This is a genomic window from Micrococcus sp. 63XJN7_8_ISO-PGPR-S23-253 (assembly GCF_056173425.1).
Genome location: NZ_CM149673.1, coordinates 505,611 through 560,727 on the forward strand (window position 1 = coordinate 505,611; position 55,117 = coordinate 560,727).

A 55,117-nucleotide genomic window follows, 5' to 3' on the forward strand; every position below is an offset into this window, starting at 1 on the left:
CGCCGGCGTGACCCGCCGTCGTCGAAAAGGACCCACCCGCCGTGACCGTTCGCCCTGACCGCCCGTTGCGCATCGCCATCATCGGTGCCGGACCCGCCGGGGTGTACACGGCGGACATCCTGACCAAGGAGGAGCGGGACTTCCGCGTCAGCATCGACCTGTTCGACCGCTACCCGGCCCCGTTCGGCCTGATCCGCTACGGGGTGGCCCCGGACCACCCGCGCATCAAGGGCATCGTCACCGCCCTGCACAAGGTCATGGACCGCGGCGACATCCGGTTCCTGGGGAACGTGGACTACGGCACGGATCTGAGCCTGGCGGACCTGCGTCGGCACTACGACGCGATCGTGTTCTCCACCGGGGCGGTGCGCGACGCGGTCCTGGACGTGCCGGGGGTGGAGCTGGCCGGCTCGTTCGGTGGCGCCGACTTCGCCGCCTGGTACGACGGGCACCCGGATGTGCCGCGGCACTGGCCGTTGGAGGCCACGCAGGTGGCGGTGATCGGCAACGGGAACGTGGCCCTGGATGTGGCCCGGATCCTGTCCAAGCATGCCGAGGATCTGCTGCCCACGGAGATCCCGGACAACGTGTACCGGGACCTGGCCGCCTCCCCGGTCACGGACGTGCACGTGTTCGGTCGGCGCGGGCCGGCGCAGGTGAAGTTCACTCCGTTGGAGCTGCGGGAGCTGGCGCATTCCCGGGACGTGGACATCGTGCTGTACGAGGAGGACTTCGACTTCGATGAGGCCTCGGAGCAGGCGATCGAGGAGAACAACCAGGTCCGCACCATGGTGGGCACGTTGACGAACTGGCTGATGGAGCAGGAGGACCGTCAGCAGAGCGCCTCGCGTCGGCTGCATCTGCATTTCCTGCAGGCCCCGGAGCAGTTCCTGGACGAGGACGGGGACGGCCGGGTGGACGGTCTGCGGATGCGTCGGATGGAGCTGGACGGTTCCGGTGGGGTCCGCCCGACGGGGGAGACCGTGGACTATCCGGTGCAGGCGGTCTACCGGGCGGTGGGGTACTTCGGGTCTCCGGTGGAGGGGGTGGAGTTCGATGAGGTGCGTGGGGTGATCCCGAACGCGCAGGGCCGGGTGCTGGACGCGGATGGCGCCCCGGTGCCGGGGCTGTATGCCTCGGGGTGGATCAAGCGGGGCCCGGTGGGGTTGATCGGGCACACCAAGGGCGACTCGTTGGAGACGATCACGCATCTGATCGAGGACGAGCCGGGGCTGTGGACGGCCCAGGAGCCCTCCGAGGAGTCGGTGATCGAGCTGCTGGAGTCCCGTGAGGTGCCGTACACCACGTGGGCCGGCTGGCATGCTCTGGATGAGCATGAGAAGTCCTTGGGTGCGCAGGCGACGGAGGCCGGTCCGGTGGCGCGGGAGCGGGTGAAGGTCGTGGACCGGGAGGAGATGACCCGCATCTCCCGCGACGGGGCCTCCGTCCCGACCGTCTGATCCGGGGCGGGCCCTGGCCGCCCCGGCGCTAGGCTTCCGGGGTGGCCCGCCTCCTCGTCGACATCACCCCGCTGCGGGTCTCACCCGCCTACCGGCGGCTGTGGCTCGGCAACACGCTCTCGTACGTGGGCACGCAGCTCACGCTCGTGGCGGTGTCCCTCGAGGTGTTCGCCCTGACCGGCTCGTCGTTCGCGGTGGGCCTGCTCGGCCTCGCCGCGCTCGTGCCGCTCGTGGTCGCGGGCCTGTACGGCGGCGCGATCGCAGACCGGCACGACCGCCGCCGCGTCGCGCTGACCTCGTCGGCCGTCATGTGGCTGACCACGGTCGGCATCGCCGCGCAGGCCTGGGCCGGGCTGGAGTCGGTGCCGGTGCTGTACGCCCTCGTGGCCCTGCACTCCGGCGCGTCCGGCATCAACCAGCCCACCCGCGGCGCGATCATCCCCGCGCTCGTGGGCCTGCCGCTCGTGCCGGCGGCGAACGCGCTGAACATGATGACGTTCTCCGTGGCCCTCATGGTCGGCCCCATGCTGGGCGGCGTGCTCGTGGGGGCGGTCGGCTACGCGTGGACCTACTCGATCGACGTCGTCACCTTCCTGGCCGCCCTGTACGCCGTGTGGCGGCTGCCGTCCCTGCCGCCGCAGCAGGCCGAGGCCGCGGCCGCCTCGGGCGCGCGCGGGGGCCTGGCGTCGGTGGTCGAGGGCCTGCGCTTCCTCGGCTCGCGACCGAACCTGCGGATGACCTTCCTGGCGGACATCGTGGCCATGACGACGGCGTTCCCGCGCGCCCTGCTGCCCGCCATCGGCGCCGTGGTGCTCGGCGGCGGTGAGGCCGCCGTCGGGGTGCTGCTGGCCGCGATGGCGGCGGGCGCGTTCCTCGCGGGGCTGTTCTCCGCCCCCTTCACCCGCCTGCACGCGCAGGGCTGGGGCGTGTACGTCTCGATCCTCGTGTGGGGCGGGGCGGTGGCCGCGTTCGGCGGCGTGGTGTGGTGGGCGCGGTCCCTGCCCGACGGCGATCCCCGCCTCACGCTCGCGTTCGCCCTCGCCGCGCTGTGCATGGGGGCGGGCGGGGCCGCGGACTCGCTCTCCGGCGTCTTCCGCGGCTCGATCCTGCAGTCCGCGACCCCGGACCATCTGCGCGGCCGGCTGCAGGGCGTGTTCGTCGTGGTGGTGGCGGGCGGGCCGCGGCTGGGCGAGCTGATCACCGGCGGTGCGTCCGTGGGCCTGGGGGAGGGGCCGACCCTGCTGGCCGGCGGCGTGCTGTGCATGCTCGGCGTGAGCGCGCTGATGCGGTGGCAGCCCGGCTTCCTGCGCTACGACGCACGGAACCCCACGCCCTGAGCGGGCGTGGGGTTCCGTGACGGTGGCGAGGCGGGAGGCTGCGAGCCAGCGAGCGCCGAGCCGGACGTCTCTGCCCGTGAGCCAGATGATTCTGCTGCAGATCGGGCCGCGAAACCGCCGAATCGTCTGGCTCGCGTCGGCCTGAGCCGCCGTCTACGGGAGCCACCACGACGACGGCGGCCGGCGAGTCAGCGGTCGCGGTCGGCCTGGAGCGTGGCCGGGACCGCGCCACCCAGGCGCGTCCAGTGGCGGACGAGGTCCTCGTCCGGGGCCGCCTGGAGCGTCTCGCGGGCCGCCTCCTCCGCCTTCGTGATGCGGCGCTCCAGACTCTGGTCCGCGCCCTCGTAGGCGGCCGCGTGCCGGTGGGAGCGCAGCGATCCGACGTCCTCCGTGCGACGTTCCACCACCGCGAGCTGCTCGGCGATCGCGTCCTGGTTGGCGCGCTGGGCCTTCAGGTTCGCGGGGGCGAGCACCTGGGCCACGAACCCGTGGTCGAGGAGGAGGCCCCGCGGGGCGGCGACGCCGTGACGCAGCGCGAGGTCCACATGGTCGTCGAAGGTCAGGAGCATGGCGGCCTTGGCGAACTTCAGGTCGTCGACCGGGCGGCCGTCCACGCCGGCCCGGGCCCGCGCCCGGCCGATCGTGGTGTCGGCGGACCACACGGCCCCGCGAGGGTCGATCAGGTACAGCATGGGGACTCCTGGTGGGATCGGAGGGGAGGCGGCGTGCGGATCAGCGGAAGTTCACGAACTGCAGGTCCGCGTCCTCGAAGTCCTTGAGCATCGCGATGACCGACTGCAGGTCGTCGCGGGACTTGGAGGACACGCGCAGCTCGTCCCCCTGGATCTGGGCCTTGACGGACTTGGGGCCCTCATCGCGGATCAGCTTGGTGATCTTCTTCGCGGTGGGCTGGTCGATGCCCTCCTTCATGGTCGCCTCGATGCGGTACTCCTTGCCGGAGGCGAACGGGGCGCCGGCGTCGAGGGACTTGAGGGAGATGCCGCGCTTGACGAGCTTGGACTCGAACACGTCCTTGACGGCCTTGACGCGCTCCTCGGAGGAGGCCCTCATGAGGATCTTCTCGCCGGAGAAGTCGATCTCGGCGCCGACGCCCTTGAAGTCGTAGCGCTGGGCGATCTCCTTCTGCGCCTGGTTCAGGGCGTTGGACACCTCCTGGCTGTCCACCTTGCTGACGACGTCGAACGTGGAATCGCTGGCCACGGGTGCTCTCCTTCAGGGTCTGCGGACGGGGTGCGCCCGTCGACGACGGCCACTGCGGGGCCGCGCCGGGCGCTCTGCGGGCCAGCCTACCGGGGACGGCGGACGCGGTCCCGGGCCGATTGGCGGCGTGGCGCGGGGATGCTGTACAGTCGACTCTCGCCCGACCGGTGCGGTCGTCCTCGAGACGCCCGGCAGCCGCCGGGTGGCACGGCAGATTTCCCGAGCGGCCAAAGGGGGCTGACTGTAAATCAGCTGGCATTGCCTTCACTGGTTCGAATCCAGTATCTGCCACCGGAACGAAGACCCCGGGACCACACGGTCCCGGGGTCTTCTGCCGTCCGGGGCCGTGGCACCCCCCGTGTCCCCGCCCCGGGAGGTGGCGGCCTCCCGCCAGGCGACGTAGCCTGCCTGTGGTCCGTGTCACACCCGATGCCCTGTGCGGTCCGGTGGCGGCACGGCCCTGCATCGTGACGCCGTGCGGCGTCGCCCGACCATCCGCGAGGAGCGCCCGATGACCGAGTCCACCGCCCCCGAGTCCTTCACCCAGGGACCGACCGACGTCGAGCTGCTCGAGCAGACCCTGGCCCAGAACCTCGACGACACCGCCCGCCGGTTCGCCGACCGCGCCGCGCTCCTGGAGTGTGGACCGGACGGGGACCCGGCCACCGGCCGCACCTGGACCTACGGGCAGCTGCGTGAGGAGTCCGTGACGGTGGCCAAGGCGCTCATGGCCGCGGGCTACGAGGCGGGGGACCGGATCGGCATGTGGAGCCCCAACGTCGCCGAGTGGGTCTCGCTGCTCTACGGCGCGGCGCGTGCCGGCGTCATCCTCGTGAACCTCAACCCGGCGTACCGCGCCCACGAGCTGACCTACGTGGTCGAGCAGTGCGACATGCGCGGGCTGGTGGTGGCCTGCGCGGACGCACGCATGGACCCGCCCGCCACCGCACGCGCCGTGGCCCGTGAGTCGGCGCCGCACCTGCGGCAGCTGATCATGCTGCCGGCCGGGAGCGGCGAGGACGCCTACGCGCACGTGCAGGCCGGCGACGTGGCCGGCCGACACGCCGCCGATCCCGTGGCCGAGGGCACGTGGGCCGACTTCCTGGCCGAGGCCGCGCGGGTCTCGGACGAGGACCTGGCCGTGCGCGAGGCCGCCACCGGGCCGGCGGACCCCGTGAACCTGCAGTACACCTCGGGCACCACCGGCTTCCCCAAGGGCGTCACGCTGACGCATCGCAACGTGCTGAACAACGGCTTCCACATCGGCGAGCTGCTGGGCTACACGGAGGAGGACACCGTGGTGATCCCAGTGCCGTTCTTCCACTGCTTCGGCATGGTGATCGGCGTGATCGCCACCGTCTCCCACGGCTCGCTCGCCGTCATCCCGGCGCGCAGCTTCGAGCCGGTCTCGGCGCTGCGGGCTGTGGCCGCCACCGGTGCGACGAGCCTGTACGGCGTGCCGGCGATGTTCATCGCCATGCTCGCCCGGCCTGAGGCGGACGCGTTGGACCTGTCCACGCTGCGCACCGGCGTGATGGCCGGCTCCACGTGCCCCGTCGAGGTGATGAAGAAGGTCATCGACCGGTTCCACATGTCCGAGGTCGCCATCTGCTACGGCATGACGGAGACCGCGCCCGTGTCCACCATGACCCGTCGCGACGACTCCCTGGAGGTGCGCACCCAGACCGTCGGCCGGACCATGCCCCACGTGGAGACGAAGATCGTGGACCCCGCCACCGGTGACGTCGTCCCGCGCGGGGCCACGGGCGAGCTGTGCACTCGCGGCTACTCCGTGATGCTCGGCTACTGGGACGCCCCCGAGAAGACCGCCGAGGTGCTGGACGCCGACGGCTGGATGCACTCCGGCGACCTCGCCTCCATGGACGAGGACGGCTCCGTGCGCATCGAGGGCCGCATCAAGGACCTCGTGATCCGCGGCGGCGAGAACATCTCCCCGCGCGAGGTGGAGGAGTTCCTCTACACCCACCCGGACATCCAGGACGTCCAGGTGGTGGGCGTGCCGGATGAGAAGTACGGCGAGCAGCTCATGGCCTGCGTGATCATGAAGGACGGCGTCGAACCGCTCACGGTGGACGCCGTCCGCGAGTTCGCCGCGGGCCGGATCGCGCACTTCAAGATCCCGGCCTACGTCCGCGTGCTCGACGCCTTCCCCATGACCGTCTCCGGCAAGGTCCGCAAGGTCGAGCTGCGCGCGGAGGGCGCGAAGGTCGTCCAGGCCCAGGCCCAGGCCCAGGCCCAGGCCCAGGCCCAGGCCCAGGCCCAGAGCGTGGGCTGACGGCGGCCGTCACCCTCAGGCGGCGGGCAGCGGGAACACGTCCCAGATGGTGCAGACCGCCTCGGGGGCGGCGCCCAGGATGGCGGCACGGTAGGTGGTCGACCACGCCCGCGGGTCGGCGTCGCGCAGGCGCCACGTGCCGTCCGTGAGCACCGCGTCCACGAACGCGGAGGTGTCGGCGGGGCTGCCGTCCTCGTGGACCAGGGGGCCGCGACGCAGGGCCTCGCCCAGGTCGCCCGCCCGGCCGACGGCGTAGAGCGCGGTCTCGTCCGTGTCCAGCACGAGGCCGCAGTCCTCCTCGAAGGCGGTGATCCAGGCCATCGCGTGCCGCATGGCCTCGTCCGGGTCGGGATGGCGGGTCACGATGAGCACGGAGCCACGCGCGCCCGGACGCAGGGAGCCGGGCGTGCCGGGGCCGTGCGGGTCGGGCTCGCGCGGGGCGGCGGCGGTGTGCGGGCGGGGCTCGAAGGCGGTGGTCATGGCGGTCTCCTCCCGGGTGGGGACTCATCAGGGTCCCGGCGGCGCCGCGCCGGTCGGGGCGGCATCGCCCACGCTAGGAACCCGGGGCGGGCGGCCGGTCGGACCCGGCCGGGGCTGGGGAGGACACGCCGGGAGCAGCGGCCTGTGCAGGAGCGGAGGGGTCACGCGGACGCGCCGGCACGGCCTCGGCCGACCCGGCGTCGCGTCAGTGGGCGCGGTGGTCGGCCGGGGCGAGCTTGGGTCCGAACCCCTGCTTGCGCTCTCCGGAGAGCCCGATCATCCGCACCACCCGCTGCCGGTGCCCGGCCCACGGCGCGAGCAGGCGGAGCATCCCGGCGTCGTCGGTCCGGCGTCCCGTGAGGACCTGCCCCACGTACTGCGCCAGGTGGTAGTCGCCCACGGAGACGAGGTCCGCCGCCCCGTGGCTGCGCTGCAGCGCCTCGGCCGTGGTCCACGGCCCGATCCCGGGCACCGATTCCAGGCGCCGGGCCAGCGCGGCCACCCCGGCCGTGTCCCCGGGGGCGACCGCGTCGCCGAGCCGGTCGATGCTCGCGGCCCGCCGGGCGACCTCCAGCATGGTCCGTGACTGGGAGGGCTGCACCCAGGCCCGCGCATGCCAGTCCCACGAGGGGATCCGCAGGACGGCGGCCGGGGTCGGCGGCGGCAGCATCCCCGGCGGCACCGGGCCGGGGGCGGGCCCGTCGTCGTCGATCCGGGCGGCCAGCCGCACGAGGGTGCGCCAGCCGTGCCGCGCCTGGTCGTGGGTGACCTTCTGCTCGAGCACGGCGGTGAGCAGCTGCCGGGACAGCGCGCCCGCCGCCGGCAGCCGCAGCCCGGCCCGCGTCCGCCGCGCCTCGCGCACGTGCCGCGGCAGCGCGGGCGCGCCGGAGTCCGGCCGCAGCAGGGCGTCGAAGGCGGCCCAGCCGTCGTCGTGCAGGCCGAGCAGACGCTCCACGTCGGCGACGGCGGTGCGCGCGCCCGCGCCCCACGCGCGGGCCGTCACCGCGGTGCCGCCCCCTGCGGCCTCCCGGACGACGGAGACCAGCAACGACGTCGGCCGGCCCGGGCCGCCCGACGCCACGTCCGGGGCGGGGGAGCGCAGAGTGAGCCAGACGCCCTGCGGTGTGGCGCGGACCGTGGGGTCGGCCGCACCGCGCTGCAGGGGGCGCAGGGTGAGCGCGACGTCCACGGGGACGGGCACGCGTACGCGGCGCTCGGCGTCCGGGGCGGTCATGCCCGCACCGTACACCCGGGCCCGGACATGACGACGTCGGCCGTGACGGCGCGCACGCCGGGCGTTGCCCCGCGTGTCCGGAGCCCTCCTTCGGCGTCCGGCCCCTGGCGTAGCGTGGGGTGCGTGACTGAACAGACCCCCGCGCCCACCCCTGCGCAGCCCATGCAGTATGCCGAGAACGTCCTCGAGCTGATCGGGCACACCCCGCTCGTGAAGCTGCACTCCGTGACGGAGGGCATCGAGGCCACCGTGCTGGTGAAGGTCGAGTACCTGAACCCCGGTGGCTCCGTGAAGGACCGCATCGCGCTGAAGATGATCGAGGAGGCTGAGCGCGAGGGCCTGCTCGGCCCGGGCGGCACCGTCGTGGAGCCCACCTCGGGCAACACGGGCGTAGGGCTGGCCCTGGTCTCGCAGCTCAAGGGCTACCGCACCGTGTTCGTCACCCCGGACAAGGTGGGTCAGGAGAAGCGGGACGTGCTCAGCGCGTACGGCGCCGAGCTCGTCGTCACGCCCACCGCCGTGGACCCGACGTCCGAGGAGTCCTACTACGGGGTCGCCGACCGCCTCGTGCGGGAGATCCCCGGGGCCTATCAGCCCAACCAGTTCTTCAACCCCGCCGCCCCGGCCTCCCACTACGAGACTACCGGCCCCGAGATCTGGGAGGACACGGCCGGCCGCGTCACCCACGTCGTGATGGGCGCCGGCACGGGCGGCACCATCACGGGCACCGGCCGCTATCTCAAGGAGGTCTCGGCGGACCGCCCGTCCGGGCCCGTCCGCGTGATCGGTGCGGACCCCAGCGGCTCGGTGTACTCCGGCGGCGCCGGCCGGCCCTACTTCGTCGAGGGTGTCGGCGAGGACATGTGGGTGGACAACTACGACCCCGCGGTCCCGGACGAGGTCATCGCCGTCGAGGACGCCGAGGCCCTGGCCATGACCCGCCGCCTCGCCGCCGAGGAGGGCCTGCTCGTGGGCGGCTCCTCCGGTCTGGCCGTCGTCGCCGGCCTGCGCGCCGCCCGCGAGCTCGGCCCGGAGGACGTCATGGTGATCGTGCTGCCCGACTCGGGCCGCGGCTACCTCGCCAAGATCTTCAACGACCCGTGGATGGACGAGCGCGGCTTTGACTACGACGTCCGCGAGACCGTGCTGCCGGCGTGGGCGCGCGGGCGCACCCGCTCGGCGGTCCCGCAGACGGACGACGACGGCGCCACGGGGGCCGCCGGCGGGGCCGGCACGCCCGTCGAGGTGCTCGAGCACGCTGACGCCGAGCTGGCGACCCGCGCGGGCGCCCCCGCCGAGACCGACCGCTGGTCCGCGACGGCGGGGGAGCTGCTGACCGAGAAGGCCGACCTGTTCCCGGGATCCGTGCCCACCCTCGTCACCGCGGCCCCGACCACCTCGGTGGCGGACGCCGTCGCGACCATGAACCGGTACGGCGTCGATGCCCTGCCCGTGGTCCTCGAGCCCCGGCACGACCTGCGGATCGGCGAGGTCCGCGGCACCGTCTCCGCGGCCGCGCTCGCGGACGCCCTCGCCGCGGGGCGGGCCACCGCGCAGACCCCCGTCGCCGACGTCATGGGCCCCGTGCTGCCCAGCCTGGGGGCGCGCACCCCGCTGCGCGCCGTCGCCCGCCGCCTCGCCCAGGACCCCGTGCTGCTGGTGCTCGAGGCCGGCCGCGTCCAGGGCGTCGTCACCCTGCACGACGTCCTCGCCCACGTCACCGCCTGAGGCCGGCCGCACCGGCCGCGCCCGCCCCACCCGATCCGATCTCTCCGAGGAGGCTCCCGAGATGACCGAGCAGAACGTCCACGAGGACCCGCACGCCACCACCCCCGACACCGGCGCCGAAGACGCCCCCGCCCACCCCCGAGGGGGAGGCTTCGGCACGCGCGCCGTGCACGCGGGCCAGCACCTGGATGAGGTGTTCGGCGCCGTCGTCCCGCCGATCCACCTCTCGAGCACGTACGCGCCGACGGCCGTCGGCGAGCTGCGGCGCGGCTACGACTACGGCCGCGGCACCAATCCCACCCGGGACGCGCTGCAGGAGCAGCTGGCCGCGCTCGAGGCGGGCGTCGACGAGTCCGGCGCCCCCCGGGCCACCGGCCTCACGTTCGCCTCCGGCCTGGCCGCGGAGACCGCGCTGATCATGGGCGCGGGCCGGCCGGGCATGACGATCGTGCTCGGCAACGACGTGTACGGCGGCTCCTACCGCCTCATCTCCCGCGTGCTCGCCCCGTGGGGCGTGGAGCACGTCGTCGTGGACATGGGGGACGCCGAGCAGGTCGCCGCCGCCGTCGAGCGCGCCGCCGCCGCGGGGCCGGTCATGGTGTGGCTGGAGACCCCGTCCAACCCGATGATGAAGATCTCCGACGTCGCCGCGGTCGCCGAGGCGGCCCACGCGCACGGCGCCCTGCTCGTGGTGGACAACACCTTCGCGACGCCGTACCTGCAGTCCCCGATCGCCCTCGGCGCGGACGTGGTGGTGCACTCCACCACGAAGTACATCGGCGGCCACTCGGACGTGATCGGCGGGGCGCTCGTGATCCCGGACGCCGCACTCGCCGAGCAGGTGACGTTCCAGCAGTTCGCGGCGGGGGCCGTGAACGGGCCCCTGGACGCGTACCTGACCACGCGCGGCCTCAAGACGCTCGGGGTGCGCATGGACCGCCACCAGGCCAACGCCCAGGCCGTCGCCGAGTGGCTCACCGGCCGCGCCGAGGTCTCCCAGGTGCTCTACCCGGGGCTGCCGGACCACCCCGGCCATGAGCTCGCGCAGCGCCAGATGCGCGGTTTCGGCGGCATGGTCTCGATGCGCCTGGCCGGCGGCGCCGCGGCGGCTCGCCGCGTGGCCGAGTCGACCCGCCTGTTCCAGCTCGCCGAGTCCCTGGGCGGCATCGAGTCGCTGATGAACTACCCGGCGGAGATGACCCACGCCTCCGTGGCCGGCACCGAGCTGGCCGTCCCGGACGACCTGCTGCGCCTGTCGGTGGGCATCGAGGACGCCGAGGACCTCGTGGCGGACCTGGAGCGGGCTCTGGACAGCCTCTGACCCGCCGACGTCGGTGCCAGAGGTTTGCGCACGGGTGGGGAGCACCGGGCGGCGTAGTGTGATGGGCATGACCCTCACCGCCTTCGTCAACGCCCATGTCGTCCCCGTCGCCGCCGAGCCGTTCGACGGCACCCTGCTCGTCGAGGACGGCCGGATCACCGCGCTCGGCCCCGACGTCGAGGCGCCCGACGGCGCCGAGGTGGTGGACTGCGAGGGACGCTGGCTGCTGCCCGGCTTCGTGGATGCCCACGTCCACCTCGGCATGCATGCCGAGGGCGAGGTCGGTGCGACCGCGGACGTCAACGAGATGACGGACCCGGTGATGGCCGGGGTGCGGGCGATCGACGCCGTCGACCCGAACGAGCCGGGCTGGAAGGACGCCCTGGCCGGCGGGGTGACCACCGTGAACGTGAACCCCGGCTCGGGCAACCCGATCGGCGGCCAGGCGGTGGCGCTGCACACCCACGGACGCACCGTGGACGAGATGGTGCTGCGCAGCCCCTCGGGCGTGAAGTCCGCCCTCGGCGAGAACCCGAAGAACGTCTACAAGGAGAAGGGCCGCACCCCGTCCACGCGGCTGGGCACCGCCCTCGTGATCCGCGAGGCGTTCCTGCGGGCGCAGGGCTACATGGCCCGCCGCGCGGAGGCCGAGCGCGAGGGCAAGCCCTTCACCCGCGACCCCCACCTCGACGCCCTCGCCCTCGTCCTGGAGCGCACGATCCCCTGGCGCCAGCACTGCCACCGCACCGACGACGTCGCCACCGCCCTGCGCCTGGCCGACGAGTTCGGCTACGACCTCGTCCTGGACCACGGCACCGAGGCGCACCCGCTGGCCGACCAGCTCGCGGCCCGCGGCGTGCCAGTGCTGATCGGCCCGCTGTTCACCACCAAGTCCAAGCCGGAGCTGCGGGGCCGCTCGATGCGCAATCCGGGGCGTCTGGCGCGGGCCGGCGTCGAGATCAGCATCATCACCGACCACCCGGTGGTGCCCATCGACTTCCTCGTCTACCAGGCCGCGCTGTCGGTGAAGGAGGGCCTGGACCGGGAGACCGCCCTGCGCGCCATCACCCTGCATCCCGCGCGCGTGCTCGGGCTGGACGACCGCATCGGCTCCCTCGAGGTGGGCAAGGACGCCGACCTGGTGCTCTGGTCCGGCGACCCGCTCGATGTCATGCAGCGGGCCCTGCGCGTGTGGATCGGTGGCCGTCAGGTCATGGAGTACGACCTCGCCACGGCCCGGCCTGTCGTCGTCTCCGCCCGTCCCGTGGAGGACTGAGCGGCGCCGCCGCCCGTCGGCGGGGGCGGGACGCGCGGGCTCAGCGCCGCACGCGCGAGCGCACGGGCGGCAGCCAGACGAGCGCGGCGCCCAGGAGCATCACGACGGCGAGGATGATCAGCAGGCCGTTGGCCCGCAGGAACGCGGGGGCGGCCAGCAGGACGGCGATGAACGTCAGGGTCCCGATCGCCGAACGACGGCGGCGCAGCAGACCGATCCAGCCCCACAGGGACGCCGCGGCCAGCAGGGCGACGGCGGTGCCCATCGTGAACTGCCCCGTCGCGCCGCCCAGCACGCCCACCGACTCCATGCCGGTGAGTGGATCGATGACGGGCTCGCCGCTGTCCTGTGCGCGGGCCCCGTTCCAGAAGAACGCGCCCGCGATGCCGATCAGCACCACGGTGACCGCGAGCCAGTAGAGGCGCGCGACCTTCAGGAGCGGGTGGACGAGGCCGGCGTCGGACTCGGCCGCGTCCCGCGCGGCCAGGTCGCGCTCGCGGTCCGCGCGGCGCCGTTCCAGGCGCTCCTCGTCCTCGGCGGTGAGGCGGGCGCGCTCGGCGCGCAGCCGTGCGTCGTCGGCCCGCTGATTCTCCCGGAAGGACTGGGCGGCGCGGCCGGCGGCCCGGCCGAGCCCGCGGGCGAGGGGGCGGTCTTCGCTGTTCTGGGGCACGTGCCGAGCCTATCGTCCCGGCCGGTGCGCGGCCGGGGTGTCCGAGGGCACAGCCCGGCCCGGGATCCGGTGGCGTAGACTGGGCTGACCGGATCCGGTCTCTCCCCCTGTGATGAGTGAGCGTGGACGCGTGTGCCACGCCGGACTGCAGATGTGTGTGCGGGCCACGAACGTCGTGGCCCTCGGGGGCTGCCGGGTGGACGGAATCATCTGACCCAGCTGGCCCCTGCGCCCCACGACGTCGACCCGCGACCGACGTCCTCGGGCGTGCGCCCGCGCATCCCCACAGGAGGACCCATGTCCGACATCCTCGATCCCCAGACCACCGCCGAGGCTGCCCCCGAGCTCGCCGAGGCGCAGCAGGAGGCCACCGGGACCGTCCCGCAGGTCGACGCCGCCGAGCCCGCCGCCCCCGAGGCCCCCGCCGAGCCCGCCGGCCCCACCTTCCTGGACCTCGGCCTGGACGCCCGCGTGCTGGCCGCCGTCGAGGAGCTGGGCTACACCCGCCCCTCGCCGATCCAGGAGGCGACCATCCCGCTGCTGCTGGACGGCCGCGACGTCGTGGGCCTGGCCCAGACCGGCACCGGCAAGACCGGCGCGTTCGCGCTGCCGGCGCTGTCCCGGCTCGCCGAGACCACGGACGTGAACGGGCGCGCGGACACCCCGCAGGTGCTCGTCCTCGCCCCGACCCGCGAGCTCGCCCTCCAGGTGGCCGACGCCTTCGACAGCTACGCCAAGCACCTCGACGACGTCTCCGTGCTGGCCGTGTACGGCGGCTCCCCGTATGGCCCGCAGCTGGCGGGCCTGCGCCGGGGCGCGCAGGTCGTCGTCGGCACGCCGGGCCGCGTGATCGACCACCTCGAGCGCGGCTCGCTGGACCTCTCCGACCTGCAGACCCTCGTGCTGGACGAGGCGGACGAGATGCTGCGCATGGGCTTCGCGGAGGAGGTGGACCGCATCCTCGCCTCCACCCCGGACACGAAGCAGACCGCGCTGTTCTCCGCCACCATGCCCCCGGCCATCCGCCGCATCTCCGCCCAGTACCTGAACGCCCCGGAGGAGGTGGCCGTCGCCCGTCAGTCGACGACGTCCGCCACCATCCGCCAGCGCTACCTGCAGGTGGGCCACCAGTGGAAGTTCGAGGCCCTGAGCCGGATCCTCGAGACCGAGGAGCACGACGGCGTCATCGCCTTCGTGCGCACCCGTGCCGGCACCGAGGAGCTCGCCCAGAAGCTCACGCGCGCCGGGTTCAAGGCCGTGGCCATCTCCGGCGACATCGCCCAGAAGCAGCGCGAGAAGACCGTCGAGGACCTGAAGGCCGGCCGCGTGGACATCCTCGTGGCCACCGACGTCGCCGCCCGCGGCCTGGACGTCGAGCGCATCTCGCACGTGGTCAACTACGACATCCCGCAGGACGCCGAGTCCTACGTGCACCGCATCGGCCGCACCGGCCGCGCCGGCCGGCAGGGCGACGCCGTGCTCTTCATGACCCCGCGTGAGCGCTTCCTGCTCAAGCAGATCGAGCGGACCACCCGCCAGCAGGTCGAGGAGATGGCCGTGCCCTCCGTCGCCGACGTCAACGCGGCCCGCAAGCGTCGCTTCGCCGACGGCATCACCCGCACCCTCGAGCGCGCCTCGGAGGAGGAGCTGGCGGTGTTCGGCGAGATCGTCGCCGCATATGTCGACGAGCACGAGGCCGAGCCGGCGCGCGTGGCCGCCGCACTGGGCATGATGGCCCAGGGCGGTCGCCCGCTGCTGGCCCGCGAACAGGAGATCCCGTTCGGCGGCGGCCGGGGCCGCAAGGACCGCGACGGCGGCCGCGAGGGCGGGCGCGACGGCGGCCGTGAGCGCGGCACCGGTGACGGCCGCGGCTCGCGTGGCCCGGCCCGGGAACCCGCGGCCGGCAACGCGACGTACTGGATCGCCGTCGGGCACCAGGACCGCGTGCGGCCGGGCAACATCGTGGGCGCGCTGGCGAACGAGGTGGGTCTGCCCGCCTCCGCCATCGGCGCGATCGACCTGCGCGGCAACCACTCGCTCGTCGAGCTGCCGGCGGACCTGACCTCGGCCCAGCTCGAGGCCGCGGCCAACGCGGAGATCAACGGCCGTCGCCTCGGTCTGCGCAAGGACACCGGTCGCCCGACCCGCGCCGAGCGCGACGGCGAGGACCGCGGTGAGCGCCGCGGCGGCTTCCGCAAGGACCGCGGCGAGCGCGGCGAGCGCGGCGGCTTCCGCGGGGACCGCGACGGCGGCCAGCGCGGCGGGTACCGCAAGGACCGGGACGACCGCGGCTCCCGCGAGGATCGTGGCGGCTTCCGCAAGGACCGGGACGACCGCAGCTTCCGTGGCGACCGCAGGGGACGCCCCGGCGGCCGCAAGCCCCGCTGGGGCGCCCAGGAGCGCTCGGATCGGGGCGCCCGCCGCTGATTCCGCCGGGGTGCCGACCCCGCCGGAGGCCGTGACCGGGGCCGATTTTGCATCGGCCCCGGGGCCCTGGTAGAGTCTCACCTCGTTGCCCCGATAGCTCAGTGGTAGAGCGCCATCTTGGTAAGATGGAGGTCCCGGGATCGATTCCCGGTCGGGGCTCTGACATGAGAGCCCGCCCTCGCGGCGTGAAAACCGTGAGTGCGGGCGTTCTCGTGTCGTGGCGGCGTAGCTCAGCTGGTTAGAGCGCACGACTCATAATCGTGAGGTCGGGGGATCGAGTCCCCCCGCCGCTACGGAATCGGACGGACCCGGTCACCTCCTCGGAGGGGCCGGGTCCTTTCGCGTTCCGGGGCCCGTCCGTCGCCCCGGTAGCCTGGCGGGCATGTCCACGCGTCGCCCCGCCCACCAGCCCACCCGCGGCACCGCCGCGCCCCGCGGCTTCGTCTCCCCGTGGGAGCACGGCTCCCGGCTGTACCGGACCCTCGTGCTGACCGGCTCCGCGCTGTTCCTCGTGGGCATCGTGCTGGCGGTCGTCGGCGGCACCACCGGACGCCTCGCCGTCTCCGGGACCGCCCTGGGCGTGCTCGGCGCGGGCGTCGCCGTTCACCTGTCCGCTCAGCTCGTGCGCTTCCGCCAGGCCGCCCGCCGGCAGGGGGAGCGGCGCCCCGGCCGTTAGGCTGGACGGCAGTCGAGAACCGTCCCGCAGGAGGCCCGAGTTGAGCGTGAACCCCGACGTCGCCGGGCGGAGCTATCCGCCCGCGCCCCCCTTCCAGGTCGGTCGTGAGGCGGTCCGCGTCTTCGCCGAGGCCGTGCAGGCCCAGCATCCCGCGCACCACGACGTCGCGGCCGCCCGGGCCCTGGGACACGCCGACCTGGTCGCCCCGCCGACCTTCGCCGTCGTCATCGCCCAGCGCGCCGAGGCCGCCGTCGTCGCCGATCCCGAGCTGGGGATCGACTTCTCGCGGGTGGTCCACGCGGACGAGCGCTTCGTCCACCACCGCCCGCTGGTGGCCGGGGACGAGGTCGTGGCGACCGTGCGGGTCGAGGCCGTGAAGGCCCTCGGCGGCAACCGCATGGTCACCACCGTCACCGAGATCGCGGATCTGGACGGCGCGGCCGTCTCCACCGTCACGTCCACCCTGCTGGTCCGGGGAGAGGAGTCCTGATGAGCACCGCCCCCCGCCTGTCCGACCTCGCCCGGGGCGAGGTGGTCGGCACGCGCACCGTCACGTTCACCCGCGCCGACCTCGTCGCCTACGCGGGCGCCTCCGGCGACCGCAACCCGATCCACTGGTCCCCGTCGTTCGCCGAGCACGTCGGCCTGCCCGGCGTCATCGCCCACGGGATGCTCACCATGGGCGCGGCCGTGCAGCTCGTCTCGGAATGGGCGGGCGACCCGGGCGCCGTCGTCGACTACCAGACCCGCTTCACCGGCATGGTGCCCGTCGCGGACACCACGGTCCGCACGGACGACGACGGCGCGCCCGTCCCCGGTGCCACGCTCGAGGTCGTCGGCACGGTCGGCGCCGTGGACGAGGCCGCCGGGACGGTGCGGATCGACCTGAACGTCACCAACCCGGACGCGGCGAAGCCGCGCGTGCTGACCAAGGCGCAGGCCGTGGTGCGCCTGGCCGACCCCGCGGGGGAGAGCGCGTGAGCGAGCGGCTGGCGGACCACACCACCACCCGCGTCGGCGGGCCCGCGCGCGCGTGGGTCACCGCGCGCACCGAGGCTGAGGCGATCGAGGCCGTGCGCGCCGCCGACGCGGCGGGCGAGCCCCTGTTCGTCCTCGGCGGCGGTTCCAACACCCTCATGGCGGACGCCGGCTTCCCCGGCACCGTCGTGCGGCTGGCCTTCGAGGGCATCGGGGTGCTGGACGGGCCGGTGCCCGGCGAGGGTGAGGCGCCGCCCGTCGGCGACGGGGCCCGGCTCGCGGGCCACGAGGGGGAGGCCGTCGTCGTGCGGGTCGCGGCGGGCCATCCGTGGGACGACGCCGTCGCATGGACCGTGGCGCACGGGCTCGGCGGGATCGAGGCGCTCTCGGGCATCCCGGGCTCGGCCGGCGCGACGCCCGTGCAGAACGTCGGCGCGTACGGTGCGGACGTCTCGCAGGTGCTCGTCGCCCTGCGCGCGTGGGACCGGGAGGCGGGCGACGTCGTCGAGCTGACGCCCGCGGACCTGCGCTTCGGCTACCGCGACTCCGTGATCAAGCGCTCCATGCTGGAGACCGGCGCGCCGAGTCCCCGGTGGATCGTGCTCTCGATCGACCTGCGGCTGCGTCGCGCCTCCTCCGACGCCGAGCCGACGGCGCCGGTCCGCTACGGGCAGCTGGCGGCCGCGCTCGACGTCGAGGAGGGCGCCCATGCCCCGCTCGCGGTGGTCCGCCGCGAGGTGCTGGCCCTGCGCGCCGCCAAGGGGATGGTGTCCGATCCGGCGGACCCGGACACGTGGTCCACGGGCAGCTACTTCACAAACCCGATCGTGCCCGCGTCCGTGCGGGCCTCCCTGCCCGACGGCGCCCCGGCGTTCGCCGCCGGCCAGGCCGAGGACGGGACGCCGCTCGTGAAGCTCTCGGCGGCCTGGCTGATCGATCGCGCGGGCTTCGCGAAGGGCTTCGGGCTGCCCGAGGTCGCCCCCCGCGAGGGCGGGCCGGACGGCCGCGGAGCCGACGGCACCGGCCTGGCCGGGGGCCGCGCGTCGGTGTCCACGAAGCACACCCTCGCCATGACCAACCGCGGCGACGCGACCACCGAGGACGTCCTGACGGTCGCGCGCACCGTGCGCGACGGCGTGCGCGAACGCTTCGGCGTCGAGCTGCACCCCGAGCCGATGATCATCGGCACCAGCCTCTGACCCCTCACTTTCGTTCGGGAAACGGCGCCGCCAGGAGTGCTTTCGTTCGGGAAACGGCGCGCCTTGGCGGCGCGGGCGCCGTTTCCCGAACGACAACGTGCGAACACCCGCCGTTTCCCGAACGAAAACGGGAGCCGGGTGCGCGCCTCGGCGCCGGCGTCGCGGCTCAGAGGTTGCCGGTGGCGATCATCAGCATGCGGCGCACGGGCTCGGCCGCACCCCACAGCAGCTGGTCGCCGACGGTGAACGCCGAGAGGTACTCGGGACCCATGTTGAGCTTGCGCAGCCGGCCGACGGGGATCTGCAGGGTGCCGGTCGCGGCGATCGGGGTCAGGTCGGTGACCGTGGCCTCCTTGGTGTTCGGCACCACCTGCACCCACTCGTTGTCCGCGGCGATGATCTGCTCGACCTCGTCCAACGGCACGTCCTGGGTGAGCTTGAGGGTGAGGGCCTGCGAGTGGGAGCGCATGGCGCCGATCCGCACGCACAGCGAGTCGAACGGGATCCGGTCCGCCCCGGTCAGCCCGAGCACCTTGTTGGTCTCGTCGTAGGCCTTGCGCTCCTCGCGGGAGACGCCGTCGCCCAGGTCGGAGTCGATCCAGGGGATCAGCGAGCCGCCCAGCGGCACGCCGAACTGCGTCGAGTCCAGGCCGCCGCGCTGCAGCTCGATCACCTTCCGGTCGATCTCGAGGATCGCCGACGCCGGATCGGCCAGCTCGGCCCGCACCGCACCGCCCAGCTCGGCGTACTGGGTGAGCAGCTCGCGCATGTGCCGGGCGCCGCCGCCGGAGGCCGCCTGATAGGTCATGGCGGTGCCCCACTCGACCAGGCCCGCCTTGAACAGGCCCCCCAGGCCCATGAGCATGCAGGACACGGTGCAGTTGCCGCCGATGAAGTCCTTCGTCCCGTTCGCCAGGGCGGCGTCGATCACGTCGCGGTTCACGGGGTCCAGCACGATCACGGAGGTGTCCGCCATGCGCAGGGTGGAGGCGGCGTCGATCCAGATGCCGTCCCAGCCGGCGGCGCGCAGCTTCGGGTACACGGCCTGCGTGTAGTCCCCGCCCTGCGCGGTGAGGATCACGGGCAGGGCCGTGAGCGCGTCCACGTCGTACGCGTCCTGGAGCACGCCCGGGTCGCCGGCCATGCCCTCGAGCACGGGCGCGGGGCCGCCGGCGTTGGACGTGGAGAAGAAGACCGGATGGACGCGGGCGAAGTCACCCTCCTCGACCATGCGCTGCAGGAGGACGGACCCCACCATGCCGCGCCAGCCGACCAGGCCCACGGTGGGCACGGCGGCCGTGTCGGGGGCGTTCACAGATGCGGGGGCAGCGGAAGTCATGCCCTCCAGGCTAGCGGCCCTGCTGCGCGCGCTTCCGCTTGTTCCACGCGATGAGACCGCCCACGGCGAACACCTGGGTCAGCACGAGCAGGAACACCAGGCCGGCGATGGTCTTGCCCTGCAGCACGAGGATCAGCCCGAACACGGCGCACACGAACGCCAGCACGGGCAGGGCGACGAGCGCGAGGAACGTGACCGCCTGCGGGGAGAGCAGACGCTGGTCGGAGTCGGTCGGGGCCATGTCAGTCGCGTTCCCATCGTTCGAAGCGGTGGCGCGGGCCGGAGGCGGAGTCCAGCCACGCGTCGGGGGCGGGGTCGACGGCGGTGCGCCGCCAGCGGGCGTCGAGCGGCGGGGCGTGCGTGTCGCCGTCGACGTCCGCGTCGATCAGGGTCACCTCGGCGCGCGAGGCCACGTCGAGGGCCTGCTCGTACAGCGTCGCCCCGCCGATCACCCACACGGTGTCACAACCGTCGGCCTCGGCCGCGGCGGCCAGGGCCGCCCCGAAGTCCGGCACGACGACGGCGCCCGCGGCCCGCAGCTCCGCGCCGGCCTCCTCGGTGGCCGTCAGGGTGCGGGAGACCACGATGTTCGTGCGCCCGGGCAGCGGGCGGAACCGCGCCGGGAACGACTCCCACGTGCGCCGGCCCATGATCACGGGGTGGCCGTGCGTGTGGGCCCGGAAGTGGGCGAGGTCCTCCGGGACGTGCCACGGCATGGTGCCGTCGCGGCCGATGACGCGCTCGGGGGTCTGGGCCCAGATCATGGCGATCACGGGCTCGGTGGGACGGGTGGCCCGGCTCATGGGGTCGCTGCGCATCCTCGGCTCAGACGGCGATCGGCGCCGTGATGGTGGGGTGGTGACGGTAGTCGAGGACCTCGAAGTCCTCGTAGTCATAGTCGAAGATCGACGCGGGGGTGCGCCGCAGCCGCAGCCGCGGGTACGGGTACGGCTCGCGGGAGAGCTGCTCGCGCACCTGCTCCTCGTGGTTCGCGTAGATGTGCACGTCCCCGCCGGTCCACACGAACTCGCCGGGAGTCAGCCCGGTCTGCTGCGCGACCATCACCGTGAGCAGCGCATACGAGGCGATGTTGAACGGCACGCCGAGGAACAGGTCCGCGGAGCGCTGGTAGAGCTGGCACGAGAGCTGCCCGGGGGCGCCGTCCTGACCGGGGGAGACGTAGAACTGGAACAGCGCGTGGCAGGGCGGCAGCGCCATCTCGTCCACCTCGGCTGGGTTCCACGCGGTGACGATGTGCCGGCGCGAGTCGGGGTTCGTCCGGATCTGCTCCACGACCTTGGCGATCTGGTCGATGTGGCCCCCGTCCGGGGTGGGCCATGAGCGCCACTGCACGCCGTAGACGGGGCCGAGCTCGCCGTCCTCGTCCGCCCACTCGTTCCAGATCCGCACGCCGCGCTCCTGGAGCCACCGCACGTTCGAGTCCCCGCGCAGGAACCACAGCAGCTCGAGCGCGACCGACTTGAAGTGCACGCGCTTGGTCGTGATCAGCGGGAAGGACTCGGCCAGGTCGAAGCGCAGTTGGCGGCCGAACACGCTGCGCGTGCCCGTGCCGGTCCGGTCCGTCTTGACGGCCCCGTGGGCCATCACGTCGGCGAGGAGGTCCTCGTAGGGGGTGGGGATGCTCACCCGGCCCACTCTAGCGATCCGAGCAGACGCGCTGAGCGTCGTCGACGGCCCGGCGCAGGCGGGCTGCATCCCAGCCCGCGGCCCGGACGGCGGGGAGGCGGGTGCCGGCAGGGCAGGCCCCCTGCCCCCGGTCAGCCGTGGAACACCATGTCCTGGTACTCGGGGTAGCGGCGCAGGTAGTCCTCCACGTAGGAGCACTCGGGCACGATCCGGTCACCCTCCGCGCGCAGCCGGTCCAGGACCATGGTCACGAGGGCGCGGGCAAAGCCGCGGCGGCCGAACTGCTCGTCGATGATGGTGTGCTGCAGGCGCAGGACCACGGTGTCCTCGCCGTCCTCGCCGCGCACGGTCTCCTGGTCGTAGCCGAGGAACCCGATGAACGTCCCGTCCTGGCGCAGCTCGAAGCGCTGTCGGTCCGGGTCCCGGGTCACCGTGAGGCGCTCGTGGACGATCTTCTCGGGCTGGCTCTGGGCGGCGGTGTTCTCCATGACCCGAGCCTAGGGCCGGGGGCGGGCCTGCTCAACGGTCGCCCGGTCGTGCGGGCCGAGGCCGGTGCGGGCGGCTCAGTCGTCCCAGGGGTCGTAGACCTCGACGGCCACCACGTCGCCGTCGAGGTCGAGGGCGCGGTGCGCCACGAGCACGGCGCCGGGCCGCAGCCACGGATCCTCGGTCGGCAGGGCCCGCAGCACGCGGTCCGCCTGGCCGGCGGCGGCGTCCTCGACCACCTCGAACAGCGTCGGCAGCACCGGCCGGTGCGTGCACACGACCAGGGGCCGGGAGCGGCCCATGAGCTCGGCCATCACCTTGCGGGTCTTCTTGGGCTTCTCCCGGGCCGTGGTCTCCGTGAAGGCGCCCTTGGTCTTCAGCGGCAGCCTGCTGGACTTCACGAGCGGGGCCAGCGTCTCCACGCAGCGGCGCCACGGGGAGGAGACCAGCCGCCCCGGCCGCCAGGCCGCCACGAGGCCCTCGACGGCGAGCGCCTGCCGCCGGCCCGTCGCCGCCAGCGGACGCTCCTGCTCGGCGCGCGACCACGAGGAGCGGGGCTTGGCCTTGGCGTGGCGCAGCACCAGCAGCGGCACGGTCCGCAGGCGCCCCCGAGAGGCGGCACGCAGCAGCAGGTCGAGCGGTTCGCGATCCGAGTCGTTCGTCAGCAGCCGCCGGGCCTCGTCCGGCCCGACCCAGCGGACCTCGTCCACCTCGTCGCCGTCGGGGCGGGCGCGCTGGCCGTCGACCTCGGCGGCCCAGTACCAGACCTCCTTGCTCCGACGGGCGCCCCGCTTGCCGGGCACCTCGTACTCGGTCACGCACAGCGGGATGCCCGGCCTCAGCTCGAGGCCGACCTCCTCGCGCAGCTCGCGCACCGCGCACTCCGGCAGCGTCTCACCCGGATCGAGCTTGCCCTTGGGCCACGACCAGTCGTCGTAGCGGGGCCGGTGGATCACCATCACCTCGAGGCCGCCGGGCACGCGGCGCCACGGCAGCATGCCGGCGGCCAGCACCTCGGCGCGGGGGCCTTCCGAGACGCGGTCCTCCGTGGACCAGCGAGCGACGCGGTCGGCGTGGGACGAGGGCATGGGGCGGGTTCCTCTCGGGTGCGGCGGCCGCGACGACTGCTGGGGCAGGGCACGGGGCGTGGCCGACCCCGCGGGGGCCGGCTCCACCAGGATACGAGGCCGCCGGGATGTGCCCGGCCGGTCCCGGCCCGAGGGTCTCAGGGGCGGCGGTACTGGGCGTCGGCGGCGAACAGCTCGAAGCCGAGGGACGTGTAGAGCGTGACGGCGGCCGTGTTGTCCGCGTCCACGTACAGGTCCACGACGTCGACCCCCTGCTCCGCCATCCGGTGCAGCCCCGCCAGGGTCAGGGCCCGACCGAGGCCGAGGCCCTGGGCGTCGGGGGAGACGCCCACGGCGTACACCTCCCCGACGCGCGGGCCGTCGCCTCCCACATCCGGCTCCACCTTCGTCCAGTGGAAGCCGAGCAGCCGCCCGTCCGCCTCGCGGGCGGCGAGCAGGAGGCCGTCGGGGTCGAACCAGTCCTCCGCCATGCGGTCCTCGAGGTCGGCGCGGGTCAGGCTGCCCTGTTCGGGGTGGTCCGCGAAGGCGGCGGCGTTCACGTCCAGCCAGGCCTGCTCGTCCTGGCCGGGGACGAAGCCGCGCAGGGCCACCCCGTCGGCGAGCCGCATCTCCGGCAGGGCGGCGAGCGCCGCGTGCGACAGGCGCATCCGGCGCAGCTCGCGGACGGGCTCGAGGCCGTGCCGCCGGGCGAGCCGGACCGCGCCCGGGAGCATGCCGTGGGCCCAGACGCTCGTGGTGTCCTCCCGCGCCAGGTCTCGGACCGCGGCGGCCGCGGCGTCGGCCAGGGCCGTCCCCCGGCCGGTGCGGCGTGCCGCCGGGTCGACGACGAGCTCGAGCACGGCCGCCGCGCCCTCGGGCACGAGCACGGCCGCCCCGTCGATCGCCCCGTCCGGACCCTGGGTGGCCCCCCACCAGAGCTGGCCGCCGCGGGCGAGCAGCACGCGCGTCTGGTCCGAGAGCGGGGGATGACCGTCCGCCGCCCCGGCGCGGTCGGCCAGGTCCAGGACGGCGGACGCCTGCTCCGGGCGCGGGGTGACGACGCGCGGCGTTTCGTCGGCGTCGGAGGTCGTGGGGGTGGGGTGTTCGGCCATGCCGGCCACCCTACGGAAGGAGGGCGGTGGCCCGCGAGGTGCGCCCCGCCGTCGCCCGCCCAGGGCCGAGCCGGTGCGCACCTGGCAGGATGGGGCAGGTGATGCGCTTGTCCATGGCCCTGAGTGCGGCCGTCGCCGCCCTCGTCCTGGGCGGTGCCGCGTTGCTGGGCCCGGTCCCCGCCGCCCTCGCCGCCGCCGTCGTGATCCTGGTCATCGCCTGGGGCTGGCCGAGGCAGATGGGGGCGCCCGCGCGCCTCTCGCTCAGCGTCACCCTGGCCGTCGCCGGAGCCGTCGCGGTGCTGCTCATGCTGCTGTGGCCGCCGCCCGAGGACGGGCGCAGCGGGGCCTGGACGCTCTTCGAACCGCTCGCCGTCGTCGTCGCCTGGAGCACCATGGCCTCGTTCGTCGTCCAGCTGGTGCGCGGGACCGGCCGGCCGCTGCGCCTCGAGTCCACCGTCGCCACGATGGGCGGGGCGTTCATGGCCGTCGTGACGGCGTGCTGGGTGGCCGTCTCACGCTGGAGCGACACCCCCGCGGTCGCCGGGCTGGTCATCACCCTGGCGGTCACGGTGGCCGCGGTCTCCCTCGTCGGCCTCACCCCGTGGATGCAGGGCCGGCCGGGAGTCCTGGCGCTCGTCGTCATCCCCCTCGGCACGGTGCTCGCGTGGCCCGTCTCCGCGCTGGCCGGCGTGGGCGCCCGGGACCGGCCGGCCGTCATGGCCGCGGCGCTCGCGGTGGCCGTGCTGGTGTCCCTGACCGCCGCCACGGCACCGTCCTCGCGGCCGCGGCCCGAGGACCGGCCGGTGGGCACCACCCTGCGCCCGCGGCGGGCGGGCTACGCCCTCGCGTTGGCGCCCGTGGGGGCGGCCGGCGTCGTGGCGCACGTCATGGTGGGCTTCCTGGCCTGACAGGTCGGGCCCGCTCGGTAGGATGTCCCGCATGGATACCCTTCTTGCGCTCGAGATCTTCTTCCTGGCCCTCGTGGTCCTGGCCGGCCTGGGCATGGCCGCCGTCGCCGCGGTCGTCATCAGCGGCCTCTTCAAGGGCCAGCGCTGAGGACGCGCGGCCCGCTGGCGGGCCGCGCCGTGATCTGCCATGGCGACTGAACTCCCGTACGACCTCACCCCCGAGCTCGCCCCCCTGTCCTGGCTCATCGGCAGCTGGGAGGGCCAGGGCCGCCTCGGCGACGGCTCCGCCGACACCGAGATCTTCTACCAGCGGGTGGACTTCACCGAGCACGGTCTGCCGTTCGTGGAGTACCGCGCGGAATCGTGGCTGTGCGAGGCGGACGGCACGCTGCTGCGTCCGCTGACCGTGGAGTCCGGCTTCTGGCAGGTGGACCGGGAGCGGCGCGACGGCGACGTCGGCCCCGGCATGCGCCCGGCGGACATCGTCCCCGCGTTCCGCTCCGCCGAGGACGTCGAGCGGCTGCGCGCCGGTGACGAGGGCTTCGGCCTGACCGCCACCATCACGCATCCGGGCTCGTTGTCCGAGCTGTACTACGGCCGCATCAAGGGCCCGCAGCTGCAGTTGGCCACGGACGCGATCCTGCGCGGCTCCGCCGCCGGCCCGTACCACCGGGCCACACGCATGGCCGGTCTCGTGAACGGGCAGCTGTTCTGGCGCTGGGACGTCGCGGACGCCGCGGGTGCCGAGCTCGAGGCGCACGCCTCCGCCATCCTGGACCGCATGCCGAGCGCGGCCGAGGGTCGGCTCGCCCCGGGGGCCGAGCGTCCTCGCGGCGCCGGCGGGCGGAAGGAGGGGGAGCAGTCGTGACGGCCTCCCGCAGCCCGCTGCTGGACCTGGCCGTGGCCGAGCCGCAGGGGCCGGCCGGCGGTGCCGTCGAGGGCCGCGGCCCGGACAGCGGCGTCGCCGCGCACTACGGTCGCCCCCTGCCCGAGCAGCGCGCCCTCGCCCGGGGCCGCGCCCTGGTCGACCTCTCCCACCGGGCTGTGCTCTCCGTGTCCGGCCCGGACCGGCTGAGCTGGCTGCACACGCTCGGCACGCAGCACGTCGAGACGCTGCCCCCCGGCACGAGCACCGAGATCCTCTTCCTCGACGTGCAGGGGCGGATCGAGCACGCCGCCCACCTCCTCGAGGACGGCGCCGCGGCCTGGCTCGTGACGGACCGCGAGGACGGCCCGGGCCTGGCCGCGTGGCTCACATCGATGCGCTTCTCCCACGACGTCACGCTGCGGGACCACACCGGGGCGGTCGCCGTCGTGGGTGCCACCGCGCCCGTGCCCGGCTGGGAGGACCGCACCGTGTGGCTGGACCCGTGGCCCCGCGTCGGGGCGGGCGGCTGGGCCTACACGGCCGATCCGGATCCCGAGGCCCACCCGGGGGCGGACTGGGCCTGGCGCGAGTACCTCGTCACCCGGGCCGACCTCGAGGCCACCGCCCGCGCACTCGGCACGGGCGCGCTCGCGGGCTGGTCCCTGGCGGGCACGACGGCGGCTGAGGCGCTGCGCATCGAGGCCGGCCGCCCCCGCCGGGCCCTCGACGTGGACGACCGCGCGATCCCGCACGAGCTGGACCTGCTGCGCACCGCCGTGCACCTCGAGAAGGGCTGCTACCGCGGTCAGGAGACCGTGGCGCGCGTGCACAACCTGGGACGCCCGCCCCGCCGCCTCACCCGCCTGCTCCTGGACGGCTCCGTCCACGCGCTCCCCGACCACGGTGCCCCCGTGATCCTCCGGCCGGCCGAGGACACGCCCGAGGCCCGCGCCGCCGCCCGTCCGGTGGGGACGGTCACCGCTGCGGCCCAGCACCACGAGGCGGGCGCCGTCGCCCTGGCGCTGCTCAAGCGCACAGTGCCCGTGGACGCCGAGCTGCTGGTCCGCGAGGACGCTCCCGGCGAGGACGGTGTCGCCGAGGGCGGCTGGATCGCCGCGAGCCAGGAGCCGCTCGTGTCCCCGGACGCTGGGCAGGTCGTCGGCCGACCGCGCGGCGTGGGCCGCCTGCGCTGACCGACTCTCCCGCTCAGTCCAGTGCGAGCACGGTCCGCGTGCCCGCCGCCTCCAGCCCGACGGCGATCGCCACGTGGTGCGCGGCCGTGTGGCCCGCCGGCACCTCGGCGAACGGCAGCAGCCCCTCCAGCGCCGCCCTGTCCATCGCCACGGCCACCGCGTAGCGGCCGAGCCCACGACCGCGCAGCAGCGGTGGGGTGAGGGTGCCCAGCGAGGCCAGCACGCCGCCCGTCACGCGATACCCCGCGGCCGTCACCGGGGCCTCGATCGCCCGTCCTGCGCCGTCGTCGGGAACGAGCGCGGCCGAGGACTCCCAGGAGAGGACACCCGCCTCGGCCACGTCGTCCGCGGGGGCCTGCGCGGCCACGGCGTGGACGTGGGCGGGGTCGTCGGACACGGCGACGGTGCGCGAGGGGTCGACCGGCGGCGGTTCCTCGGCCGCGTAGAGCGTGAACTCGCCGCGCGAGCGCACGGCCTCCCCGGCGGCTGCCCGCACCGCCGTCCGCAGCAGGGCCGACTCCACGCCCAGCGCCTCGGCGGGCACGCCGCGGCAGGCACGCGTGAACCACGCCGGCCCCGCCACGACGGTGGCCCAGGGCAGGGCGAGCACCTCCGCCTCGGCCACCCCCTGCCGGGCCACCTCGAGGCGGCGCGGCTCGGCGCCCGCCGCCGGGGCGTCGTCGGGCAAGAGCGCGGTGTCGTCGGGCAGGCCGAGCCGACGCGCCAGCCCGAGGGCCAGCACGCCGACGGCGGGGTGGTCGTGTCTCACCGGCCGAACAGGATCTTCGCCTCGTCGTAGCGGGAGACCGGCACCCTCTTGAGGCCCTTGAGGGCGGCGCTCATGGGGATGGAGATGATCTCCGTGCCGTTGGCCGCCACCATCTGTCCCCAGCGACGCTGGGCGACGAGGTCGACGGCGCCCATGCCGAAGCGCGTGGAGAGCACGCGGTCCGTGGCGGTGGGGGCGCCGCCGCGCTGGATGTGGCCCAGGATGGTGCTGCGCGTCTCGATGCCCGTCATCTCCTCGATCTCGCGGGTCACCCACTCGCCGATGCCGCCCAGACGCGGCCGGCCGGACGCCTCGACGCCGGCCTCGGCCAGCGGGTCGTCGTGGCCCTCGGGGATGAAGCCCTCCGCCACCACGACCAGCGGGGAGCGACCCCGGTCGTGGACCTGCTGCACCCATTCGGCGACCTGGGACATGGGGGTGCGGACCTCGGGGATGAGGATCGCGTGGGCGCCGGCGGCCATGCCCGAGTGCAGGGCGATCCAGCCGACGTGGCGGCCCATGACCTCGGCGACCATGCACCGGTGGTGGGACTCACCCGTGGTGCGCAGCCGGTCCATGGCGTCCGTGGCGATCTGCACGGCCGTGTCGAAGCCGAACGTGTAGTCGGTGCCCTGCAGGTCGTTGTCGATCGTCTTGGGCACGCCCACGATCGGCAGCCCGTCCGCGGCCAGGCGGTTCGCGCCGGCCAGGGTGCCCTCGCCGCCGATGGCGATGACGGCGTCGATGTCCAGCTCGCGCAGGTTGCGGAGCATGTTCTCCGGGCCGCCGCCCTCCGCGTCGTAGGGGTGCGTGCGCGAGGTGCCGAGGATGGTGCCGCCGGTGCGGGCCAGGCCGCGCACGCGGGAGCGGGGCAGGTCCTCGACGTCCTTCTCGATCAGGCCGGACCATCCGTTGCGGATGCCCACCATCTCCATGTCGTAGGACTTGATGCCGTGCAGGACGGCGGAGCGGATGACGGCGTTCAGGCCGGGGCAGTCGCCTCCGGAGGTGAGCATTCCGACGCGCATGGGGTCCTCTCGGGCGTTCTCGTGGGGGTCGGCACCACCCTAGGCGTGCCCGCCGCGTCGCGTCAGGGGACGGGCGACGGGCGACGGGCGGCGGGTCAGCCGAGGGCCACGAGGACGGCGACCTGGAGGGCCGTCGCACCCACGAGGATGCCGCTCGCCGGGCCGAGGGTGCCGGGACGACGGCCGCTGAGCAGAGCGCCCAGCATGACGGGGGCGATCACCGCGAGAGCGGCCACGAGCATCGGCACGGCCAGCAGCGTGGGGGTCGGACCGACGCCGAGCAGCAGGCTTGTCCCGAGGGCGGCGAGCGCGGCGAGGACGGCCCCGGCGTAGGCGGCGGCCTGCGCGATCGGCCCGAGGCGCGGCTTCGCGGCCGTGGCTGCGGACCCCGAGCCGGTCGGGGCGGTGGCCGCCTGCGGGGCCTCGTCGGCCAGACGCGCCGCGGCCCGCCGCTCGCGGGAGTGGAGGTGGTCGCGCCACGTGCCGGTCGCGGGGTCGATCCATTCGGGGCGGAAGCCGTGCGGGTCGGCGACCTCGGCTGCCCGCTCGCCCGGACCTCCGCCGACGTACCAGGCCGGGCGCGGCACGGTGTGGGCCGGCTGGTCGGCGTCGGGGGCCCGGCCCGGGGCCACGCGGGCCTGCGCCCGGCCGTCCCAACGGGTCACGAGCCACCAGACGAGCACGGCCAGCGCACCCAGGCCCACCAGGGAGCCGGGGCCGCCCACGGCCGGGGCGATGAGGGTGAACCCGGCGCCGAGCAGCAGGTTGAGGGCGCCGATCGCCCCGATCACGCCGATGGCCACGGTGGCGTCCTGCCACTCCCCGCGGCGCAGGCGGCCGAACTGCACACGTCCGTCGGCGTCGGGGAGCACGGCCCAGGCGGCCGCGTAGGCCAGCAGGCCCAGGCCCGCGGAGACCATGCACACGGCGACGAACACGCCGCGGGCGAGCAGCGGGTCGATGCGGTAGCGCTCGGCCACGCCGCCGAGCACCCCGCCGACCCACGAGGCCGACGAGCGGCGCACGCCCCAGCCCAGGACGGCGCGGCGCAGCCAGCCCGGCAGGGCGTCCAGCCCGTCGGGGCCGGTCTCGCCCGCGGCGGCTCCGTCGGGGGCGACGTGGGGGCCGGGTCCGGTGAACGGGTCGTGTGTGCTCGTCATGTCTCCATCCTCGTCCGCCCGCGGCCCCCGCCCATCCGGGAACTCCCGGAATCCTCCCCGGATGTGCCGCACCGTCCGACGCGGCAGGATGGGGGCATGCCCACCCCGTCCGCGCCCGTGCAGGCCCCGCGTCCGCCGTTGATGCGGCACGGGGCCGACCGCCCGGTGTCCGGCGTCGCCGCGGGGCTCGCCCGGCATCTCGGGGTGCCCGTCGGCCGCGTCCGCGCGGCCCTGGCGCTGCTGAGCTTGGTGGGCGGCGCGGGCCTGGCCCTGTACGTGTGGCTCTGGCTGCTCATGCCGGAGGAGGGCCCGGACGGCGCTCCCGCCGCCGACGCCCCCACCCTCCGTGGTCGCGCCCCCGAGGTGCTCGAGCGGGTGCGCGAGGGCGGTTGGCCGGTCCTGTTGGCCGCCGTGGTGCTCGGCGTGGGCGTGCTGACCGTCGCGGACGGCCTCGGCCTCGCCGTCGACTGGGCGCTCGTGGGCCCGGTGGCCGTCCTCGTGATCGGCCTCGGCCTGGCCTGGATGCAGCTCGACCTGGCGGGCGGGCCCCGGGCCGGGCGGAGCGGACGACTGGTCCGCCTCGTGCTCGGCACGGCCCTCGTGCTGCTGGCGGTGCTGTCCATCGTCCTGGGCGCCGTGAGCTCGGGCGAGCTGTGGCGGGCCCTGCTGGCCGCCGTCGCGATGCTCGCCGGCGCGGCGCTGGTGGCCATGCCCTACGTCCTGGCCTGGCTGCGCCGACGCGACGCGGAGCGGACCGCGTTCGCGGTGCAGGCCCAGCGCGCCGAGATCGCGGCGCACCTGCACGACTCGGTGCTGCAGTCCCTCGCCCTCATCCAGCGGTGCGCCCATGACGCGGACGCGGTGGCCCGGGTGGCCCGCGCCCAGGAGCGTGAGCTGCGTCAGTTCCTCGCCCTGGACTCCCGTGGCGGCCCGCACTCCCTGGCGGAGGCGCTCGAAGAGCACGCCGCCGCCGTCGAGGACGCGCACGGGTCCCGGGTGGAGGTCGTGGCCGTGGGGCGGGCCGCGGGGGCGTGGCTCGAGCCGCTCGCGGCCGCGGCACGCGAGGCCATGCAGAACGCGGCCCGGCACGCCGGCGACGCGCAGGTCTTCGCGGAGGCCGGTGAGGACGACCACGGCCGCACCGTCGCGGAGGTGTTCGTCCGGGACCGCGGCCCCGGCTTCGACCTGCACACGGTCCCGGCCGACCGGCTCGGCGTGCGGGAGTCGATCCTCGGCCGCATGGAGCGTGCCGGCGGGGCCGCCCGCATCCGGTCCGGCCCGGGCGGCACCGAGGTCCACCTGACGCTGACCGAGCCCGAGGGAGCGCGAGCGCTCACCGGACAGGAGCACCCATGACCGACCCCGCCCCGCGCACGGCCGTCATCGTGGACGACCACGCGATCTTCCGCTCCGGCCTGCGCGCCGACCTGGACCCGGACCGACTGGCCATCGTCGGCGAGGCCGGGGACGTGGACGAGGCCGTCCGCACCGTGCTGGAGCTGGCGCCGGATGTGGTGCTGCTGGACGTGCACCTGCCCGGCGGGGCCGGCGGCGGGGGAGCGGAGGTGGCCGAACGCGTCCTCGCGCGCCGACCCGCGCAGCGGTTCCTGGCACTGTCCGTCTCGGACGCGGCCGAGGACGTCGTCGCCGTGATCCGTGCGGGGGCCCGCGGCTACATCACCAAGACGGCCTCCGGCGCGGAGGTGGCGGACGCGGCGGTCCGCGTGGCCGACGGCGATGCCGTGTTCTCGCCCCGACTGGCCGGGTTCGTCCTCGACGCCTTCCGCGGCACGGCGCCCGCGTCCCCGCCCGTCCCCGCCGCGGCGACGAGCGGGGCTGCGGCCCCCGACGAGGACCTCGACCGGCTCTCGGCACGGGAGCGGGAGGTCATGCGGCTGATCGCCCGCGGCTACACCTACCGGGAGGCCGGGGCGGAGCTGTTCATCTCGGACCGCACGGTCGAGACCCACGTGTCCTCCGTGCTGCGCAAGCTCCAGCTCTCCAACCGTCACGAGCTGACCCGCTGGGCCGCGCGCCGCGGATACGCCTGAGCCCCGCGGCACGCGGCGTCGCGGGGCTCAGGGGCGGGGTTGTGCGGCTCAGGCGCTGAGCAGGGCGCGGATGCGCTCGACGCCCTCGGCGAGGTCCGCATCGCCCAGCGCGTAGGACAGTCGCAGATAGCCGGACGGGCCGAACGCCTCGCCCGGGACCACGGCGACCTCCGCCTCGTCGAGGATGAAGGCGGCCAGCTCGGCCGACGTCGTGGGGGTGACGCCGCCGCGGTAGGTCTTCCCGAGCGCCTCCCGCACGTCCACGTACGCGTAGAACGCGCCCTGCGGGGTGGGGCAGTGGAAGCCCGGCACGGCGTTCATGGCCTCGACCATGGCCCGGCGCCGGCGGTCGAACGCCGTCTTCATCTCCGCCACGGCGTCCAACGGGCCGGCGACGGCGGCCAGCGCGGCCCGCTGCGACACGTTGGCCACGTTCGAGGTGGCGTGGGACTGCAGGTTCGTGGCGGCCTTGACCACGTCCAGCGGGCCGGCCATCCAGCCGACGCGCCAGCCCGTCATGGCGTAGGTCTTGGCGACGCCGTTGAGGATCACGGACTGCTCCGCCAGCTCGGGCACGGCGCGGACGATCGAGGTGAACGGCATGCCGTCGTAGGTCAGGTGCTCGTAGATCTCGTCGGTGACCACCCACAGCCCCCGCTCCCCTGCCCACTGGCCGATCGCCGCCGTCTCCTCGGGGGAGTACACGGCGCCGGTGGGGTTGGAGGGGGAGACGAACAGGAGCACCTTGGTGCGGTCCGTGACAGCCCCGTCGAGCTGGTCCACGGTGACCTTGTAGCCCTGCTCGGGGCCGGCGAACACCTCCACCGGCACGCCGCCGGCCAGGCGGATCGCCTCCGGGTAGGTGGTCCAGTAGGGGGCGGGGACGAGCACCTCGTCCTGCGGGTCCAGCAGGGCGGCGAAGGCGTTGTACACGGCCTGCTTCCCGCCGTTGGTCACGAGCACCTGGGCGGCCTCGAGGGACACGCCGGAGTCGCGCAGCGTCTTGGCCGCGATCGCCTCGCGCAGCTCGGGCAGGCCGGCGGCGGGGGAGTAGCGGTGGTTCTTCGGGTCCCGGGCCGCGGTGACGGCGGCCTCCACGACGTAGTCCGGGGTGGGGAAGTCGGGCTCGCCGGCGCCGAAGCCGATCACCGGGCGCCCGGCGGCCTTGAGCTCCTTGGCGCGGGCGTCGACGGCGAGGGTGGCGGAGGGCGCGATGGCGGACAGACGGGCGGAGACGCGGCGGGCGGGCGCGGCCATGGGGACCTTCTTCGAGCTCGACGGGGAGGGCGGGGCGGAGGGGGACTCCGTCCTGCCAGGGTACTGACTGCCCGGGGCCCGTTCGACTCCCGCCGCCCGATGGCGTATCCTGGATCTCCGGTACCGCGATCACGGTCGATCCCGCGAGGGTTCGGCCGGTTCCGTCGGTCCGAAGGGTAGTGGCGCAATTGGTAGCGCAGCGGTCTCCAAAACCGCAGGTTGCAGGTTCGAGTCCTGTCTGCCCTGCTCGATGCCGGGCCTCGTGCTCGGCATCGGACGTGTAGAAAGCGATTCGGCGATCCGACGAGTGAGGCCACGTGACTGAGATGGCGGCGAACGGCGGGGGACCCACCCCCACGCCGAGCAGGCAGCGTCGCGGGCTGTTCGCGCGGATCGCGCTGTTCCTGCGCCAGGTGGTGGACGAGCTCCGCAAGGTCGTCACCCCCACGAGCGAGGAGCTGCTGCGCACGACCGGAGTGGTGCTCGCCTTCGTGGCGTTCATGATCCTGCTGGTCATGGGGCTGGACTGGGTGTTCGGCACCGTGGCGGGTCTCCTGTTCGGCGCCGGCGGCCTCTGAGCCCGGCGCGGACGGTCCCGACGTCGCAGGACGCGTCCCCCGCACGCCCGTGAGGGCCCTCCCCGACGGCAGGGCCCGCCGTCCGTCAGCAGAAAGCAGGAACCGTGTCCGAGCAGGAACTGGATCGTCAGCCCGCCGAGGAGTCCGTCCCGATGTCGGAGGACGCCGTGGCCGAGGAGACCGCCGAGACCGCGCAGGACGCCGGGACGCCCGTCGAGGACGCCCTGGACGAGGCCGCCGGCAGCGGTGACGAGACCGCCGAGGCCACCGTGCAGGAGGCCGACCTGGCCGTCGCCGAGGGCGAGGACGCGCCGACCCCCGTCGAGGGGCAGGTCGACGACGAGCCCGCCGTGGACCCCGCTGAGGAGCTGCGCACCCGCCTGCGCCGCCAGCCCGGCGACTGGTACGTCGTCCACACCTACGCCGGCTACGAGAAGCGCGTGAAGACGAACCTCGAGGCCCGCATCCTGACCCAGGACATGGAGGATTCGATCTACGAGATCGAGGTCCCCATGGAGGAGGTCGTGGAGATCAAGAACACCACGCGCAAGATCGTCTCGCGCGTGCGCATCCCGGGCTACGTGCTCGTCCGCATGGACCTCGACGACGCCTCGTGGGGCGTCGTGCGGCACACCCCGGGCGTCACGGGCTTCGTGGGCAACGACGCCCACCACCCGCAGCCGCTCAGCCTGGACGAGGTGTACGACATGCTCGCCCCGTCCGTGATCCAGGAGGCCGCCCGCGCCGCCGAGAAGGCCGGCCTGGCCGTCCCCGCCTCGGCCGAGTCCGGTGCGCCCGCCGCCCCCGCGATCCACGTGGACTTCGAGGTCGGCGAGTCGGTCACCGTCAACGACGGCCCGTTCGAGACCCTCCCGGCCACGATCTCCGAGATCAAGCCGGAGGCCCAGCAGCTCGTGGTGCTCGTCTCGATCTTCGAGCGCGAGACCCCCGTGACGCTGTCCTTCAACCAGGTGACCAAGGCCATCTGAGGACACCCGACGCTTCCGCACCGGGTCGGCCGCCTGCCGGCCCGGACGCGGCACCGGCCGCCGCGCCACGGCGGCCACCGCCCCCGGTGCGCTCCTGCGCCGAGGGTCCCCCAGTGAGAGAAGGATCCACTCATGGCTCCCAAGAAGAAGGTCACCGGTCTGATCAAGCTTCAGATCCAGGCCGGCGCTGCCAACCCGGCCCCGCCCATCGGCCCCGCCCTGGGTCAGCACGGCGTGAACATCATGGAGTTCTGCAAGGCGTACAACGCCGCCACCGAGTCGCAGCGCGGCAACGTGATCCCGGTCGAGATCACCGTGTACGAGGACCGCTCGTTCACCTTCGTGACCAAGACCCCGCCGGCCGCCGAGCTCATCAAGAAGGCCGCCGGCGTCGCCAAGGGCTCCGCCACCCCGCACACGGCCAAGGTCGGCACGCTGACCCAGGCCCAGTGCGAGGAGATCGCCCAGACCAAGATGGAGGACCTGAACGCCAACGACGTGCAGGCCGCCGCCAAGATCATCGCGGGCACCGCCCGCTCGATGGGCATCACCGTCGAAGGCTGACGCCCACCCCCACCCCCTTCCAGTGGCAGGGCCGAGCGCGGTCCGCAGACCACGACTGCACAAGGAGAAGAACGCAGATGGCACAGCGCAGCAAGGCATACAAGGCGGCCAAGGCCGCGATCGGCGAGGATCTGTACTCGCCGGTGGAGGCGATCCGCCTCGCCAAGGAGACCAACCCCTCCAAGACCGACGCCACCGTGGAGGTGGCCCTCCGCCTCTCGGTCGACCCCCGCAAGGCCGACCAGATGGTCCGTGGCTCCGTGAGCCTGCCCCACGGCACCGGCAAGACCGCCCGCGTCGTCGTGTTCGCCACCGGTGACCGCGCCGAGGCCGCCCGCGCCGCCGGCGCGGACGTCGTGGGCGACGACGACCTGATCGCCCGGATCGCCGAGGGCTGGGTGGACTTCGACGCCGCCGTGGCCTCCCCGGAGCTCATGGGCAAGGTCGGCCGTCTGGGCAAGGTGCTCGGCCCCCGCAACCTGATGCCGAACCCCAAGACCGGCACCGTGACCCCGGACGTGGCCAAGGCCGTGGCCGACATCAAGGGCGGCAAGATCGACTTCCGCGTCGACAAGCACTCCAACCTGCACTTCATCATCGGCAAGACCTCCTTCGAGGCCAAGGCCCTGGTGGAGAACTACGCCGCGGCCCTCGAGGAGGTCCTTCGTTTGAAGCCGTCCTCCTCCAAGGGCCGCTACATCTCCAAGGCCACCGTGGCCACCACCTTCGGCCCGGGCGTGCCCATGGACCCGAACGTGACCTCGGTGGACTCCTCGGAGCTCTGAGCCACGCGGCCCCGGTGACCGGGGCCCACGACGTCGGCCGGTCGTCCCCGCAGCGGGGACGACCGGCCGACGTCGTCCCGGGTCGATTTTGCGGGCCCGCCCCGGACGTGTACGCTGGTGCCTACCGAAGACCGCCGGTCGTGGTGCCCTGCCTCCGGGCAGAGCCCACCGAAGGATCTCCCTGACGGAGACGACCCGCGCAGGTGAACGTGAGCCACGCTCGCATCCGCTCGTCGCCCCTCCGGGTCCGATCGCGTCGATGCTCCTGCCGCGCCCCGTGCATCTGCACGGGGCGTTTTCTCGTCTCGGGGTGGCGGTTCCCACGCATCATCGAGAGGAGTGCCATGGCGACGTCCGCGAAGGAGTCGGCGGTGGCTGAGCTCACGGACCTGTTCCGTGAGTCCAGCGCTGCTGTTCTGACGGAATACCGTGGCCTGACGGTGACGGAGCTCAAGCAGCTGCGTGACTCCATCCGTCAGGACGCGACCTACGCCGTGGCGAAGAACACGCTGGCCGAGATCGCGGCCAAGGACGCCGGTCTGGAGGGCCTCGAGGCCCACCTGTCCGGTCCCACCGCGATCGCGTTCGTGACCGGGGACCCGGTCAACGTCGCGAAGGCCCTGCGTGACTTTGCCAAGGATCACGAGAAGCTCGTGCTCAAGGGCGGCTACATGGATGGCCAGCCCCTGGACGAGGCCGGCATCAAGAAGCTCGCGGACCTCGAGTCCCGCGAGGTGCTGCTGGCCAAGTTCGCCGGCGCGATGAAGGGCAGCATGTCCAAGGCTGCCGCCCTGTTCCAGGCGCCGCTGTCCAAGACCGTCCGCACGGTCGAGGCGCTGCGCGCCGCGCAGGGCGAGGCAGCCTGAGCAGTCCGCCCCGGGCTGCACGGCCCACCACTTCACACGCAGTCAAGACGTACCCGTAAAGGAGCCATCATGGCCAAGCTGACCACCGAAGAGCTGCTCGCCGCGTTCGAGGAGCTGACCCTCATCGAGCTGTCCGAGTTCATCAAGGCGTTCGAGGAGAAGTTCGACGTCACCGCCGCCGCCCCCGTGGCCGTGGCCGCCGCCGGCGGTGCCGCCGGTGGTGCCGAGGCCGCCGCCGAGGAGAAGGACGAGTTCGACGTCATCCTCGAGGCCGCCGGCGACAAGAAGATCGGCGTCATCAAGGAGGTGCGCGCCCTCACCTCCCTCGGCCTGAAGGAGGCCAAGGACCTGGTGGACGGCGCCCCCAAGCCCGTCCTCGAGGGCGTCAACAAGGAGGCCGCCGAGAAGGCCAAGGAGCAGCTCGAGGGCGCCGGCGCCACCGTCACCCTCAAGTGATGATCGCGGCCTGAGCCGCATCACGCTTCCTCACGAGGCCCCCGGACCCGCACTGCGGACCGGGGGCCTCGTGGCGTCCCAGGTCACGCACCCGCGGCTGGACAGGGGCGACGGGCGCGGATAGGATGGATCTTTGCATCTCCCCTGTTCCGTGCCGCCCGCAGGACCCCGCGTCCCGCCGTGGCCCGCACGGTTCCGCACGGCCTTCATATAGCGGTGGGCCGGCGCCGCCGTCTCGCGGCAGGGGAGCGAACGGAACCCAGAAGGCCTGTGGAAGGATCCTACGTGGTCGCCTCGAGCACCTCCAACGAAACCGCTACCGTCTCCCCGCGATCCGGCGCCTCCGCCGGACGCGTCTCCTTCGCCAAGATCTCCGAGCCGCTGGACGTGCCGGACCTGCTGGCGCTGCAGACCGAGTCGTTCGACCGCCTGATCGGCAATGAGCGGTGGGCCGCGCGCGTCGACGCCGCCCTGGCCGCCGACGACCACTCCGTGCCCGTCACCTCGGGACTGACGGACATCTTCGAGGAGATCTCCCCGATCGAGGACTTCCAGGGCACCATGTCCCTGTCCTTCGCCGAGCCGGAGTTCGCCGACGCGAAGATGACGGAGGAGGAGTGCAAGGATCGCGACGCGACCTTCTCCGCCCCGCTGTACGTCAAGGCCGAGTTCATGAACAACACGACCGGCGAGATCAAGCAGCAGACCGTCTTCATGGGCGACTTCCCGCTGATGACCCGCAACGGCACGTTCATCATCAACGGCACCGAGCGCGTCGTCGTCTCCCAGCTCGTCCGCTCCCCGGGCGCCTACTTCGAGCGCACTCCGGACAAGACCTCGGACAAGGAGATCTTCTCGGCGAAGATCATCCCCTCGCGCGGCGCCTGGTTCGAGCTCGAGGTGGACAAGCGCGACCAGGTCGGCGTCCGCCTCGACCGCAAGCGCAAGCAGCCCGTGACGGTGCTGCTCAAGGCCATGGGCTGGACCGAGTCCCGCATCCTGGAGGAGTTCGGACACTACGACTCCATCCGCGCCACCCTCGAGAAGGACGGCACCGCGGACCAGGACGAGGCCCTGCTCGACATCTACCGCAAGCTGCGCCCGGGCGAGCCGGCCGCCGTCGACGCCGCGCAGTCGCTGCTGAACAACCTGTACTTCACCCCGAAGCGCTACGACCTCGCCAAGGTGGGCCGCTACAAGCTCAACCGCAAGCTCGGCGTGGACGTGCACCTCGGCGACCCCAACGCGTCCGTGCTCACCGAGGACGACATCGTCCAGATGGTGCACTTCATCGCCGCGCTGCACGCCGGCGAGACCGCCATCAAGGGCACGCGCGACGGCGAGCCGGTGGACGTGCGCGTGGAGATCGACGACATCGACCACTTCGGCAACCGTCGCATCCGCGCGGTGGGCGAGCTGATCGAGAACCAGATCCGCACCGGCCTGTCCCGTATGGAGCGCGTCGTGCGCGAGCGCATGACCACCCAGGACGTCGAGGCGATCACCCCGCAGACCCTGATCAACATCCGCCCCGTGGTGGCGGCGATCAAGGAGTTCTTCGGCACCTCGCAGCTGTCCCAGTTCATGGACCAGAACAACCCGCTGGCCGGCCTGACGCACAAGCGCCGCCTGTCCGCGCTCGGCCCGGGCGGCCTGTCCCGCGACCGTGCCGGCATGGAGGTCCGTGACGTCCACCCGTCGCACTACGGCCGCATGTGCCCCATCGAGACCCCGGAAGGCCCGAACATCGGCCTCATCGGCTCGCTGGCGACCTTCGGCCGGATCAACTCCTTCGGCTTCATCGAGACCCCATACCGCCGCGTGGTCGACGGCCGGGTCACGGACACCGTGGACTACCTGACCGCCGACGACGAGCTGGCCTTCCAGATCGCCCAGGCGAACGCCCCGGTGGACGAGGACGGCCGGTTCGTGGAGGAGCTCGTGCTCTGCCGCCAGCGCGGCGGCGACGGCGAGCCCGTGCTCTCGACCGTGGACGAGATCGACTACATGGACGTGTCCCCGCGCCAGATGGTGTCGGCGGCCACCGCCCTCATCCCGTTCCTCGAGCACGACGACGCCAACCGCGCGCTCATGGGCGCGAACATGCAGCGTCAGGCCGTGCCGCTGCTCCGCTCCGAGGCCCCCTACGTGGGCACCGGCATGGAGAAGTACGTGGCCGTGGACGCGGGCGACTCCGTGACGGCCACGCAGGGCGGCGTCGTGACCGAGGTGGCCGCGGACCTGGTGACCGTCATGAACGACGACGGCACCACCACGCACTACCCGATCATGAAGTTCGCCCGCTCGAACCAGGGCAACGCCTACAACCAGCGCGTGCGCGTGTCCGAGGGCGAGCGGGTGGAGCCGCTGAGCATCATCGCCGACGGTCCCGCCACGGACAACGGCGAGCTCGCGCTCGGCAAGAACCTCCTCGTCGCGTTCATGCCCTGGGAGGGCCTGAACTACGAGGACGCGATCATCCTGTCCCAGCGCATGGTCTCGGAGGACGTCCTCACCTCGATCCACATCGAGGAGCACGAGGTCGACGCCCGCGACACCAAGCTGGGCGCCGAGGAGATCACGCGCGACATCCCCAACGTGTCCGAGGAGGTGCTGTCGCAGCTCGACGAGCGCGGCATCATCCACATCGGCGCGGAGGTGGAGGCCGGCGACATCCTGGTCGGCCGCGTGACCCCGAAGGGCGAGACCGAGCTGACCCCGGAGGAGCGCCTGCTGCGCGCGATCTTCGGCGAGAAGTCCCGCGAGGTCCGCGACACGTCCCTGAAGGTGCCGCACGGCGAGTCCGGCACCGTCATCGGCGTGCGCATCTTCGACCGCGACGAGGACGACGACCTGCCCCCGGGCGTGAACCAGCTGGTGCGCGTCTACGTGGCGCAGAAGCGCAAGATCACCGACGGCGACAAGATGGCCGGCCGCCACGGCAACAAGGGCGTCATCTCGAAGATCCTGCCGCTGGAGGACATGCCGTTCCTGGCGGACGGCACCCCGGTGGACATCGTGCTGAACCCGCTCGGCGTCCCCGGCCGCATGAACCTCGGCCAGGTCATGGAGCTGCACCTGGGCTGGGCCGCCTCGCGCGGCTGGGACATCCAGGGCGAGCCGGAGTGGATCAAGGACCTGCCGAACTTCCCGCGCCAGTCCGGTCCGGTCAACGTGGCCACCCCGGTGTTCGACGGCGCCGAGGCGTACGAGATCACGGGCCTGCTCGGCCACGTGAACGTGACCCGCGACGGCGACCGTCTCATGAGCGACAGCGGCAAGGCGCAGCTGTTCGACGGCCGCACCGGCGAGCCGTTCCCGGACCCGGTGTCCGTGGGCTACATGTACATGCTCAAGCTGCACCACCTGGTGGACGACAAGATCCACGCCCGTTCCACGGGCCCGTACTCGATGATCACGCAGCAGCCGCTGGGCGGTAAGGCCCAGTTCGGCGGCCAGCGCTTCGGCGAGATGGAGGTGTGGGCGCTCGAGGCGTACGGCGCGGCGTTCACCCTCCAGGAGCTGCTGACCATCAAGTCGGACGACATCCACGGCCGCGTGAAGGTCTACGAGGCCATCGTCAAGGGCGAGAACATCCCGGAGCCGGGTGTTCCCGAGTCCTTCAAGGTGCTCATCAAGGAGATGCAGTCCCTCTGCCTGAACGTGGAGGTCCTCTCCGCCGACGGCCAGGCCATCGAGATGCGTGACGCGGAGGACGAGGTCTACCGCGCCGCCGAGGAGCTGGGCATCGACCTCTCCCACGCCGAGCCGAGCTCGGTGGAGGAAGTCTGAGCCGGGCCCGATCCGCATCCACAAGACGTCACCTGAGAACCACTGAACCAAGGGAGTTCACCGGAGCATGAGCGTGAACAGCATGTCCACTGACAACTCTTTCGGCCTGATGCGCATCGGCCTGGCCACGGCGGAGGACATCCGCCGCTGGTCCTACGGCGAGGTCAAGAAGCCGGAGACCATCAACTACCGCACCCTGAAGCCGGAGAAGGACGGACTCTTCTGCGAGAAGATCTTCGGCCCCACCCGCGACTGGGAGTGCGCGTGCGGCAAGTACAAGCGCGTGCGCTTCAAGGGCATCATCTGTGAGCGCTGCGGCGTCGAGGTGACCCGCTCGAAGGTGCGCCGCGACCGCATGGGCCACATCGAGCTCGCCGCGCCGGTCACCCACATCTGGTACTTCAAGGGCGTGCCCTCGCGCCTGGGCTACCTGCTGGACCTGGCGCCGAAGGACCTCGAGAAGGTCATCTACTTCGCGGCCTACATGATCACCTCGGTGGACGAGGAGGCCCGGCACCGCGACCTGGCCAACCTCCAGGCCGAGTACGACCAGGAGACCCGTGTCCTGGCCGACCAGCGCGACTCCGACATCGCCGCGGTGGCCGCCGACCTCGAGAAGGACCTGGCCAAGCTGGAGTCCGAGGGCGCCAAGGCCGCCGAGAAGAAGAAGGCCCGCGACGCCGCGGACAAGACCATGGGGCAGATCCGCAAGCGCGCGGACGCGGAGCTGGACCGCAAGGAGCAGGTCTGGGACCGCTTCAAGAACCTCAAGGTCGCCGACCTCGAGGGTGACGAGGGCCTGTACCGGGCCATGCGGGACAAGTACGGCCAGTACTTCGAGGGCTCGATGGGCGCGGAGGCGATCCAGCGTCGCCTGCAGACCTTCGACCTCGAGGCCGAGTCCGAGATGCTGCGTGAGACCATCAAGACGGGCAAGGGCCAGCGCAAGACCCGCGCCCTGAAGCGCCTGAAGGTCGTCAACGCGTTCCTGACCACGGACAACTCGCCCGAGGGCATGGTCCTGGACGCCGTCCCGGTGATCCCGCCGGAGCTGCGTCCGATGGTGCAGCTGGACGGCGGCCGCTTCGCGACCTCCGACCTCAACGACCTGTACCGTCGCGTGATCAACCGCAACAACCGCCTGAAGCGGCTGCTCGACCTCGGCGCGCCCGAGATCATCGTCAACAACGAGAAGCGCATGCTGCAGGAGGCCGTGGACTCGCTGTTCGACAACGGCCGCCGCGGCCGGCCGGTGACCGGCCCGGGCAACCGCCCGCTCAAGTCGCTCTCCGACATGCTCAAGGGCAAGCAGGGCCGCTTCCGTCAGAACCTGCTCGGCAAGCGCGTGGACTACTCGGGCCGCTCGGTCATCGTGGTGGGTCCCCAGCTCAAGCTGCACCAGTGCGGCCTGCCCAAGCAGATGGCGCTGGAGCTGTTCAAGCCGTTCGTGATGAAGCGTCTCGTGGACCTGAACCACGCGCAGAACATCAAGTCCGCCAAGCGCATGGTGGAGCGCTTCCGTCCGCAGGTCTGGGACGTGCTCGAGGAGGTCATCACCGAGCACCCGGTCCTGCTGAACCGCGCCCCCACCCTGCACCGTCTGGGCATCCAGGCCTTCGAGCCGCAGCTCGTGGAGGGCAAGGCCCTGCAGCTGCACCCGCTGGTCTGCTCCGCGTTCAACGCGGACTTCGACGGCGACCAGATGGCGGTCCACCTGCCCCTGTCGCCGGAGGCCCAGGCCGAGGCGCGCCTGCTCATGCTCTCGAGCCACAACATCCTGAAGCCCTCGGACGGCCGCGCGGTCGCCGTGCCGGCCCAGGACATGATCATCGGCCTGAACCACCTCACCACGGTGCGTCCGGACGAGGTCGGCGCGGGCAACCTGTACGCGACCGTCGCCGAGGCCATCATGGCGTTCGACGGCGGCGACCTGCACCTGAACGCGCCCGCACGGATCGGCGTCGAGGGCTTCGTGCCGTCGGCGGCCGTGCCTGCCCCCGAGGGCTGGTCCGAGGGCGAGATCGCCCTCATCGAGACCACCCTGGGCAAGGTGCTGTTCAACGAGCTGCTGCCGGACGACTACCCGTGGCTGGACAAGCAGGCGACCAAGGGCACCCTCGGTCAGCTGGTCAACGACCTGGCCGAGCGCTACCCGATGGTCGTCACCGCGCAGACGCTGGACAACCTCAAGGACGCCGGCTTCCACTGGGGCACCTGGTCGGGTGTGACCGTGGCGATCTCGGACATCACCTCCGACTTCGACAAGGCCGCCATCATGGAGGGCTACGAGGAGCAGGCCCAGCGCGTGCAGCAGCAGTACGACAAGGGCCTGATCGCGGACGACGAGCGTCGCTCCGAGCTGATCGACATCTGGAACAAGGCCACCGACGAGGTCGCCGCGGCCATGAAGGACGGCCTGCCGGAGCTCAACACCATCAACCGCATGGTGTCCTCCGGTGCGCGAGGCAACTGGCTCCAGGTGCGCCAGATCGCGGGCATCCGCGGCCTGGTGGCCAACCCGAAGGGTGAGATCATCCCGCGTCCGATCAAGTCCTCGTACCGCGAGGGCCTGTCCGTGCTCGAGTACTTCTCCGCCACCCACGGCGCCCGCAAGGGCCTCGCGGACACCGCGCTGAAGACCGCGAACTCGGGCTACCTGACCCGTCGTCTCGTCGATGTGTCCCAGGACGTCATCGTCCGCGAGGATGACTGCGGCACCGAGCGCGGCCTGTCCGTGACGATCGCCGCGCCGAACGCCGACGGCGAGCTGGTGGCCCACGAGCAGGTCGAGAACTCGGCCTTCGCCCGCACGCTGGCCCAGGACGTCACGGGCGAGGACGGCACGGTGCTGGCCTCGGCCGGTGCGGACGTGGGCGACGTGCTGATCGGCGAGCTGGTGGCCGCCGGCGTCACGGAGATCAAGGTCCGCTCGGTCCTGACCTGCGAGTCCGCCGTGGGCACCTGCGCGAAGTGCTACGGCCGCTCGATGGCCACCGGCCAGCTGGTGGACATCGGCGAGGCCGTCGGCATCATCGCGGCCCAGTCGATCGGTGAGCCGGGCACCCAGCTCACCATGCGCACGTTCCACACCGGCGGTGTGGCCTCGGCCGACGACATCACGCAGGGTCTGCCCCGCATCCAGGAGCTCTTCGAGGCCCGCACCCCGAAGGGCGTCGCCCCGATCTCCGAGGTCGCCGGCCGCGTGACCATCGAGGACACCGAGGCGTCCGTGCGCCTGCTGCTCACCCCGGACGACGGCTCCGAGGAGATCGCCTACCCGGTGCTGCGCCGTGCACGCATCCTCGTGGCGGACGGCGAGCACGTGCCGGTGGGCACGCAGCTCGTGGCCGGCGCCGTGGACCCGAAGCAGGTCCTGCGCGTGCTCGGCCCGCGGGCCGCGCAGCGGTTCCTCGTGGACGAGGTGCAGAACGTGTACCAGTCCCAGGGCGTGGGCATCCACGACAAGCACGTGGAGGTCATCGTCCGGCAGATGCTGCGTCGCATCACCGTCATCGAGTCCGGTGACACCGACCTGCTGCCGGGTGAGCTCACGGACCGGGCGCGCTTCGTGGCCGCCAATCGCGCCGCCGTCGCCGAGGGCCGCCAGCCGGCCTCCGGCCGCGACGAGCTGATGGGCATCACGAAGGCCTCGCTGGCCACGGACTCGTGGCTGTCGGCCGCGTCCTTCCAGGAGACGACCCGCGTCCTGACGCAGGCGGCCATGGAGGGCAAGTCCGACCCGCTGCTGGGCCTGAAGGAGAACGTGATCATCGGCAAGCTGATCCCGGCCGGCACGGGCCTGGATCGCTACACGAAGACCGTCGTGGAGCCGACGGAGGAGGCGAAGGCCAACCTGTTCGCCTCGCCGGCCGGGTTCGCGGACTTCGACTACCCGGGCCTGGACCAGTCGCTCGGCGAGAACGACTTCCACGCCGTCTCGCTGGACGACTACGGCCGCGGGGGCGACTTCCGCGCCTGATCCGCGTCCCCCAGGGGGCCCGCTGCTCCTCCGCTCACGCGGGGGAGGGGCGGGCCCCTTGGCCGTGCGGGGCCGGCTCGTCGATGACGCCGGGGCGTGCTATGCTGTCAAGGATTGTTTTTCGTGTGGCAAATTGGACGCTGTCCGGGTCGCGGGGTCATTGCGCGGCAGATGCCACACTTTTGCACGCCTGCGGACGTCTGCTCGTTGCGAGCCCCCCAGGGAGAGGCAGAGCAGAGGAACGAGCAGCCGGCGCCCCGGGCGCCGGTCGATCACGTCAGCGATCACCGAAACACAGGAAGGCTGAAGAGTGCCTACGATTCAGCAGCTGGTCCGCAAGGGCCGCTCACCCAAGGTCGTCAATACGAAGGCCCCTGCGCTGCAGGGGAACCCCATGCGTCGTGGCGTGTGCACCCGCGTGTACACCACCACGCCCAAGAAGCCGAACTCGGCGCTGCGCAAGGTCGCCCGTGTGCGCCTGAACGGCGGCATCGAGGTCACCGCCTACATCCCCGGCGAGGGCCACAACCTGCAGGAGCACTCGATCGTGCTCGTCCGCGGCGGTCGTGTGAAGGACCTGCCCGGCGTGCGCTACAAGATCGTGCGCGGCGCCCTCGACACCCAGGGCGTGAAGAACCGCGGCCAGGCCCGCTCCCGCTACGGCGCCAAGAAGGAGAAGAAGTAATGCCTCGTAAGGGTCCTGCGCCGAAGCGCCCCCTCGTCGTCGATCCCGTCTACGGCTCCCCGCTGGTCACGCAGCTGATCAACAAGGTGCTCATCGACGGCAAGAAGTCCACCGCCGAGCGCATCGTGTACGGTGCGCTCGAGGGCGCCCGTGCCAAGAACGGCGCCGATCCCGTGGCCACCCTCAAGAAGGCCATGGACAACATCAAGCCGGCCCTCGAGGTGCGCTCCCGCCGCGTCGGTGGCGCCACCTACCAGGTGCCCGTCGAGGTCAAGCCGGGCCGCTCCACGGCCCTGGCCCTGCGCTGGCTGGTCGGCTTCTCCAAGGCCCGCCGTGAGAAGACCATGACCGAGCGTCTGATGAACGAGATCCTGGACGCCTCGAACGGCCTGGGCGGCGCCGTGAAGCGTCGCGAGGACACCCACAAGATGGCCGAGGCCAACAAGGCCTTCGCCCACTACCGCTGGTGATCCGTGTGGCCCGGGGCGCGCGATCCGCGCCTCGGGCCGCAGGTGCGTCCTCTTCGGACGGGCCACCCACCGCATCCACCTCACGAGCCCCCCATTCCACCCGACCAAGGGAGACACCGTGGCACAGGACGTGCTGACCGACCTGCACAAGGTCCGCAACATCGGCATCATGGCCCACATCGATGCCGGCAAGACCACCACCACCGAGCGCATCCTGTTCTACACGGGTGTCAACCACAAGCTGGGCGAGACCCACGACGGCGGCGCGACGACGGACTGGATGGAGCAGGAGAAGGAGCGCGGCATCACCATCACCTCCGCCGCGGTGACCTGCTTCTGGAACGACCACCAGATCAACATCATCGACACCCCCGGCCACGTGGACTTCACGGTCGAGGTGGAGCGCTCGCTGCGCGTGCTCGACGGCGCCGTCGCCGTGTTCGACGGCAAGGAGGGCGTGGAGCCCCAGTCGGAGACCGTGTGGCGCCAGGCGGACAAGTACGACGTCCCCCGCATCTGCTTCGTCAACAAGATGGACAAGCTGGGCGCGGACTTCTACTTCACCGTCGACACCATCGTGAAGCGCCTCGGCGCGCGTCCGCTCGTGATGCAGCTGCCGATCGGCGCCGAGAACGACTTCGTGGGCGTCGTCGACCTGATCTCCATGAAGGCCTTCGTGTGGCCGGGCGACGCCAAGGGCGACGTCACCATGGGCGCCTCCTACGAGACCCGCGAGATCCCCGCCGAGCTCCAGGAGAAGGCCGAGGAGTACCGCAACCAGCTCGTCGAGGCCGTCGCCGAGAGCTCCGAGGAGCTCATGGAGAAGTACCTCGAGGGCGAGGAGCTCACCGTCGAGGAGATCCAGGCCGGCGTGCGCCAGCTGACCGTGAACGCCGAGGCTTACCCGGTGTTCTGCGGCTCCGCGTTCAAGAACCGTGGCGTGCAGCCGATGCTGGACGCCGTGGTCGCCTACCTGCCGAACCCGCTGGACGCCGGCGCCGTCAAGGGCCACGCCGTGAACGACGAGGAGCAGGTGCTGGAGCGCGAGGCGTCGAAGGAGGCCCCGTTCTCGGCCCTGGCCTTCAAGATCGCCACGCACCCCTTCTTCGGCACGCTGACCTTTATCCGCGTGTACTCCGGCCGCCTGGAGTCCGGCGCGCAGATCCTCAACGCCACCAAGGGCAAGAAGGAGCGCATCGGCAAGCTGTTCCAGATGCACGCCAACAAGGAGAACCCGGTGGACGAGGTGGTCGCCGGCCACATCTACGCCGTGATCGGCCTCAAGGACACCACCACGGGCGACACCCTGTGCGATCCCGCGAACCCGATCATCCTCGAGTCGATGACCTTCCCGGAGCCCGTGATCTCCGTGGCCATCGAGCCGAAGACCAAGGGTGACCAGGAGAAGCTGTCCACCGCCATCCAGAAGCTCGTCGCCGAGGACCCCACGTTCCGCGTGAACCTCAACGAGGAGACCGGTCAGACCGAGATCGGCGGCATGGGCGAGCTCCACCTGGACGTGTTCGTGGACCGCATGAAGCGCGAGTTCAAGGTCGAGGCCAACGTGGGCAAGCCCCAGGTCGCGTACCGCGAGACCATCAAGCGCAAGGTCGACAAGGTCGACTACACGCACAAGAAGCAGACCGGCGGCTCCGGCCAGTTCGCCAAGGTGCAGCTGTCCTTCGAGCCCCTGGACACCGCCGAGGGCGAGGTCTACGAGTTCGAGAACGCCGTCACCGGCGGTCGCGTGCCCCGCGAGTACATCCCCTCGGTGGACGCGGGCATCCAGGACGCCATGCAGTTCGGCGTGCTGGCCGGCTACCCGATGGTCGGCGTGAAGGCCACCCTGCTCGACGGTGCGTACCACGACGTCGACTCCTCGGAGATGGCGTTCAAGATCGCCGGCTCCCAGGCCTTCAAGGAGGGTGTCCGCAAGGCCAACCCGATCATCCTCGAGCCGCTGATGGCCGTGGAGGTCCGCACCCCCGAGGAGTTCATGGGCGACGTCATCGGCGACCTGAACTCCCGCCGCGGCCAGATCCAGTCCATGGAGGACGCGACCGGCGTGAAGGTGGTCAACGCCCTCGTGCCGCTCTCGGAGATGTTCGGCTACATCGGCGACCTGCGCTCCAAGACGCAGGGCCGCGCGGTGTACTCGATGACCTTCCACTCCTACGCCGAGGTCCCCAAGGCCGTGGCGGACGAGATCGTCCAGAAGTCCCAGGGCGAGTGACCGCAGGTCACCTGCTCTGAACGACCTGCCCCGGGTCGGCCGCCGCAGCGGCGGCCGACCCGGGGCGACCGGACCGCCCTCCCCGGCGCGGCGGTCCGCGATCAGGACGGGTCAGGTCCGGTCCGCTCTCGGCGGTCCCGACGGCCTGGAACCGGACTGGCCCTCGTGAGGCCGGGATTTCCCCAACCCCGTACCATCCGAGTAGACTCAGTCAAGTTGTCAGCACGTCCCAGGCGGCTGAGCAGTCTTCTTGACGATGAACCAGTTCTTAGGAGGAACTAGTGGCAAAGGCAAAGTTCGAGCGGACGAAGCCGCACGTCAACATCGGCACCATCGGCCACGTTGACCACGGCAAGACCACGCTGACCGCCGCCATCTCGAAGGTCCTGTACGACAAGTACCCGGACCTGAATGAGGCCCGTGACTTCGCGACGATCGACTCCGCCCCCGAGGAGCGTCAGCGCGGCATCACCATCAACATCTCCCACGTGGAGTACCAGACCGAGAAGCGTCACTACGCCCACGTGGACGCCCCCGGTCACGCCGACTACATCAAGAACATGATCACCGGCGCCGCTCAGATGGACGGTGCGATCCTCGTGGTCGCCGCCACCGACGGCCCGATGGCCCAGACCCGTGAGCACGTGCTCCTGGCCCGCCAGGTCGGCGTGCCGGCCCTGCTCGTGGCCCTGAACAAGTCGGACATGGTCGAGGACGAGGAGCTCCTCGAGCTCGTCGAGATGGAGGTCCGCGAGCTGCTGTCCTCCCAGGAGTTCGACGGCGACGACGCCCCGGTCATCCGCACCTCCGGTCTGAAGGCCCTCGAGGGCGACCCCCAGTGGGTCAAGTCCGTCGAGGACCTCATGGATGCCGTGGACGAGTTCATCCCGGACCCGGTCCGCGACAAGGACAAGCCGTTCCTGATGCCGATCGAGGACGTCTTCACCATCACCGGCCGTGGCACCGTGGTGACCGGTCGCGCCGAGCGCGGCACCCTGAAGATCAACTCCGAGGTCGAGATCGTCGGCATCCGCGACGTGCAGAAGACCACCGTCACCGGCATCGAGATGTTCCACAAGCAGCTCGACGAGGCCTGGGCCGGCGAGAACTGCGGTCTGCTGCTGCGCGGTCTGAAGCGCGACGACGTCGAGCGCGGCCAGGTCGTGGTGGCGCCGGGTTCCATCACCCCGCACACCAACTTCGAGGCGAACGTCTACATCCTGTCCAAGGACGAGGGTGGGCGTCACAACCCGTTCTACTCGAACTACCGCCCGCAGTTCTACTTCCGCACCACCGACGTCACCGGCGTCATCACGCTGCCCGAGGGCACCGAGATGGTCATGCCCGGCGACACCACCGAGATGTCGGTCGAGCTCATCCAGCCGATCGCCATGGAGGAGGGCCTCGGCTTCGCCATCCGCGAGGGTGGCCGCACCGTGGGCTCCGGCCGCGTCACCAAGATCACCAAGTGATCTGACGCATCCCGTCTCGTGGCTCCATTGAGCCGCTGACGCGCGACGCCCCCGTCTCCGGGTCTCCCGGAGGTGGGGGCGTCGCCGTGTCCGACGACGGCGCGGCGGCGGCCGCTAGGCTGAGGATATGCCTGAACTGCTCATCCTCATCGTGGTGCTCGCCGTGGCCGCCGTGGCCGTGCGCTGGGCGCTGCGGACCTTCCGTCCCGAGATCGACCGCGCCCGGCGCATCCGGCGCGCGAACCGCGGTGGGGAGCTGGAGCGATGAGCCTGCCCAGCCCGCGCCGCCTGTTCGCCGTCACGGCGATGGCCGAGATGTTCACCTGGGCCGGCCTGCTGATCGCCATGGGCCTCAAGTACGGCGGAGTCACGGAGCGGGTGGTGCCGGTCGCCGGCGGCGTCCACGGCTTCGTGTTCCTCTGCTACCTCGTGGTGACGGTCGCCGTGTGGATCGACGGGCGATGGTCGGTGACCCGCGGGCTCCTCGGCCTCGGCTCGACGATCGTCCCGTTCATGACGGTCCCGTTCGAGCGGGCCCAGCGGCGGCGCGGCGAGCCGGCCCCGCGGTGGCAGGTCGTGGACCGTGCGCCGGGGGAGCGGAGGCCCCTGGAACGGCTCCTCGTCGTGGTGCTGCGTCATCCGGTGGTCAGCGCGCTTGTGGCGGTCGCCGTGGTCGCCGTCGTCTTCACGCTGCTGCTCAACGCCGGCCCGCCCACCGAGTGGGGCCGCTGAGCCCTGGTGACCGCCGGGCCCGGTCCGCCGATTGGCGGACCGGGCCCGGTTCTGTCTATACTGATTCGGTTGCTCAAGCGCCATTGCGCTGTCGTCGTGTGTCTCGCGGCGGCAGCTCGGCCCAGATGTGACGTCACCACTCCGATCCGCCGCAGGCGTGTGCCCTCCCAGGGACGCGACACGCCCGACCGCGTGGACCGGAGTCCGGCGGCGGCGAGGAACCCGGTCCGACCGGATTCGCCCCGCGCGGGTGGAGGACAAGAAGGCGGACCCGATCCGCCGCACAGGGACAGGAACAGCACACCCGACGAGAGAGGCGTGACGCCATGGCGGGACAGAAGATCCGCATCCGGCTGAAGTCGTACGACCACGAGGTCATCGACGTGTCGGCCCGCAAGATCGTTGACACGGTCACGCGCGCAGGCGCGACGGTGGTCGGCCCCGTGCCGCTGCCGACGGAGAAGAACGTGTACTGCGTTATCCGTTCTCCCCATAAGTACAAGGACAGCCGCGAGCATTTCGAGATGCGCACCCACAAGCGGCTCATCGACATCATCGACCCGACCCCGAAGGCCGTCGACTCGCTCATGCGACTGGACCTGCCCGCGGACGTCAACATCGAGATCAAGCTCTGAGAGGGAGGTGCTGAGAGACTATGACCAACACCCAGAACATCAAGGGCCTGCTGGGCACGAAGCTCGGCATGACCCAGGTCTGGGATGAGGACAACAAGCTCATCCCCGTGACCGTGGTCAAGGCAGACCCGAACGTCGTCACCCAGCTGCGCTCCGAGGAGACCGACGGCTACACCGCCGTGCAGATCGCCTACGGCCAGATCGATCCCCGCCGCGTGACCAAGCCCCTGGCCGGTCACTTCGAGAAGGCCGGCGTGACCCCGCGTCGCCACCTCGTCGAGCTGCGCACCGCCGACGCCGCCGAGTACGCGCTCGGCCAGGACGTGACCGTGGAGGTCTTCGAGGCCGGCCAGAAGGTCGACGTCGTGGGCACCACCAAGGGCAAGGGCTTCGCCGGCGCCATGAAGCGCCACGGCTTCGCCGGTGTGGGCGCCTCGCACGGTGCGCACAAGAACCACCGCAAGCCCGGCTCCGTGGGCGGCGCGTCCACCCCCGGCCGCGTGTTCAAGGGCCAGCGCATGCCCGGTCGCATGGGCGCGGTGCGCCAGACCACCATGAACCTGACCCTCCACGGCATCGACGTGGAGAACAACCTCCTGCTGATCAAGGGCGCGGTGCCCGGCTCCAAGGGCCAGGTCGTGCTCGTCCGCAGCGCCGTGAAGGGAGCCTGAGACCATGGCTGAGAACTCCGTGAAGACCATCCAGGTCGATCTGCCCGTCGAGCTCTTCGACGTGCAGTCCAACGTGCCGCTCATGCACCAGGTCGTCGTCGCCCAGCTCGCCGCCGCCCGCCAGGGCACGCACAAGACGAAGCGCCGCGGCGAGGTGTCCGGTGCCGGTCGCAAGCCGTTCAAGCAGAAGGGCACCGGCCGCGCCCGTCAGGGCTCCATCCGGGCCCCGCACATGACCGGCGGTGGCGTCGTCCACGGCCCCACCCCGCGCGACTACTCGCAGCGGACCCCCAAGAAGATGAAGGCCGCCGCCCTGCGCGGTGCCCTGTCGGACCGCGCCCGCAACGGCCGCGTCCACGTCATCGAGGCCCTCGTGTCCGGGACCACCCCGTCCACCAAGGCCGCCAAGGCGGGCCTCGCGTCCCTGAACACCGGCCGCAAGAACGTGCTGCTGGTGATCGACCGGGCCGACGACGTCGCCGCCCTGTCCGCCCGCAACCTGCCTGCGGTCCACACCCTGTACGCCGACCAGCTGAACACCTACGACGTGCTCGTCTCCGACGACGTCGTGTTCACCCAGGCGGCCTACGAGGCGTACGTGGCCCAGGCTTCCGGCGCCAAGAAGGAGGATGCCCAGTGAGCGGCTCCATCAACAAGGATCCCCGCGACGTGATCATCGCTCCCGTCGTGTCGGAGAAGAGCTACGGTCTGATCGACGAGGGCAAGTACACCTTCCTGGTCGACCCCCGCTCCAACAAGTCCGAGATCAAGCAGGCGGTGGAGCGCATCTTCAACGTCGACGTGGCCTCGGTCAACACCCTGAACCGTTCCGGCAAGCGCCGTCGCACCCGCTTCGGGTGGGGCCAGCGCAAGTCCACCAAGCGTGCCATCGTCACGCTCAAGGACGGGACCATCGACATCTTCGGAGGTCCGCTCGCCTGATCGGCGTGCGGAGACCACTTAATCGAGGAACTGACACATGGCTATCCGTAAGTACAAGCCGACCACCCCGGGCCTGCGCGGCTCGTCCGTGGCCGACTTCGCAGAGATCACCCGGTCCACGCCGGAGAAGTCCCTTCTCCGTCCGCTGCACAAGACCGGCGGCCGCAACAACACCGGCCGCATCACCACTCGTCACAAGGGCGGCGGCCACAAGCGCCAGTACCGCCTGGTCGACTTCCGTCGCCACGACAAGGACGGCGTGCCCGCCACCGTCGCGCACATCGAGTACGACCCGAACCGCACCGCCCGCATCGCGCTGCTGCACTACGCGGACGGCGCCAAGCGCTACATCCTGGCCCCGGCCAAGCTGAAGCAGGGCGACGTGGTCGAGGCCGGCCCGAACGCCGACATCAAGCCCGGCAACAACCTGCCGATGCGCAACATCCCCGTGGGCACCACCATCCACGCGGTGGAGCTGCGCCCCGGCGGCGGCGCCAAGATGGCCCGCTCCGCCGGCGCCTCCGTGCAGCTGGTCGCCCGCGAGGGCAAGTACGCCCAGCTGCGCCTGCCCTCCGGGGAGATCCGCAACGTCGACGTGCGCTGCCGCGCCACGATCGGCGAGGTCGGCAACGCCGAGCAGTCGAACATCAACTGGGGCAAGGCCGGCCGCATGCGCTGGAAGGGCGTGCGCCCGACCGTCCGCGGTGTCGTCATGAACCCGGTCGACCACCCGCACGGCGGTGGCGAGGGCAAGACCTCCGGCGGTCGTCACCCCGTCAACCGGAACGGCAAGCCCGAGGGCCGCACGCGTCGTCCGAACAAGGAAAGCGACAAGCTCATCGTGCGTCGCCGTCGTACCGGCAAGAACAAGCGATAAGGGAGCAGGGAAGACATGCCTCGCAGCCTGAAGAAGGGCCCCTTCGTCGATCAGCACCTCTACCTGAAGGTTCTGGCCGAGAACGAGAAGGGCAGCAAGAACGTCATCAAGACCTGGTCCCGCCGGTCGATGATCATCCCGGACATGCTGGGTCACACCATCGCGGTCCACGACGGACGCAAGCACGTCCCGGTGTTCGTCACCGAGTCCATGGTGGGTCACAAGCTGGGCGAGTTCGCCCCGACCCGGACCTACCGCGGCCACGTGAAGGACGACAAGAAGGGCAAGCGTCGCTGAGCCTGAGGGCACAGCACGCTTGACCTTCTCGAGAATCGAAAGAGAGAAGCAATGGAAGCCAAGGCAATTGCGCGCCACCTGCGCGTGACGCCGATGAAGGCCCGGCGCGTCGTCGACCTGGTCCGTGGCAAGCAGGCCACCGAAGCACTGGCCATCCTGAAGTTCGCCCAGCAGGGTGCTTCGGAGCCGGTGTACAAGCTGGTGACCTCCGCGGTGGCGAACGCCCGTGTCAAGGCGGACCGCGAGGGCCAGGCCTTCGACGAGGACGCCCTCTACATCACCGAGGCCTTCGTGGATGAGGGCCCGACCATGAAGCGGTTCCAGCCCCGTGCTCAGGGCCGCGCGTACCGCATCAACAAGCGCACGAGCCACGTGACCGTGGTCGTCGCGTCCAAGGACGAGAAGGGTGGGAACTGACAATGGGACAGAAGATCAACCCCAACGGGTTCCGCCTCGGCATCACCACCGACCACGTCTCGCACTGGTTCGCGGACTCCCACAAGGAGGGCCAGCGCTACGCTGACTTCCTCAAGGAGGACGTCAAGATCCGCGAGCTGATGACCACCGGCATGGAGCGCGCCGGCATCTCCAAGGTGGAGATCGAGCGCACCCGTGACCGCGTGCGCGTGGACATCCACACCGCGCGTCCGGGCATCGTGATCGGCCGCCGCGGCGCCGAGGCCGACCGCATCCGCGGTGAGCTCGAGAAGCTCACCGGCAAGCAGATCCAGCTGAACATCCTCGAGGTCAAGAACCCCGAGACCGATGCCCAGCTGGTGGCGCAGGGTGTGGCCGAGCAGCTCGCCTCCCGCGTGGCGTTCCGCCGTGCGATGAAGAAGGCGATCCAGTCCGCCATGCGCGCCGGCGCGCAGGGCATCCGCATCCAGTGCTCCGGCCGCCTCGGCG

The 55,117-nt window shown here is 72.3% G+C and carries 54 protein-coding genes and 4 tRNA genes (1 of these 58 running past the window's edge); 42 read left to right on the forward strand and 16 right to left on the reverse strand.

Features of this window, described 5'->3' with window-relative positions:
* Nucleotides 1–41 precede the first annotated feature (41 nt).
* Entirely contained in the window at nt 42–1,460 is a 1,419-nt protein-coding gene (locus tag AC0VX4_RS02355) for an FAD-dependent oxidoreductase (protein WP_475464531.1), read from the forward strand.
* Nucleotides 1,461–1,501: 41 nt separating this feature from the next.
* A complete protein-coding gene (locus AC0VX4_RS02360; RefSeq protein WP_098470718.1) occupies nt 1,502–2,797 on the forward strand; it encodes an MFS transporter in 1,296 nt (431 codons plus the stop codon).
* 188 nt (nt 2,798–2,985) lie between these two features.
* Here the strand turns inward: AC0VX4_RS02360 and AC0VX4_RS02365 are convergent, their stop codons facing one another.
* Nucleotides 2,986–3,489, reverse strand: coding sequence for a hypothetical protein (locus AC0VX4_RS02365; protein ID WP_475464532.1), 504 nt, complete (start codon nt 3,487–3,489; stop codon nt 2,986–2,988).
* A 40-nt stretch (nt 3,490–3,529) separates the two neighbouring features.
* Nucleotides 3,530–4,018 (reverse strand): YajQ family cyclic di-GMP-binding protein, encoded by a 489-nt coding sequence (locus AC0VX4_RS02370; RefSeq protein WP_036383893.1) that lies wholly within the window; start codon nt 4,016–4,018, stop codon nt 3,530–3,532.
* 209 nt (nt 4,019–4,227) lie between these two features.
* Between AC0VX4_RS02370 and AC0VX4_RS02375 the strand changes: the two genes are divergently transcribed.
* Both AC0VX4_RS02375 and AC0VX4_RS02380 read left to right on the forward strand, forming a co-directional pair.
* Nucleotides 4,228–4,309 (forward strand) — tRNA-Tyr (locus AC0VX4_RS02375).
* A 220-nt stretch (nt 4,310–4,529) separates the two neighbouring features.
* Complete coding sequence (locus AC0VX4_RS02380) at nt 4,530–6,314, forward strand: AMP-binding protein (RefSeq protein WP_475464533.1); 1,785 nt, start codon at nt 4,530–4,532, stop codon at nt 6,312–6,314.
* Between the two features lie 15 nt (nt 6,315–6,329).
* On the opposite strand, the gene AC0VX4_RS02385 is transcribed toward AC0VX4_RS02380, so the two are convergent.
* Both AC0VX4_RS02385 and AC0VX4_RS02390 read right to left on the reverse strand, forming a co-directional pair.
* Nucleotides 6,330–6,794: a hypothetical protein gene (locus AC0VX4_RS02385; RefSeq protein ID WP_002856878.1), complete on the reverse strand. Its 465-nt coding sequence runs from the start codon at nt 6,792–6,794 to the stop codon at nt 6,330–6,332.
* A 205-nt stretch (nt 6,795–6,999) separates the two neighbouring features.
* Nucleotides 7,000–8,028, reverse strand: a complete 1,029-nt coding sequence (locus AC0VX4_RS02390) for a DNA-3-methyladenine glycosylase family protein (protein WP_475464534.1) — start codon at nt 8,026–8,028, stop codon at nt 7,000–7,002.
* 162 nt (nt 8,029–8,190) lie between these two features.
* On the opposite strand from AC0VX4_RS02390, the gene AC0VX4_RS02395 reads away from it, so the two are divergent.
* The 3 genes from AC0VX4_RS02395 (at nt 8,191) to AC0VX4_RS02405 (ending at nt 12,353) form a co-directional block, all read left to right on the forward strand.
* Nucleotides 8,191–9,756, forward strand: coding sequence for a pyridoxal-phosphate dependent enzyme (locus AC0VX4_RS02395; RefSeq protein ID WP_475464671.1), 1,566 nt, complete (start codon nt 8,191–8,193; stop codon nt 9,754–9,756).
* 61 nt (nt 9,757–9,817) lie between these two features.
* On the forward strand, nt 9,818–11,077 hold the full coding sequence (locus AC0VX4_RS02400; RefSeq protein ID WP_475464535.1) for a cystathionine gamma-synthase: 1,260 nt from the start codon (nt 9,818–9,820) through the stop codon (nt 11,075–11,077).
* A 67-nt stretch (nt 11,078–11,144) separates the two neighbouring features.
* Nucleotides 11,145–12,353, forward strand: coding sequence for an amidohydrolase (locus tag AC0VX4_RS02405; RefSeq protein WP_475464536.1), 1,209 nt, complete (start codon nt 11,145–11,147; stop codon nt 12,351–12,353).
* Between the two features lie 40 nt (nt 12,354–12,393).
* On the opposite strand, the gene AC0VX4_RS02410 is transcribed toward AC0VX4_RS02405, so the two are convergent.
* Nucleotides 12,394–13,023 (reverse strand): hypothetical protein, encoded by a 630-nt coding sequence (locus tag AC0VX4_RS02410; RefSeq protein ID WP_475464537.1) that lies wholly within the window; start codon nt 13,021–13,023, stop codon nt 12,394–12,396.
* Nucleotides 13,024–13,320: 297 nt separating this feature from the next.
* On the opposite strand from AC0VX4_RS02410, the gene AC0VX4_RS02415 reads away from it, so the two are divergent.
* The 7 genes from AC0VX4_RS02415 (at nt 13,321) to AC0VX4_RS02445 (ending at nt 18,303) form a co-directional block, all read left to right on the forward strand.
* Complete coding sequence (locus AC0VX4_RS02415) at nt 13,321–15,450, forward strand: DEAD/DEAH box helicase (RefSeq protein ID WP_475464538.1); 2,130 nt, start codon at nt 13,321–13,323, stop codon at nt 15,448–15,450.
* A gap of 87 nt (nt 15,451–15,537) precedes the next feature.
* Nucleotides 15,538–15,609, forward strand: a tRNA-Thr gene (locus AC0VX4_RS02420).
* 60 nt (nt 15,610–15,669) lie between these two features.
* Nucleotides 15,670–15,743: transfer RNA gene (locus AC0VX4_RS02425), tRNA-Met, on the forward strand.
* Nucleotides 15,744–15,832: 89 nt separating this feature from the next.
* On the forward strand, nt 15,833–16,126 hold the full coding sequence (locus AC0VX4_RS02430; RefSeq protein ID WP_041103577.1) for a hypothetical protein: 294 nt from the start codon (nt 15,833–15,835) through the stop codon (nt 16,124–16,126).
* Between the two features lie 40 nt (nt 16,127–16,166).
* Nucleotides 16,167–16,616, forward strand: coding sequence for an FAS1-like dehydratase domain-containing protein (locus tag AC0VX4_RS02435; protein ID WP_170721001.1), 450 nt, complete (start codon nt 16,167–16,169; stop codon nt 16,614–16,616).
* Nucleotides 16,616–17,107, forward strand: a complete 492-nt coding sequence (locus AC0VX4_RS02440) for a MaoC/PaaZ C-terminal domain-containing protein (protein ID WP_170720998.1) — start codon at nt 16,616–16,618, stop codon at nt 17,105–17,107. Before AC0VX4_RS02435 ends, AC0VX4_RS02440 begins: the two co-directional genes overlap by 1 nt.
* Nucleotides 17,104–18,303, forward strand: a complete 1,200-nt coding sequence (locus tag AC0VX4_RS02445; RefSeq protein WP_475464539.1) for a UDP-N-acetylmuramate dehydrogenase — start codon at nt 17,104–17,106, stop codon at nt 18,301–18,303. The genes AC0VX4_RS02440 and AC0VX4_RS02445 overlap by 4 nt, the downstream gene beginning before the upstream one ends.
* Nucleotides 18,304–18,469: 166 nt before the next feature.
* Here the strand turns inward: AC0VX4_RS02445 and asd are convergent, their stop codons facing one another.
* From asd to mshD, 7 genes are all read right to left on the reverse strand, one after another.
* A complete protein-coding gene (gene asd / locus AC0VX4_RS02450; RefSeq protein WP_475464540.1) occupies nt 18,470–19,642 on the reverse strand; it encodes an aspartate-semialdehyde dehydrogenase in 1,173 nt (390 codons plus the stop codon).
* Between the two features lie 10 nt (nt 19,643–19,652).
* Nucleotides 19,653–19,883, reverse strand: coding sequence for an NF038396 family protein (locus AC0VX4_RS02455; RefSeq protein WP_060775029.1), 231 nt, complete (start codon nt 19,881–19,883; stop codon nt 19,653–19,655).
* A gap of 1 nt (nt 19,884) precedes the next feature.
* Entirely contained in the window at nt 19,885–20,445 is a 561-nt protein-coding gene (locus tag AC0VX4_RS02460; protein WP_475464541.1) for a dihydrofolate reductase, read from the reverse strand.
* Nucleotides 20,446–20,467: 22 nt separating this feature from the next.
* Nucleotides 20,468–21,298, reverse strand: a complete 831-nt coding sequence (locus AC0VX4_RS02465) for a thymidylate synthase (protein ID WP_063188680.1) — start codon at nt 21,296–21,298, stop codon at nt 20,468–20,470.
* A gap of 122 nt (nt 21,299–21,420) precedes the next feature.
* A complete protein-coding gene (locus AC0VX4_RS02470; RefSeq protein ID WP_002854752.1) occupies nt 21,421–21,777 on the reverse strand; it encodes a GNAT family N-acetyltransferase in 357 nt (118 codons plus the stop codon).
* 75 nt (nt 21,778–21,852) lie between these two features.
* On the reverse strand, nt 21,853–22,863 hold the full coding sequence (locus AC0VX4_RS02475) for an NUDIX hydrolase (protein ID WP_475464542.1): 1,011 nt from the start codon (nt 22,861–22,863) through the stop codon (nt 21,853–21,855).
* Between the two features lie 137 nt (nt 22,864–23,000).
* A complete protein-coding gene (gene mshD / locus AC0VX4_RS02480; protein WP_475464543.1) occupies nt 23,001–23,954 on the reverse strand; it encodes a mycothiol synthase in 954 nt (317 codons plus the stop codon).
* 101 nt (nt 23,955–24,055) lie between these two features.
* Here mshD and AC0VX4_RS02485 point away from each other — a divergent pair, with 101 nt between their 5' ends.
* From AC0VX4_RS02485 to ygfZ, 3 genes are all read left to right on the forward strand, one after another.
* The gene (locus AC0VX4_RS02485) at nt 24,056–24,862 is read left to right on the forward strand and encodes a hypothetical protein (RefSeq protein ID WP_227448719.1); all 807 of its coding nucleotides are present in this window, start codon (nt 24,056–24,058) and stop codon (nt 24,860–24,862) included.
* A gap of 187 nt (nt 24,863–25,049) precedes the next feature.
* Nucleotides 25,050–25,730 carry a nitrobindin family protein gene (locus AC0VX4_RS02490; RefSeq protein WP_002854758.1) on the forward strand — a complete coding sequence of 227 codons (681 nt, stop codon included), beginning with the start codon at nt 25,050–25,052 and terminating at the stop codon, nt 25,728–25,730.
* A complete protein-coding gene (gene ygfZ, locus AC0VX4_RS02495; RefSeq protein WP_060775035.1) occupies nt 25,727–26,923 on the forward strand; it encodes a CAF17-like 4Fe-4S cluster assembly/insertion protein YgfZ in 1,197 nt (398 codons plus the stop codon). Before AC0VX4_RS02490 ends, ygfZ begins: the two co-directional genes overlap by 4 nt.
* 13 nt (nt 26,924–26,936) lie before the next feature.
* On the opposite strand, the gene AC0VX4_RS02500 is transcribed toward ygfZ, so the two are convergent.
* From AC0VX4_RS02500 to AC0VX4_RS02510, 3 genes are all read right to left on the reverse strand, one after another.
* Nucleotides 26,937–27,692, reverse strand: a complete 756-nt coding sequence (locus AC0VX4_RS02500) for a GNAT family N-acetyltransferase (RefSeq protein ID WP_060775036.1) — start codon at nt 27,690–27,692, stop codon at nt 26,937–26,939.
* The gene (locus tag AC0VX4_RS02505) at nt 27,689–28,720 is read right to left on the reverse strand and encodes a 6-phosphofructokinase (RefSeq protein WP_060775037.1); all 1,032 of its coding nucleotides are present in this window, start codon (nt 28,718–28,720) and stop codon (nt 27,689–27,691) included. Before AC0VX4_RS02505 ends, AC0VX4_RS02500 begins: the two co-directional genes overlap by 4 nt.
* A gap of 95 nt (nt 28,721–28,815) precedes the next feature.
* A complete protein-coding gene (locus tag AC0VX4_RS02510) occupies nt 28,816–29,880 on the reverse strand; it encodes a PspC domain-containing protein (protein ID WP_060775038.1) in 1,065 nt (354 codons plus the stop codon).
* Between the two features lie 96 nt (nt 29,881–29,976).
* Between AC0VX4_RS02510 and AC0VX4_RS02515 the strand changes: the two genes are divergently transcribed.
* Entirely contained in the window at nt 29,977–31,236 is a 1,260-nt protein-coding gene (locus AC0VX4_RS02515) for an ATP-binding protein (protein WP_060775039.1), read from the forward strand.
* Complete coding sequence (locus tag AC0VX4_RS02520; protein ID WP_002854770.1) at nt 31,233–31,931, forward strand: LuxR C-terminal-related transcriptional regulator; 699 nt, start codon at nt 31,233–31,235, stop codon at nt 31,929–31,931. Before AC0VX4_RS02515 ends, AC0VX4_RS02520 begins: the two co-directional genes overlap by 4 nt.
* 48 nt (nt 31,932–31,979) lie before the next feature.
* Here the strand turns inward: AC0VX4_RS02520 and AC0VX4_RS02525 are convergent, their stop codons facing one another.
* On the reverse strand, nt 31,980–33,188 hold the full coding sequence (locus AC0VX4_RS02525; RefSeq protein WP_145032778.1) for a pyridoxal phosphate-dependent aminotransferase: 1,209 nt from the start codon (nt 33,186–33,188) through the stop codon (nt 31,980–31,982).
* 173 nt (nt 33,189–33,361) lie between these two features.
* Between AC0VX4_RS02525 and AC0VX4_RS02530 the strand changes: the two genes are divergently transcribed.
* From AC0VX4_RS02530 to rpsC, 23 genes are all read left to right on the forward strand, one after another.
* A tRNA-Trp gene (locus tag AC0VX4_RS02530) sits at nt 33,362–33,434 on the forward strand.
* Nucleotides 33,435–33,514: 80 nt separating this feature from the next.
* Nucleotides 33,515–33,766 carry a preprotein translocase subunit SecE gene (secE, locus tag AC0VX4_RS02535; protein WP_002854774.1) on the forward strand — a complete coding sequence of 84 codons (252 nt, stop codon included), beginning with the start codon at nt 33,515–33,517 and terminating at the stop codon, nt 33,764–33,766.
* 104 nt (nt 33,767–33,870) lie between these two features.
* A complete protein-coding gene (gene nusG / locus AC0VX4_RS02540) occupies nt 33,871–34,755 on the forward strand; it encodes a transcription termination/antitermination protein NusG (RefSeq protein WP_145032775.1) in 885 nt (294 codons plus the stop codon).
* 132 nt (nt 34,756–34,887) lie between these two features.
* The gene (gene rplK / locus AC0VX4_RS02545) at nt 34,888–35,319 is read left to right on the forward strand and encodes a 50S ribosomal protein L11 (protein ID WP_002854778.1); all 432 of its coding nucleotides are present in this window, start codon (nt 34,888–34,890) and stop codon (nt 35,317–35,319) included.
* Nucleotides 35,320–35,396: 77 nt separating this feature from the next.
* Nucleotides 35,397–36,104 carry a 50S ribosomal protein L1 gene (rplA, locus tag AC0VX4_RS02550; protein ID WP_049161605.1) on the forward strand — a complete coding sequence of 236 codons (708 nt, stop codon included), beginning with the start codon at nt 35,397–35,399 and terminating at the stop codon, nt 36,102–36,104.
* A 344-nt stretch (nt 36,105–36,448) separates the two neighbouring features.
* A complete protein-coding gene (rplJ, locus tag AC0VX4_RS02555; RefSeq protein ID WP_002854782.1) occupies nt 36,449–36,970 on the forward strand; it encodes a 50S ribosomal protein L10 in 522 nt (173 codons plus the stop codon).
* 69 nt (nt 36,971–37,039) lie between these two features.
* A complete protein-coding gene (gene rplL / locus AC0VX4_RS02560) occupies nt 37,040–37,426 on the forward strand; it encodes a 50S ribosomal protein L7/L12 (protein ID WP_002854784.1) in 387 nt (128 codons plus the stop codon).
* Nucleotides 37,427–37,711: 285 nt separating this feature from the next.
* A complete protein-coding gene (rpoB, locus tag AC0VX4_RS02565; protein ID WP_002854785.1) occupies nt 37,712–41,218 on the forward strand; it encodes a DNA-directed RNA polymerase subunit beta in 3,507 nt (1,168 codons plus the stop codon).
* 82 nt (nt 41,219–41,300) lie between these two features.
* On the forward strand, nt 41,301–45,197 hold the full coding sequence (locus tag AC0VX4_RS02570) for a DNA-directed RNA polymerase subunit beta' (RefSeq protein ID WP_036334316.1): 3,897 nt from the start codon (nt 41,301–41,303) through the stop codon (nt 45,195–45,197).
* Nucleotides 45,198–45,507: 310 nt separating this feature from the next.
* Nucleotides 45,508–45,882 carry a 30S ribosomal protein S12 gene (rpsL, locus tag AC0VX4_RS02575; RefSeq protein WP_002854787.1) on the forward strand — a complete coding sequence of 125 codons (375 nt, stop codon included), beginning with the start codon at nt 45,508–45,510 and terminating at the stop codon, nt 45,880–45,882.
* Nucleotides 45,882–46,352: a 30S ribosomal protein S7 gene (rpsG, locus tag AC0VX4_RS02580; RefSeq protein ID WP_002854788.1), complete on the forward strand. Its 471-nt coding sequence runs from the start codon at nt 45,882–45,884 to the stop codon at nt 46,350–46,352. The genes rpsL and rpsG overlap by 1 nt, the downstream gene beginning before the upstream one ends.
* Nucleotides 46,353–46,470: 118 nt before the next feature.
* Nucleotides 46,471–48,585 (forward strand): elongation factor G, encoded by a 2,115-nt coding sequence (gene fusA / locus AC0VX4_RS02585; RefSeq protein WP_049161600.1) that lies wholly within the window; start codon nt 46,471–46,473, stop codon nt 48,583–48,585.
* A gap of 281 nt (nt 48,586–48,866) precedes the next feature.
* Nucleotides 48,867–50,057: an elongation factor Tu gene (gene tuf / locus AC0VX4_RS02590; RefSeq protein WP_002857459.1), complete on the forward strand. Its 1,191-nt coding sequence runs from the start codon at nt 48,867–48,869 to the stop codon at nt 50,055–50,057.
* A gap of 127 nt (nt 50,058–50,184) precedes the next feature.
* Complete coding sequence (locus tag AC0VX4_RS02595; protein ID WP_162838057.1) at nt 50,185–50,325, forward strand: hypothetical protein; 141 nt, start codon at nt 50,185–50,187, stop codon at nt 50,323–50,325.
* Nucleotides 50,322–50,789, forward strand: coding sequence for a DUF3817 domain-containing protein (locus AC0VX4_RS02600; RefSeq protein WP_002857462.1), 468 nt, complete (start codon nt 50,322–50,324; stop codon nt 50,787–50,789). The genes AC0VX4_RS02595 and AC0VX4_RS02600 overlap by 4 nt, the downstream gene beginning before the upstream one ends.
* Before the next feature lie 326 nt (nt 50,790–51,115).
* Nucleotides 51,116–51,424 (forward strand): 30S ribosomal protein S10, encoded by a 309-nt coding sequence (rpsJ, locus tag AC0VX4_RS02605; RefSeq protein WP_002857463.1) that lies wholly within the window; start codon nt 51,116–51,118, stop codon nt 51,422–51,424.
* Between the two features lie 20 nt (nt 51,425–51,444).
* Nucleotides 51,445–52,095, forward strand: a complete 651-nt coding sequence (rplC, locus tag AC0VX4_RS02610) for a 50S ribosomal protein L3 (RefSeq protein WP_049160459.1) — start codon at nt 51,445–51,447, stop codon at nt 52,093–52,095.
* A gap of 4 nt (nt 52,096–52,099) precedes the next feature.
* On the forward strand, nt 52,100–52,735 hold the full coding sequence (gene rplD / locus AC0VX4_RS02615; protein WP_002857469.1) for a 50S ribosomal protein L4: 636 nt from the start codon (nt 52,100–52,102) through the stop codon (nt 52,733–52,735).
* Nucleotides 52,732–53,037, forward strand: a complete 306-nt coding sequence (gene rplW, locus AC0VX4_RS02620; protein WP_002857471.1) for a 50S ribosomal protein L23 — start codon at nt 52,732–52,734, stop codon at nt 53,035–53,037. Before rplD ends, rplW begins: the two co-directional genes overlap by 4 nt.
* A 37-nt stretch (nt 53,038–53,074) precedes the next feature.
* Nucleotides 53,075–53,914, forward strand: coding sequence for a 50S ribosomal protein L2 (gene rplB, locus AC0VX4_RS02625; protein WP_010080386.1), 840 nt, complete (start codon nt 53,075–53,077; stop codon nt 53,912–53,914).
* Nucleotides 53,915–53,929: 15 nt separating this feature from the next.
* A complete protein-coding gene (gene rpsS / locus AC0VX4_RS02630; protein WP_002857475.1) occupies nt 53,930–54,211 on the forward strand; it encodes a 30S ribosomal protein S19 in 282 nt (93 codons plus the stop codon).
* 51 nt (nt 54,212–54,262) lie between these two features.
* Nucleotides 54,263–54,628 (forward strand): 50S ribosomal protein L22, encoded by a 366-nt coding sequence (rplV, locus tag AC0VX4_RS02635; protein ID WP_002857477.1) that lies wholly within the window; start codon nt 54,263–54,265, stop codon nt 54,626–54,628.
* A gap of 2 nt (nt 54,629–54,630) precedes the next feature.
* A protein-coding gene (rpsC, locus tag AC0VX4_RS02640) for a 30S ribosomal protein S3 (protein WP_002857479.1) crosses the window boundary here: on the forward strand, nt 54,631–55,117 show its 5' portion. Its footprint extends 332 nt past the window's final position; only the first 487 of its 819 coding nucleotides appear in the window; its start codon is at nt 54,631–54,633; its stop codon lies beyond the right edge, outside the window.

What these genes read in the sequence shown, in the direction of transcription:
- rplB (WP_010080386.1), top strand. Translation starts at nt 53,075, where the DNA reads ATGGCTATCCGTAAGTACAAGCCGACCACCCCGGGCCTGCGCGGCTCG.
- rpsS (WP_002857475.1), top strand. Translation starts at nt 53,930, where the DNA reads ATGCCTCGCAGCCTGAAGAAGGGCCCCTTCGTCGATCAGCACCTCTAC.
- rpsJ (WP_002857463.1), top strand. Translation starts at nt 51,116, where the DNA reads ATGGCGGGACAGAAGATCCGCATCCGGCTGAAGTCGTACGACCACGAG.
- AC0VX4_RS02510 (WP_060775038.1), bottom strand. Translation starts at nt 29,880, where the DNA reads ATGACGAGCACACACGACCCGTTCACCGGACCCGGCCCCCACGTCGCC.
- AC0VX4_RS02365 (WP_475464532.1), bottom strand. Translation starts at nt 3,489, where the DNA reads ATGCTGTACCTGATCGACCCTCGCGGGGCCGTGTGGTCCGCCGACACC.
- AC0VX4_RS02505 (WP_060775037.1), bottom strand. Translation starts at nt 28,720, where the DNA reads ATGCGCGTCGGAATGCTCACCTCCGGAGGCGACTGCCCCGGCCTGAAC.
- rplC (WP_049160459.1), top strand. Translation starts at nt 51,445, where the DNA reads ATGACCAACACCCAGAACATCAAGGGCCTGCTGGGCACGAAGCTCGGC.
- AC0VX4_RS02390 (WP_475464534.1), bottom strand. Translation starts at nt 8,028, where the DNA reads ATGACCGCCCCGGACGCCGAGCGCCGCGTACGCGTGCCCGTCCCCGTG.
- AC0VX4_RS02455 (WP_060775029.1), bottom strand. Translation starts at nt 19,883, where the DNA reads ATGGCCCCGACCGACTCCGACCAGCGTCTGCTCTCCCCGCAGGCGGTC.
- rplK (WP_002854778.1), top strand. Translation starts at nt 34,888, where the DNA reads ATGGCTCCCAAGAAGAAGGTCACCGGTCTGATCAAGCTTCAGATCCAG.
- AC0VX4_RS02595 (WP_162838057.1), top strand. Translation starts at nt 50,185, where the DNA reads ATGCCTGAACTGCTCATCCTCATCGTGGTGCTCGCCGTGGCCGCCGTG.
- AC0VX4_RS02490 (WP_002854758.1), top strand. Translation starts at nt 25,050, where the DNA reads ATGGCGACTGAACTCCCGTACGACCTCACCCCCGAGCTCGCCCCCCTG.
- AC0VX4_RS02470 (WP_002854752.1), bottom strand. Translation starts at nt 21,777, where the DNA reads ATGGAGAACACCGCCGCCCAGAGCCAGCCCGAGAAGATCGTCCACGAG.
- AC0VX4_RS02515 (WP_060775039.1), top strand. Translation starts at nt 29,977, where the DNA reads ATGCCCACCCCGTCCGCGCCCGTGCAGGCCCCGCGTCCGCCGTTGATG.
- AC0VX4_RS02415 (WP_475464538.1), top strand. Translation starts at nt 13,321, where the DNA reads ATGTCCGACATCCTCGATCCCCAGACCACCGCCGAGGCTGCCCCCGAG.
- rplD (WP_002857469.1), top strand. Translation starts at nt 52,100, where the DNA reads ATGGCTGAGAACTCCGTGAAGACCATCCAGGTCGATCTGCCCGTCGAG.
- rplJ (WP_002854782.1), top strand. Translation starts at nt 36,449, where the DNA reads ATGGCGACGTCCGCGAAGGAGTCGGCGGTGGCTGAGCTCACGGACCTG.
- secE (WP_002854774.1), top strand. Translation starts at nt 33,515, where the DNA reads ATGGCGGCGAACGGCGGGGGACCCACCCCCACGCCGAGCAGGCAGCGT.
- rpsG (WP_002854788.1), top strand. Translation starts at nt 45,882, where the DNA reads ATGCCTCGTAAGGGTCCTGCGCCGAAGCGCCCCCTCGTCGTCGATCCC.
- AC0VX4_RS02520 (WP_002854770.1), top strand. Translation starts at nt 31,233, where the DNA reads ATGACCGACCCCGCCCCGCGCACGGCCGTCATCGTGGACGACCACGCG.
- AC0VX4_RS02475 (WP_475464542.1), bottom strand. Translation starts at nt 22,863, where the DNA reads ATGCCCTCGTCCCACGCCGACCGCGTCGCTCGCTGGTCCACGGAGGAC.
- AC0VX4_RS02430 (WP_041103577.1), top strand. Translation starts at nt 15,833, where the DNA reads ATGTCCACGCGTCGCCCCGCCCACCAGCCCACCCGCGGCACCGCCGCG.
- AC0VX4_RS02380 (WP_475464533.1), top strand. Translation starts at nt 4,530, where the DNA reads ATGACCGAGTCCACCGCCCCCGAGTCCTTCACCCAGGGACCGACCGAC.
- AC0VX4_RS02440 (WP_170720998.1), top strand. Translation starts at nt 16,616, where the DNA reads ATGAGCACCGCCCCCCGCCTGTCCGACCTCGCCCGGGGCGAGGTGGTC.
- AC0VX4_RS02485 (WP_227448719.1), top strand. Translation starts at nt 24,056, where the DNA reads ATGCGCTTGTCCATGGCCCTGAGTGCGGCCGTCGCCGCCCTCGTCCTG.
- rplV (WP_002857477.1), top strand. Translation starts at nt 54,263, where the DNA reads ATGGAAGCCAAGGCAATTGCGCGCCACCTGCGCGTGACGCCGATGAAG.
- AC0VX4_RS02525 (WP_145032778.1), bottom strand. Translation starts at nt 33,188, where the DNA reads ATGGCCGCGCCCGCCCGCCGCGTCTCCGCCCGTCTGTCCGCCATCGCG.
- asd (WP_475464540.1), bottom strand. Translation starts at nt 19,642, where the DNA reads ATGACTTCCGCTGCCCCCGCATCTGTGAACGCCCCCGACACGGCCGCC.
- AC0VX4_RS02460 (WP_475464541.1), bottom strand. Translation starts at nt 20,445, where the DNA reads ATGAGCCGGGCCACCCGTCCCACCGAGCCCGTGATCGCCATGATCTGG.
- AC0VX4_RS02400 (WP_475464535.1), top strand. Translation starts at nt 9,818, where the DNA reads ATGACCGAGCAGAACGTCCACGAGGACCCGCACGCCACCACCCCCGAC.
- rplL (WP_002854784.1), top strand. Translation starts at nt 37,040, where the DNA reads ATGGCCAAGCTGACCACCGAAGAGCTGCTCGCCGCGTTCGAGGAGCTG.
- AC0VX4_RS02405 (WP_475464536.1), top strand. Translation starts at nt 11,145, where the DNA reads ATGACCCTCACCGCCTTCGTCAACGCCCATGTCGTCCCCGTCGCCGCC.
- mshD (WP_475464543.1), bottom strand. Translation starts at nt 23,954, where the DNA reads ATGGCCGAACACCCCACCCCCACGACCTCCGACGCCGACGAAACGCCG.
- rplA (WP_049161605.1), top strand. Translation starts at nt 35,397, where the DNA reads ATGGCACAGCGCAGCAAGGCATACAAGGCGGCCAAGGCCGCGATCGGC.
- AC0VX4_RS02395 (WP_475464671.1), top strand. Translation starts at nt 8,191, where the DNA reads ATGCAGTATGCCGAGAACGTCCTCGAGCTGATCGGGCACACCCCGCTC.
- AC0VX4_RS02570 (WP_036334316.1), top strand. Translation starts at nt 41,301, where the DNA reads ATGTCCACTGACAACTCTTTCGGCCTGATGCGCATCGGCCTGGCCACG.
- AC0VX4_RS02385 (WP_002856878.1), bottom strand. Translation starts at nt 6,794, where the DNA reads ATGACCACCGCCTTCGAGCCCCGCCCGCACACCGCCGCCGCCCCGCGC.
- AC0VX4_RS02600 (WP_002857462.1), top strand. Translation starts at nt 50,322, where the DNA reads ATGAGCCTGCCCAGCCCGCGCCGCCTGTTCGCCGTCACGGCGATGGCC.